We start from the raw sequence: 57,433 nt of genomic DNA on the forward strand, positions 1-57,433 counted from the left end.
GCTCAAGGCCATCGTAGACGGCGGGAGAGTGCTCTACCGGTGAATGCGACAATACTTCCAACGTTTCCCGCCAGAGATCCACCGGGGGACTGTTGGCCTGGAGGGTCGGCGGCGAGGCGGCGGCGAGTCTGGTTTGGAGGCCTTGCAAATACTGATGCAAGTACTTGGCTTTGCGGGCAGCAAGGCTGCCGGCCGGGATGCCCCAGATATGGGCGATCTCATGGTCTTGGAGCGGTGACGCATTGGCCAGGTCGAATTCCCGTTTGGCTTGTGCCAGGCGCTTACGATCAGTCTCGATCCGCCGCAAAAGACGTTGCAGCTCCAGGCCTAACCGTGCTTTGCGGTACTCGTCTTCCACCACCTCGCCGAGTTCCCATTTTCGCTCCAGCTCTCGGATGACCGGCTTGGGGACCGAGGTCCGCGCCTGCTTTTTCAAGTCCTCAACCGCGTCCGGCGTCAATGCGAATTGGGCGGCCAGCAGTTTCGAGGCGAGCGTGACCAGCGTTTCATTTCGGGCAAGCAATCGCTGGAGGCAGTCGACCTGCAGCTTGATCCGTTCCCGCTTTAGGCGCACCTGGATGCGGTATTGCTTGACCCGGTCGGCAATGCCTTGCAGCGTTTCTTGGGAGATGTAGGGGGTAATCGGCTTGCCGCCCGCCTGAAAGCGTGGGTCGGGCCGATCCGACGCCATATACTGCACATCCTCGGCTGTGACATCCAGGTACCGCAGCAGCAACAGGCGGAGCATGATGCGGCCTTGGATCGGCAGGGCATCGACTGTGGCGACTATCTGTTCTTGCGTCAACACCGTGCCCATGTTGCACTCCATCCGGACGGTCGTTGGTTAAGCCGATCCTTCTGTCTGGGCCTCAAGGTGTGTCGCCACGTATTCACGGATTTGTTGCACCGTTCCGTTGGCGTACAACTCACGGGGAATGTCGATACGCACGAGTTTGGTGGGGTCGGCGCCCCGTTCGACGGCATAGGCTTCGTCGACATATAGACTGACCGAACCGTCCGGATGTCTGATGGCGCAGAGGGCCGTGGAATCTTCCATGCGACGATCTCGTTGTTACCCGGATGTGCATCCACCGACAGCGATGAGGAGTGAATGTCTGATAACACAATGTCCGGCGCCCTGTCAAAGTTTGCCGGGAGCCGGCGATCGCGAGCTGAAACAGGGGGCGCGCCAGAGCACGTAGGCGGTGAACGCTGCGAGCGTCAGCAAGAACACCGTCCTGACACGCCCGTAGCCGAAACAGGCGAAGTTCGCGGATGCGTTCAGAAATCCAAACGCGGCGTAGATGACATAGAGCAGCAGCCCCCAGCGGCGGAGACGCAGAAACCCATAGCCGATCAGGATGTGCAGAGTGGGTGATTGGGCCTTGGCGAGCAAGCCCCAGAGCCCCGCAGGTTTGGCGCAAAAGACGGTCAATGCGTAGGAGGGGTTCACAACGATGATGTAGAAATCCGTGGCCGCGGTCAGCAGGAAAAGCAAGCCGAGGTATCGGATATCATGGGCTTCCGTCCAGACGCGTCGCCATGTCTCCTTGAATCCCCAGCGGTCGGTGGATGCTGGAGGCAGCCACGCATCATAGCTCTGAAAAGCCCACCAAGGCAGGCCCAGCAGCATAAAGCACAAAACGGCCGCGCCGGTGCCGCCGAGCTTCCCGACTCCCCAGGTGCCGATCAGAAGGATGCCTGTTACGGCTATGACAAGGAGCGATCGGCCTGCTTGTCGCTTGATGGCCTGCCCCAACCCCGGTGCCAGGAGGGAGAGAGCAGCGGCGAGCGATTGCGATCGGTCGATTGTCGGGTCGTCCGCTGCCATCGGTCGAAGGGACTGGGACTGGAGATGGGCTAGCTCGCGCGGGCGGGACGTTTGTGGCGGCCAGCCGTGCGGGTCTGCAGCAGGGAGGCAGTGCTGGACGAGGAGCCGGCGACTGCGGTTGGCCGTTGGTCCGATTGAGTATCATGCCGGTTCTGAGCGATGGTCTGATCAAGCCGGAGCCCGCACTGGATGCAGCGCCACCCCTGGAATCGTCCGCTGTGCTCCTGAATTTCCTCCTGGATCAACAGGCCGGTACACTTCGGACAGTTCATCGAAAGCTCTCCTCTCGTCCGTGGATTCGTGCGGGATAAGGAACCGGCGGCCTCCCGTTTGCCCGAACGGCGCGCCGTGCCCGTGGCTCGGCTGCCGGTCATCCGCCCAGCGTATCGAGCATCTCCTTCAGGCTCTTCATAATGCAGCTGAAAATGGGGGTGTCGCGTTCCGTGTACCGGCTGGCTTCGGCCAAGCGCAGCTCCATTACCAGATCGAGGAAATCCTCCGGCTTGTCCGACTCGAAGGCCACGACGAACTCCTGGTCATCCAGCCCGAACGAATAGGTCGTATTCAGCTTGACCGATGGGTACCGGTGCCCGATTTCGATATGCTCGTCCATCATGCCTTGGCGGGCGGCCTTGGTCAGCAGATACCAATCGCGCGTTTTGACGAACGGGTAGACGAAAATGTATTTGCTCTTGCCGGGAATGACCTGCAGTCGCTTGCTTTCCTGGCCCTCATGGGTATGGTGGTCCACATAGATGGACCGCTTGGTCATCGAAAGGTAGGAGTAGGGGGTCGTCATGTATTTGCCCAGGCCAGTGGCGAGCAGCTTGGACATCATCTCCTGGAACAGCTCCATCTCGTAGCCGATGCGCCAGAGCATGAAGTCGCAGTCGCCCCGGATACCAACGAGCGTATAAGGAATCACAATGACCTTGCCGGCATATTCCTCCACCACACGGGCGAACTCTTGCTTGCCCCTGGTACGCTCCTCCTCCGGCAGTCTGCGCCAGGCTGGGTCCATCTTATGGAAACTGAAGTTGACGAATTGTCGTTTGGCTGTCTGCTCAGGGCTCGCCATTCCTCTCCTCCATGCACGCCAAAAAAATCGCGGTCGTATGGGAAGTAGGATTTCTATCACTTCGTGACGCTATTTGTCAACCGGATGGCCGGGTGACAGCTATGCCTGATAACTTTCCAGGTGGTTGATTTTACAGTCGAATAATTGACTGTTGGCTGTTTGTGACATGCTCGTCGTTGACAGGTTGTCGGCAATCTGTTATCGGCTCGACAGCGGAGGAAAAGATGCAACGCGGAGAAATCATTGCCATCGGGTCGGAGCTCTTGCTCGGCGGGCGGCTGGATACCAATTCCATTTTTTTGAGCGATGGCTTGGCCTCAGCCGGGATTGAAGTCCGGTTTAAAACCGTTGTGGGCGATGTGGAAGACGACATCGTGGCGACCCTTCGTACAGCGGCGCGTCGGGCTGACGTGGTTCTGCTCACCGGCGGGCTTGGGCCGACCTCGGACGATTGCACCAGAGAGGCGGTGGCCCGCGCGACCGGCCGCCCCTTGCGCCGCCGGGCGGAAGCGGTTGAGGGCATGCGCAGGCGATTGGCGGCTTGGGGCAGGACTCCGTCGGCGGCGCAACAACGGCAGGGGTTGATTCCGGCAGGCGCCGAGGTCCTGGCCAATCCGGTTGGCTCCGCCCCCGGCTTCGCCTTGCGCTGGAAGGGCGCGCTGATCGCCGCCTTGCCCGGCGTGCCGGCGGAAGCGGAGCGGATGTTTGCAGCGATCCTGGCGCCGATGCTCCAACGAGAAATAGTGTCGGGGCGGACCGAGCGGCCAGAAAGAATCGAACGGCTGGTTCTTCGTACCGTCGGTCTGCCCGAGTCGGAACTCGAGCAACGGATCGCAGGATTGCTGCCTCGTTCCGGCTGCATCCGGCTCGGTCTGCTGGCTTCTCCCTTAGGGGTGGTTTTGTCACTGACGGCAGTGGTGTCCGAGAGCCGACAGGGACGGCACCAACTCGATCAATTGGAACGGGTTTTCCGAACAATCCGGAAGAAGCTCGGCAGGCATGTCTATGCCGAAGGGCCCGACACGATGGAGCAGGTCGTGGGGCGATACCTGGCGAGTCGTGGCCTGGTTCTGGCGCTGGCCGAGTCCTGCACCGGGGGGCTGATCGGCCACCGCCTGACTCAAGTGCCCGGCAGTTCCGCCTATCTGGACCGGGGCGTGGTTTGTTACAGCAACCGCGCAAAAACCGAGTTGCTGGGCGTGCCGGAGCGGTTGTTGATCACGCATGGAGCGGTCAGTGCCCCTGTGGCTGCGTCTATGGCCAAGGGGGTCCGTGCGAGGAGCCGGGCGTCGGTCGGCCTGAGCGTCACCGGCATTGCCGGGCCAGGCGGGGGAACAGCCAAGAAGCCTGTGGGCTTGGTCTATGTCGGACTCGATACGGCCCGGAGCAAAGCGGGCCAAGTCAGCAAGACGCAAGCCTTTCGTTTTCACGGTACGCGCGAGACGATTAAACTGCGAGCCTCCCAGGCGGCCTTGAATATGCTGCGGGAGTGGCTCGCCTCGACAGGCCCTCTTGGCGGACCATGATCAGAACCTTTCTGGCTGTTGAATTGCCGGCTGCTCTCACGCAGGCCATTGTTCAGGTCCAGGCCGATGTTAGGAATCGGATTTCAAGGGAACTGTCCCCAGGCATGCGCCTCCAGTGGGTGCGCCCCACTGCGATTCACCTGACCTTGAAGTTTTTCGGGGATATCCCGGAAGATCACGTGGACGATCTGCAATCTGTGGTCGGGGATGCTCTCCATTCTTTGGCTCCCTTTTCCATCGCTGTGGCAGGACTTGGTGTCTTCCCCGATCTGCGGGTGCCGCGGGTCCTTTGGATCGGGCTTTCCGCTGGACCTGAGGAGAGCGGGGGCAATCCTACGACAACCTTATCCCATCTGGACGAGACGATTGAACGGAGCGTGGAAGGACTGGGCTATCCGCCCGAGTCGAGACCCTTCAATCCCCACTTGACCCTGGCAAGAATCAAGGAAGGGTCCAAAGAGGTGGGAAGGGTGTTGGCGCGGATCGGCCTGCTGGACGTCGATGTTCAACTCGGGCAGCTGAATGTCCGAACGGTGGCCCTCGTGCAGAGCGAACGCAGACCCTCTGGCTCCATCTATACGAAGCTTTGGGAGGTTCCGCTTGGCGGAGCGGGGCAAGGATGAAGCGGCAGCCAAAAGTCCGGCTTCAAGGTCGACCAAGGCTATGCTTTCCCCCCATGACTTGGGTATAATGGCCGCTGCTACAGAAACGATGACAGAGGAAGGGCGAATGGGGGCTAGGCCGCTCATCATTCTACATTCCGCCTTCATCATTGCACGGTAAGGAGGCCTCCATGGCAGAGCGAACAGCCGAAAAAGACGAGAAAAAGCGCGCGTTGGACCTGGCGCTCTCCCAGATCGAAAAGCAGTATGGCAAAGGGGCCATCATGAAGCTGGGCGGGGCCGAGCCGGCGGCGGATGTGCCGGCTATTTCGACCGGCTCCCTGACCCTGGACTTGGCGCTTGGCGTCGGGGGTTTTCCGAGGGGACGGGTGATCGAGATTTTCGGGCCGGAATCGTCAGGGAAGACCACCCTTTCGCTCCATGCCATTGCCGAGGCCCAGAAAGCCGGCGGGGTGGCCGCCTTCGTTGACGCGGAACATGCCCTGGACCTGGGCTATGCGAAGAAGTTGGGCGTGAACGCCGACGAATTGCTGGTGTCCCAGCCGGACACGGGAGAGCAGGCGTTGGAGATCGCCGAAACATTGGTCCGCAGCGGCGCCATCGATCTTATCGTGGTGGATTCGGTAGCCGCGCTGGTGCCCAGGGCCGAGATCGAGGGGGAAATGGGCGATGCCCATATGGGACTGCAGGCCCGCCTGATGTCGCAGGCCTTGCGGAAACTGACGGCCGCGATTTCGAAATCCCAGACCACGGTCATTTTCATCAATCAGATCCGCATGAAGTTGGGCGTCATGTTCGGGAATCCCGAAACGACGACGGGCGGCAACGCGCTCAAGTTCTATTCTTCGGTCCGGCTGGATATCAGGCGGATCGAGTCCATCAAGGAAGGGCAGGACGTCATCGGCAGCCGTGTGCGGGTGAAGGTGGTCAAGAACAAGATGGCGCCGCCCTTCAAGCAGGCGGAATTCGACGTCATGTTTGCGGAAGGTATTTCGAAAACCGGGGAGCTCGTTGACCTGGGTGTCGAGAAGAAGATCATCGAGAAATCCGGGGCCTGGTATTCCTACAAAGGGGAGCGCTTGGGCCAGGGCCGTGAGGCGGTTCGTGGCTTTTTGAAAACGAACCAGACGATCGCCAAGGAAATCGAGACCCGTTTGCGCGAAGCCACCGCGCCGGCGGCCAAGCCGATCGAGAAAAAACCGGAAGGACGTCAGCCGGACGGTAAGGCGGACGATAAACGGGCGCACGTCGGGCGCGCCTCCTGACCGGACGGGGCTGGAGAGCGTGAAGCCGTTCCTCAGTCTGCGTAATTCATGAGGGTTCGTAATGAAACCGCTGAGACGCCTGGCGGGACGGGCGCGTGGAGTCGCGAGGAAGGGAGGCATCCTTGAACAGGATGTCGACCGACCGAGCGGCGAGCCCGCTCGCCTGGCCGCCTAGAACCAGCGGCCAGGTTTGTCGCAGCGGCGTGTCGGCGGTTGGAATAGAAGTCTTCATGGATCATGCAGGCTAAGATTCATCGGTCTGCCGATACCCCTGATCAAGCCGCCGAGCGGCTGGAGCAGGCGGCCCTGCGGTACCTCACTCGTCGTGATCGAACCGAGGCCCAGGTGCGGACCTATCTGGAGCGAGCCGGTGCGGCGCCGGCCTTGATCGCCGCCTTGCTCGGGCAGTTCCGTCGGCGCGGCTATGTAAATGACGCAGCCTATGCCGGACGTTGGGCTGGGGCCAGGCTCGCGCAGAAGCCAATGGGGCGCGAGCGGCTCGAAGCCGAGTTGACGGCGCAGGGGTTCGAGCCGCCGACGGTTGCAACAGCCTTGAGGCAGGCCTACGAAGGGCGCAACGAAGAGGACCTGGCGCGCAGGCTGTTGCGCGCGCGGGCCGCTCTCCGGACTCAGGCCAAGCAGGCGGCCTTGCTGCGGCGGCACGGCTTTGACGAAGCGATCATCCAGCATCTTGTAGGAGACCAGGATTCATGAAGATTCAGACCGCGGATGAGTTGCGGCAGGGGTTCCTCCGCTATTTCGGTTCGCACGGTCACCAAGCCGTGCCCAGCTCTCCGCTGATTCCGCAGGCGGACCCGACCATCCTGTTTGCCAACGCGGGAATGAACCAGTTCAAACGGGTCTTTCTCGGCGAGGAGGTCAGGACCTATCGCCGCGCCGTGACCGTTCAGAAGTGCATGCGGGCCGGCGGCAAGCACAACGACCTGGAGAACGTCGGCTACACGGGCCGGCACCATACCTTCTTCGAGATGCTCGGGAATTTTTCGTTCGGGGACTATTTCAAGGAAGAGGCGATCCATTTCGGGTGGGATTTCCTGACCAACGTGGTCGGGTTGCCGAAGGACCGACTCTGGGTCACGGTCTTTCGCGACGACGACGAGGCCTTTCAACTCTGGGGCAAGATCGGCATGCCGACCGCTCGCATCCTGCGCTGCGGGGAGAAGGATAATTTCTGGCAGATGGCGGACACGGGTCCCTGCGGCCCTTGCTCCGAAATCCATTATGACCAGGGGCCGTCCGTGCCGGGGGACGCCGAGCCGAACGGCGAGGGCGACCGGGTCCTTGAAATCTGGAACCTGGTCTTCATGCAGTACGACCGCGATGTCAGTGGGACCTTGAAGCCGCTGCCCAAGCCCAGCATCGACACGGGGATGGGCCTGGAGCGGCTGGCGGCGGTGGCGCAGGGAGTCCACAGCAACTACGACAGCGATCTGTTTCGCCCCCTGTTGAGCGCCATCGGCGCCGAGACCGGCCGCCGCTACGGCGAGCAGCCCGTTCATGACCGGTCCATGCGCGTCATCGCGGATCACTTGCGGGCGACGGCGTTTTTGTTGGCCGACGGCGTGGTGCCTTCCAATGAAGGGCGCGGCTACGTGTTGCGCCGCATCCTGCGCCGCGCCGCCAGACACGGCCGGTTGTTGGGGGCGACGGAGCCGTTTCTCCATGAATTGACCCGATCGGTGGTCGAACAGATGGGCCGGGCCTATCCGGAGCTGCGGGGTGCGGCCGAGACCATCGCCCAGGCCACCCAGGGAGAAGAAGAGCGGTTCATCGCCACACTGGACCAGGGGTTGCCGATCCTGAACGATCTTGTGGAGAAGGCCAAGGCCGCCGGCCGTTCGTTGTTGCCCGGCGAGCAAGTCTTCAAGCTGTACGATACCTACGGGTTTCCCCTCGACCTCATCGCCGAGGCCTGCAAGGAACAGCAGATGCAGTTGGACGAAACGGGCTTTCAGCGGGCCCTGGAGGAACAGCGTGACCGGGCCAGAAAGACCGCCGGCTTCGAGGCGGTTGCGGCCAAACCGATCATCATGGAAGTGGCAGGCCGGGTTCGTCCCACGGCTTTTGTGGGCTATGAGGGACTGAAGACGACGGCGGTCATCCAAACGATCCTCAAGGGCGACCGGCTGGTGAAGGAGGCGGCGGAAGGGGAAGAGATCGAACTGGTCCTGGACGTCACGCCCTTCTATGCCGAGGGGGGGGGCCAGGCCGGGGATCAAGGGATGCTGGCGGGACCGGACGGCCGGATCGAGATACTGGAAACCACGAGGCCGGCCCCGACAGTCATCCTGCACAAGGGCAAGGTGATCGCCGGGCGCATCAGGGAAGGCGAGCGGGTGGAGGCCTCCGTGAATCCCGTCACCAGGCAGGATGCAGCCAGGAACCACACGGCTACGCACCTCGTCCATGCGGCCTTGCGCGAACTTTTGGGACCTCACGTACGCCAGTACGGGTCCCTCGTGGCGCCGAACCGTCTGCGGTTCGACTTCGCGCATTTCAAACCCCTGTCGTCGCGAGACATGGACGACATCGAAGCGCTCGTCAACGACCATGTCCGGCGCAACGAGCCGGTGCAGACGCAGGTGATGGGGGTGCAGGAGGCCGTGGCCTCCGGGGCGATGGCCTTTTTCGGGGACAAGTACGGCGAGCAGGTCCGGGTCGTCAGCGTGGACACGTTCAGCAAGGAGCTCTGCGGAGGCACCCATTGCCGCCAGACCGGCGAGATCGGCCTGTTCCGGATCGTGGCGGAAACCGGTGTGTCCGCGGGGGTCAGGCGGATCGAGGCCCTCACCGGATCCGGAGCCATGGCGCAGCTCAAACGGCTCGAGGCGGAGGTGCGCGAACTGTCCGAACTGTTGAAAGTCGGCCCGTCCGAACTGGCGGCCAAGACCAAGAAATTGATGGCGCAGTTGAAGGACAAGGAGCGGGAGCTTGAGCAGGTCAAGCTCAAGCTGGCCAGCGGCTCCAGCAGCGAGGCGCAGGTGCGCACGATTCAGGGCATCACCGTACATGCCCAACGGGCCGATGGAATGGAGGGGGGCGAGCTGCGGACGCTGGCCGACCGGCTCCGCGACAAGTTGGGCAGCGGCGTTATCGCCCTGGGTTCCGCCAAGGAGGACAAAGCGTCACTGCTGGTGGTCGTGACCAAAGACCTCACCGCCCGTTTACGGGCCGGCGATCTCATCCGCGAGATGGCGGCGGCCATCGGCGGGACCGGCGGCGGGCGTCCGGAAATGGCCCAAGCCGGCGGGAAGAACCCGGAGGGTTTGGATGCGGCTTTGGACAAAGTGTTTGCATTGGTGGAGGAAGCGGCCAAGCGGTGAGCGGCACGTCGACCAGACGAATTTTAGCCCTCGACCCGGGAACCAAGCGTATCGGGGTGGCCCTGAGCGATGAGCTAGGCTGGACCGCGCAGCCGCTGGAAACCTATGAGCGACGGTCCGTCGCAGCGGACGTGGCGCATATCCAGCAGTTGGTAGACCGACACGAGGTGAAGCGGATCGTGATGGGGTTCCCCGTGCGACTGGATGGAACGTTGGGGCCGGCCGCGTTGCAGGTCCAGGAGTTCATCGGGCAGCTGGAGCAAATCGTCACCATTCCCATCGTGACCTGGGATGAGCGGATGACGACCAAGGCGGCGGAAGAAGTCCTGATCCAGGCCAATATGAGCCGCAGGAAACGCAAGGGAACCGTGGACCGGGTGGCGGCCGCGATTCTTCTGCAGAGCTACCTGGAAAGCCTCGGTGCCGATGGAGGCGTCGCCGGTTCTCAACCTGATGCGACGGATCCCATCAGTGCGGAAGGGATATGAGACGAGGCCTGGCGCTCTTGTTGGCTGGCGTCGGCTTTTGCATGGCTGGGGCCTGGCTCTTCCAGTGGGCCACCACGACAACGGTCGATCGGCCTGGCCAAGGGGTGGTCAAGACCATCGAGATTCCAGATGGGGCGACATTTCGGCAGGTCGCGGCGCTGCTGCAACGGGAACACCTCCTCTGGAGCCAATGGGGGTTTCTGCTCTTGGGGAAATTGACGGCGTCGGATCGCCGGATCGTGGCGGGGGAATATGCGCTCCGGTCCGATATGTCGCCCAAGGACTTGCTGGCCGAGCTTCGAAGCGGCCACGTGGTGCTGCATCCGGTGACGATTCCGGAGGGGTATACCGCCGCTCAGATTGCCGAGCTGCTTGACCAAAGGGGAGTCTTGGAGGGCAAGGAATTTTTGCGCCTGGTGCATGATCGAGACTTCATCCAGAGCCTCAGTCTCGAGACGGATAGTCTTGAAGGGTATTTGTTTCCAAGTACCTACCGGCTGGCCAGGCGAGTCAAAAGCAAAGACGTGATCGCAACCATGGTGGGCAGCCTCCGGCAGGTCTTGACCCCGGAGCTTCAGGCTCGCGCGAAGGAAGTGAACATGAGCGTCCATGACGTGCTGACTCTGGCGTCGGTGATCGAAAAAGAGTCGGGCGTCGAGTCCGAGCGCGAACTGGTGTCGGCGGTGTTTCATAACCGCCTCCGGCGGCACATTCCACTCCAGAGCGATCCGACCGTCATCTACGGGATTCAGAATTTTGACGGCAATCTGACCAAGAAGGACCTGGCCGCCGCCGGTCCGTACAATACGTATCGCATCACCGGCCTTCCGCCGGGCCCCATTGCCAACCCCGGCGCAGGAGCTATCCGGGCGGCGCTCTACCCCGTGCCGACTAATTACCTCTATTTTGTTTCCCGCAACGACGGCACGCATCAGTTCTCCTCCACATTGGCGGAGCACAACCGGGCGGTGGAGCAGTACCAGCGTCGGCCGCATCGGCGTCAAGCCAAGCACCTGTCATGACCCAGAGACGAGACTCGCACATGTCCTTCGATCCGCAGCAGGACCTTGCCGCCCGCATCGATCATACGATCCTCCGTCCCGATGCGACGAGGGCTGACGTCATGCAGCTCTGCGAGGAGGCGGTGCAGTATAGATTCACGGTCGTTTTTGTGCCTCCCTGCTACGCGGCCCAGGCCATCAAGGCCCTCGCCGGCCGACCTGTCCGTGTGGGCATTCCCGTCGGGTTCCCGCACGGGATGCAGACGACCGCCGCCAAAGTCGGCGAAGCGGTTGAAGCCGTCGGCTTGGGCGTCACGGTGCTGGATATGGTGATGAATGTCAGCCTCCTGAAGTCTGGCGACCAGGCCCTGGTTCGTGATGATATCGCCGCCGTCGTGCACGCTACGCCGGGTGCGGAGCATAAAGTCATTCTCGAAACCGGCTATCTGACGCGGGAGGAAAAGCTTCTGGCCTGTCGGCTGGTGATCGACGCGGGCGCCGATTATGTGAAAACCTCGACGGGATTCGGCCCCGGTGGGGCGACGGTCGAGGACGTGCAGTTGCTGGCTCAGGCGGCGGCGGGCCGCGCCAAAGTCAAAGCCTCCGGGGGCATCCGCACCCTGGCCGCCACGCAGGCGCTCCTGACCGCCGGGGCGGATCGGATCGGAACCAGCGCCGGTGTCGCGATCATGAAAGAATGGCGCACGGCGCTTGCGTCGTCACGACCGTGATGGCTAATCTGTGGCCGCCATGTATCCTGGCCGTATCTTTAGGAAGGTGCCGGAAGATTGATCAATAGCCTCTGCAGACTGTTCCTGGCCTTCTACCGGCCGACCGTTCCGTCCGCCTCCCCGACGCCGGCCCAAGTCTGCCAACCCACGCTCATCAATTTCGACGCATTTTCCAGGGGCATCGACAACGTCCATATCGACGTGCGGCTCAGCCCGAAGTTTCAGGCCAAGGCGATCCGTATGATTGCCTTGCTCATTGACCAAGAGGCGGGAAGCGGACGGTGGGGCGGAACGGCGAAAGGGCCGAGTCGGCAAGAATGGGAAGAGTATCGGGTCGGGTATGCCCGGATGATGGAGGCCACCGTCCATCGGGCCAAAACCAGCGGAGGTATTCCGCTCGTCCAGTTGGTGCAGGTGAGCACAATCAAGTTCTTGTTGGGGCGCGTCCAGGCCGATTTGGAGGTGCTTCGGCAGACGATTCGGGCCACCATGACCTCGGGCGGAGAGGCCAACGACAGCCAGCGGATCGAGATGACCGAGCGATTGAGCTGGTTGGCCAGAAACCGCGCCAGACTGCGGTACAAGATCGCTCGCCAACTCTTCGCTCCTCTGTTGAAGACCGAAGAAGGAGCCTTGGGGGACCTGAGGCAGTCGGTGATCGGGCAACGCTGGTCCCTGCCGGAAGAAGTCATCGGGAATCCGCTTCTTCAGGCGGACAATCCGTTCGACGACGAAGTGCAGATGAAACAGTATGTGCTGCTGAGCCAGGGGCAAAGCCAGGATGAGGAGGGAACCTATAGTTTTGCCGCGCTGGATCGCTTCATGCCCGACATCTTTCGTCCTCAGAAGCCGACCAATGACGTGGAAATCGAGTTGAGTAAAGGCGAACAGGTCCACGGGGAACTGGCGGCGCAGGCGGCTGCGCTCAAGAAAAAACAGGGGCGCGCCAAGAAGGGGGCGCAGGCCGAGGGGTTGGCCAAACAAATTGCGGACGTTGAGGCGAAGTTGAACCAGGCCGCAAGCGACCGGGAGCAACACCGTGCCCGGTATCTGAAAGAGCATTATGCCTGGGCCGACGTTCCGGCCAATGTGGATGTGCTCTTCAACGCCACCCTCACGCTCGAACGCATCGCAAAAGCCAAGCGAGCAAAAGACAACGAACAAGTGGCGGACCTTAAGAAGCAGCTGGAATTCCAGCGTCGCCTGGGAGCGGTCGCCGAGCGGTATTTTCGGCAGACACCGTTGCTGGCCAAGGCGGTGGCTGCCTATGAGATCGTGCCGTGCTACAAGGACTATGCCGGCGTGCTGACGGCGGGAGAGTTGCACCAGTTTGTTTCTGACAAGCGTGCCCGCAAGGCCATTCTCGCAAAAATCAAAGACAAGAAGGTGAAGGGCCAGCCCCTGTTGCCCGCCGCGCTGATCCAAGCGGTGCAGCGGGTCGAGAAACTATCCTGCGGGGAGGAGCGCGCCTATCTGATCCGTTTCCTCAAAGACTTTCTGACGTTTCGGCGCGATCTGGCGAACGGCCAGCTCATCCAGCAGGCGATGGGCCGGATCGAACTGCAGGAGGATCAGAAAAACATCCGGCTGTCGCGGGCCAACCGGACCCTCTTCGAGTTCTTGGGTACGGGGGAAGAGGGCGCGGTCGCCCAAACGGTGCTCAATCACGTGATCCTGAAAGCGGACGTGCGGGGGTCCACGACGATGGTGGCCGAGTTGCGCAAGCGGGGCCTGAATCCGGCCTCCCATTTCAGTCTGAATTTTTTTGAGCCGCTCAACGAGGTGCTGGAAACGTACGGGGCCAACAAGGTCTTTATCGAGGGCGACGCGGTCATCCTCAGTCTGATGGAACATGAGGAGGCGATCGAGCATCACTATAGCGTGGCGCGCATGTGCGGAATCGCCAAGCGGCTCCTGGGCCTGGTGCAGGCCCAAAACGCCGCCTGCCGGAAGGACGGGCTGCCGGAGCTGGAATTGGGGATCGGGATCGTCTACAGCGAAGAGCCGCCGACGTTTCTGTATGACGGCAACAACGAAATCGTGATCTCCTCGGCGATCGGCAAGGCCGACCGGCTGTCCTCCTGCTCCTGGATGCTCAGGAAGGAACGGGCCAAGCGGGAGCGGATCTTGACCAGCGTGGACATTTATGAAATTCCGGAAGGCGATCCGTTGCGCGGCGAAAAGGGGGAGGTCCATCTCCGGTACAATCTCAACGGGATCGAGCTCGACGAAGACGGGTTCTTCAAGCTCCAGACCGAACTCACGATGCAGGAAGTGGAGATGCAACTGCCCGGAGACGATATGGCCACATCTTTCTACGTCGGCCGGTACCCGGATTTGAAAGGCGTTCTGCATCGCGTCGTGGTCCGGCAGGGCCGCATCCGGCTGCTGGACAAAAGCCATCCCCGATTCGGCCTTCCCACCGCCGATGTCTTCTACGAAGTCGTGACCGATGACGAGGTGCTGCAGATGGTCGCTCCGTCGGTACCACAGGATGACAGTACGGTCGCATGAACGAGACGATGATTCAACGCGTCATCCTCATCGTGCTGGATGGCCTGGGAGTGGGGGCCCTTCCGGATGCGGAGGCCTATGGGGATGCGGGCAGCAATACCCTGGCCCACGTGGCCGAAGCCGTCGGAGGACTGCATCTGCCCAACTTGCAGCGGTTGGGATTCGGACATATCGGGGAGTTTGCCGGCCTGACGAAGGTGAGCGAGCCGGACGCCTGCTTCGGCAAGATGGCGGAATTATCCAAAGGCAAGGACACCACGGTGGGTCATTGGGAACTGGCCGGCCTCGTTACAGACAGGCCCTTTCCGACCTACCCGAAAGGGTTCCCGGCGGAGCTGATCGCGGCGTTCGAGAAAGCCATCGGCCGGAAGGTTTTGGGCAACCGGCCTGCGTCGGGAACGGACATCATCAACAAGCTGGGCGAAGAACATGTCCGATCCGGTTCGCCCATCGTCTACACCAGCGCGGACAGTGTCTTCCAAATTGCCGCCCATGAAGAAGTCGTGCCGGTCGAGGAACTTTATAGGATGTGTCGGGAGGCCAGACGGCTGCTGCGCCCGCCGCATCAGGTTGCCCGTGTCATCGCCCGGCCTTTCAGCGGTGAGCCGGGGCAGTTCGTGCGCACCGTCCATCGGCGCGACTTTGCGCTGGAGCCGCCGAGCCCGACCTTGCTTGACCAGCTGAAAGCCGCCGGCCATCCGGTCGTCGGGATCGGGAAAATTGAGGATATCTTCAAAGGGCGGGGCCTGACGCGATCCATCCATGCCGCGACCAATGAGGAGGGCATGCTTGAAACAAGCCGCGTGCTGGAGACGGTGCCTCGGGGATTGATATTCGTCAATCTGGTGGAGTTCGACATGCTCTATGGCCACCGTAAGGATGCCAAGGGCTATGCTCAGGCGCTCACGGAGTTCGACTACTGGCTGCCCAATTTGCTGGGCGGCATGCGCCAGGGCGATGTGTTCTTTCTCACCAGCGACCATGGGAACGACCCGGCCATGCCGGGTACGGACCATTCCCGCGAATATGTGCCGCTCCTGGCCTATGGACCGAGACTTGCGCGCGGCGTCAATCTTGGCGTGCGGCAAAGCCTGGCCGACCTCGGCCAGACGATTGCGGATGCGCTCCACGTGAAACGGTTGCCGTGCGGAGAGAGCTTTCTGGATTCGCTTGCGCTGGGCTGATCACCGACAGATTCTGCAAGGAGGCGCATGTCTTTCGAAGATCGGCTGACGCAAGCGGGGATCGAGTTGCCGCTCCCGCCCAAACCGGTGGCGACCTATGTTCCCGCGGTGCAGGCGGGGGAATTGTTGTTTTTGAGTGGAGTCCTCCCGTTCCGCGACGGGAAGTTGACGCTGGTGGGCAAGTTGGGCCGGGACTTGACTGTCGAGCAGGGCTATGAGGAGTCGCAGGTTGCCCTGCTCAATGCGCTGGCTATCGTACGGAGCCACCTCGGCACGCTCGACCGGGTGAGGCAGGTGGTGCGCCTGGTCGGACACGTCGCGTCGGCGGAAGGCTTCGTGCAGCAGCCGGCGGTCATCAACGGAGCCTCGGACCTGCTTGTCAAATTGTTCGGCGAGGCGGGCCGCCATGCCCGTGTAGCGGTCGGCGCGGTTCAGCTTCCACTGAATGCGCCGGTCGAATTGGAGCTGATTTTGCAAGTCTTGCCGCCGCGGTGAGCCGTTGCCGCCCGACTCTCCGGACGGCTCCGTTCCTTGACAGGCAAAAAGAACGCTTGTTATAGTGCGTGCGTTTTGGCTGTCTGGCAGCCTCGTTTCGGCCTCCATGCCTCCTCTCGCGGGGTCGTTCACCACGCTCAGGAGTACGTTCTTCCGGACACATTCAGGAGCCCGCATCATGTGGCCTATTGCCGTTTTGACCCTGGTCCTGCCAATGTTTGCCTGGTCGTCTTCCGCTTGGGCCGGAACCGCACTTGCGCCGGATGCTGCGCCTCCTGGCGCGACCGTCACGATTACCGGCAAGGGGTTCGGGACATTCAAGTCCTCGCAGGACAACCGGGTCTTCTTCGGCAACGTTCCGGCCCTGGTGCAGCGGTGGGAACCGGATTTGGTTTCCGTCAAAGTTCCCTTGCGGGCGGCCACCGGTCCCGTCGAAATCGTAAAAGGAAAAAAAAGGATCCAGGCCGGCACTTTTACCGTCCTGCGCCCGATCATTCAGGCCGTGACCCCAGGGGAGACGGAGCCAGGTTCGGTGCTTCAGATCAGCGGCGCCCACTTCGGCAATACGGCCGGCTCCAAAGACCCCAATACGATGTTCGGCGTCAACGACGTCTTGATCAGCGGCGTGCCGGCCAGGGTGCGCCGCTGGCGTGATGACCGGATCGAAGTCGAAGTGCCGGCCAATGCCGCTTCGGGCGACGTGCTGGTCCGGTTGGCTTCCTCGGACCCCCTGCCGGACGGGTCTTGCTGCGCGCCGGTCGAGTACAGCGTGAGCAATGCGGTCGCCCTCAGCGTCCTGCCCTCCATCCGGGTGGACCCTCTCACCGGTCCGGTGGGCACCAAAGTGGTGCTGTTCGGAAAAGGCTTCGGCGCCGGCAAGAGTCCCGCCGATGCCATCCTGTTCAACGGCCGTCCTGCGACCGTGGCCCAGTGGACGGACCAGCTCATTGTCGCGCATGTGCCGCTCAATGCTGCCAGCGGTCCAATCGTGATCAAGCAAGGATCGGTCGAGCGGACGGTCGGCCAGTTTGCGGTGCGCATGCCCAAGGCCACCGGTCTGTCGCCCGCCAGCGCGCCGATCGGAAGTCTGCTGCGGATCACCGGCGAAAATTTCGGCTTCTATTCGGAAAGCGGCGCCTCACCGTTCGCGTTTGCGGATTTCAACAAGGGTGACAACGGAGTGGAAATCGGCGGGGTGCCGGCCATTATCTATCGCTGGCATGACGACAAAATCGACGTGTGGATCCCCTACAGCGTCAAGAGCGGACCGGTGGTCGTCAAGCGTGGAGCCACTGTGCCCAAGGAAGACGGGACCTGCTGTGCGGAGCGGGGACTGGTGACGACCGAGGCGGGGATTTTTTCCCTCGTGGTCCCCCAGGTGGAGTCCTTTTCTCCGGCGACGGCCGGCCTGGATGAGGTGGTGACGATCAAAGGCTCCGGGTTCGGGAACTTCCTGAAGACCACGGAAGCGACCCAACCTGGCTTGAACGAAGGGGGCCATGACTTCGCTCCCATCAAGCTTGGCGAAAATGTCTCTCGCAGCGAGGTCCTGTTCAACGGTTTGGCCGGCATGATCGTGTCCTGGACCGATACGGAGATCAAGGTTCGAGTGCCCAGACGTCAAATGTTCGGGATTGGGAAGATGAACGAATTCGTGACGGGCGCCATTGCTGGGCCGCTGGTGGTGCGACGAGGGTCCTGGGATTTGTTGCCGGACGGCGCTTGTTGCACTCAAAAACAATGGGTGAGCGTCGAAGCAGGGCAGTTTACGATCCAAGCAAAAGGGCTCCCTGATCCAGGGTACTTCAACAGCCCCGACCAGAAGGGCCGTGAGTGATCCATGGGGACGATGCGGCGATGGCGGAAGGCGAGACTCGTGGGGCCGGCGCTGCTGGCTGCTGTAGCCCTGTTCTGCTTCAACAGTCCTTCAGGGGCTGCCCCGATCGCGGCGATTCCCCAGAAGAGCGGGATCGACGCGACCCTGATGGGGATTTATTTTCTGAATGCAAAGAGCGGTTGGGCGGTGGGAAGCGGCGGCGTCATCGTCCGGACAACCGACGGGGGGAAGCGCTGGAAAGCGGCGCCCAGTTCGACCAACGTTCAGCTCAGCGGCGTGTTTTTTGCCGACGCGATCCATGGCTGGGCCGTGGGGGCCAACGGCACGCTGCTGCATTCCCGTGACGGCGGGGAAAAATGGGAGCCCCAGGCCAGCGGCACTCAGTCGTCCCTCTATGGAGTCTTTTTCCTGAGTCCGGCCCTGGGCTGGGTGGTGGGGGGCGCAGGGACGATTTTGCAGACCGAGGACGGAGGCAGGCACTGGGTCGATCAAACCAGCAGGACGAATGCCACCTTGTATGCCGTTCAGTTTTTGGATCAGCGTAACGGGAAGGCGGTCGGGGCGCTGGGGACGATCCTGTCGACGGAGGACGGAGGCCGTACCTGGTCGGCGCAGGAGACCCAGAGTTCGGCCACGTTTTTTGATGTGTTCTTCGCCGATCCTCTGAACGGGTGGGTCGTCGGCAATGCGGGCGCGATGTTTCAAACCCTCAACGGGGGCGCGCAGTGGGTGGACCGCTCGCTGCCTTGCGCCGGGTCCTGTTCACGGCTCACGGACCTGCTCAGAGTGAGGTTTACCGACGGCAAAGCCGGTTGGGTTGTGGGGGAGCGAGGCACGATTTTCAGAACCACCGACGCAGGCTTTAATTGGGTACTGCAAGAACACTCAAGCAAAGCCTCTCTCTTCGGTCTGAGCTTTCCGGCTGCGGGTCAGGGCTGGGCGGTCGGGGAGCGGGGCACGATTCTGCAGATCACAGCACCGCAATAGCTTTCAGCGATCAGCTCTCAGCGTATCTTCTCGAAGGCTGACGGCTGTCGGCTGATGGCTGAGAACTTCCCACAATTCACCCCAGTTCCCCTAAGCGGCTTTGGATGACCGTCAAGGCCGCGATCGCCGCTGTTTCAGCCCGAAGAATCCTCGATCCCAAAGTCACCGGCAGGAATCCCTGCTGCAACGCCAGGTCGAGTTCATCCCGCCGCCAGCCTCCTTCCGGGCCCACTGCAACGATCACCCTTGTCGCGGCTCCGGCAGGCAAGACGACCCCCTGCAGGCTCGATCCGCTGCTTCGTTCGCTCAAAATGAGCTTTGTGTCCTGGGCCGATTGGCCGGCAAAGAAGGCATCAGCTTTCTGGGGTGCGGTCACGATCGGCACATCCCATCGCTCGGACTGTTGCGCCCCTTCGAACGCGATCCGTTGCCACCGCTCCTGTTGCGCGTCGGAACGGGAAGGGCGTGGCCGAACGATCCCTTGTTCGGTCACCAGCGGAATGAGGGCCGCAACCCCGAGTTCGGTGGCTTTTTGAATGGTCCAGTCCATCCGATCGCCTTTGAGAATCGTCTGCGCGAGGGTGATGGTGGGGCTACCGGGAACCGGGCCGACCCGCTCCTCCACAATCCGGCTGATGATGGCCTGCTTGGTGACCTGGAGGGCTTTTACCAGATATCGTCGTCGCCGTTCGTCGCCGATCCAGAAAGTTTCTCCCTCCGCGACACGGAGGCTGCCGCGGAGATGGTCGCAGAGGGGACCGGTAATCGTGACGGTTCCGCTGGTGACCTGGGTCGAATTGATGAAGAAGACGGGCATCAGGAGACGTTAGGCGTGAAACGTGAGGCGTGAGGGGAGGCGGCTCTCGTCAGGCCTGTCCCCATACCACTCACGGCATTCTAGGTCACTCGAAGTACGTCTTCATCTTGTCGAAAAACCCATCCCCATCCTGATCCATGGTCATGCCGCTTTCTTTCGCGAATTCCGCCAGAAGCGTCTTCTGTGCGGCGGTCAGTTTGGTGGGGATTTGAATCTTGACCTTCATGATCTGATCGCCCGTCTGCTGCCCTTTCAGGCTGGGCACGCCGAGCCCCTTCAGCCGGAAAGCCTTGTCCTGCTGGGTCCCGGCCGGAACCTTGATGACGGTCGTGCCCTTGAGCGTGGGCACCTCCACTTTGCCGCCGAGCGTGGCGGTGACGAAGCTGACCGGAATGTCGCAGAGAATGTCGTTGCCCTTGCGGGAAAAAATATCGTGGGATTGCACCGTCACGGCGACGTAGAGGTCGCCCGGTGGGCCGCCGTTGTCTCCCGGTTCTCCTTCGTTCGCGAGCCGCAGGCGCATGCCCGATTCGATGCCGGCGGGGATATTGACCGAGAGCATGCGTTCGCGACGGACCCGCCGCCGCCCTCGGCAGGTCCCGCAAGGGTCGGTGATGATCTGGCCGGCCCCTTCGCATTGATTACAAGGCCGGCTGATGCTGAAGAACCCCTGCTGGAAACGGAGCTGGCCGGCCCCCTTGCAGCTGGGACAGACCTTGACGGCGTCGGCTGAGCGGGCTCCTGTGCCTTTGCAGTCTGCGCAGGGTTCGGCCCGGGGAATCTTGAGCGTCGCTTCCTTGCCGTACACCGATTCTTCGAAGGACAGTTCCAGGTTGTACTGGAGATCAGAGCCGCGTTCGGCCCGCTGGCCGCCGCGACCGGCCCCGAAAAAGTCTTCGAAAATGTCGTTGAAAACGTCCCCAAACCCGCCTCGCCCGAAGTCGAAGCCTTCCGCCCCGCCGCCGAAACCCTGCTGCGCGCCGGCATGGCCGAACATGTCGTACCGGCGGCGCTTTTCCTGGTCGCTCAGGACTTCGTAGGCTTCGTTGATCTCCTTGAATTTTTCTTCGGCGACTTTCTTGTGCTGTTCCCCGTGCTGAAGGTCAGGGTGATATTGGCGGGCCAGCTTGCGGAAGGCCTTCTTGATCTCGTCGTCGGCCGCGTTGCGGTCGATGCCGAGCGTTTCGTAGTAATCGCGCTTTGCCACAGATGCCATCAGGTGAAAACAATGAACCGGCTCACACCCTGGGGGCGTGAGCCGGCGTGACAGGGTCTCGTGTGTGCTTACTTCTTGTCCTTGTCGACTTCCTCGAATTCGGCATCGACCACTTTCTCATCGGTCTTGGCCGAGCCGCCTCCGTTGTCCTGGCCGCCCTGATTGGCGCCGTCCCCGGTGCCGGCCGTCCCAGATCCGGCGGAGGCTTTCTTGTACATCTCCTCGGCCAGCTTGTGCGAGGCGGTCGTTAACGTCTGCGTCGCCGACTCGATGGCGGCCGGGTCGTCGCCTTCCATGGCCTTGCGGAGCTCGGCGATGGCTTCCGTGATCCGGTTCTTGTCGTCCTCGCCGATCTTGTCCCCATGTTCGGTCAGGTTCTTCTCCGTGCCGTAGATCAGGTTGTCCGCCTGATTCCTGGCTTCGGCCACCCGTCGCCGCTTTTTATCGTCGTCCGTGTGGGATTGGGCTTCCTTGACCATCTTCTCGATCTCGTCCTTGCTGAGCCCGCTGGAGGCGGTGATCTTGATGGACTGTTCCTTCTGCGTGCCCAGATCCTTGGCGGCGACGTGCACGATCCCGTTGGCGTCGATGTCGAAGGTCACCTCGATTTGCGGCACGCCTCGGGGAGCGGGCGGGATGCCGACCAGATCGAACTGGCCCAACAGTTTGTTGTCGTTCGCCATTTCGCGTTCGCCCTGGAAGACCCGGATCGTCACCGCGCTCTGGCTGTCGGCGGCTGTCGAGAAGGTCTGGCTCTTCTTGGTGGGGATGGTCGTATTGCGCTCGATCAGATGCGTGAAGATCCCGCCCAGCGTTTCGATGCCGAGCGTAAGGGGCGTGACATCCAGCAGGAGGACGTCCTTGACCTCGCCCTTCAGCACGCCGCCCTGGATGCCGGCTCCGATCGCCACGACTTCGTCCGGGTTGACGCCCTTGTGCGGCTCCTTGCCGAAGAACTCCCGAACTTTTTCGATGACCTTGGGCATGCGAGTCATGCCGCCGACCAGCACCACCTCGTTGATGTCCTTTGCGGTCACGCCCGCATCGGTCAACGCCTTCTTGCAAGGCTCGATCGTGCGCTGGATCAGATCATCCACCAGTTGCTCCAGCTTGGCCCGCGTCAGCTTGATGACCAGGTGCTTGGGGCCGCTGGCGTCGGCGGTGATGAAGGGGAGGTTGATCTCGCTTTCCTGGGAGGAGGACAGCTCGATCTTGGCCCGCTCCGCCGCTTCCTTCAGGCGTTGAAGGGCCATCCGGTCCTTCCGCAGGTCGATGCCTTCCTGCTTCTTGAACTCATCCACCAGCCAATCCATTACGCGTTGGTCGAAGTCGTCGCCGCCCAGGTAGGTGTCGCCGTTCGTGGATTTGACTTCGAACACGCCCTCGCCGATTTCCAGGATGGAAATGTCGAAGGTGCCGCCGCCCAAGTCGTACACCGCGATGCGCTCATCCTTCTTCTTGTCCAGGCCGTAGGCCAGCGACGCGGCGGTCGGCTCGTTGATGATGCGAAGCACGGTGAGGCCTGCGATCTGTCCGGCATCTTTGGTCGCCTGGCGCTGGCTGTCGTCGAAGTACGCCGGCACCGTGATGACGGCCTCGGTCACCTTTTCGCCCAGGTAGTCCTCGGCGGTCTGCTTCATCTTCTGGAGGATCATCGCCGAAACTTCGGAGGGGCTGTAGCGTTTGCCGCGAATCTCGACATGCGCGTCCCCGTTGTTCGCTTCCACGACCTTGTACGGCAGGCGTTTGGCGGCCTCCTGCACCTGGCGGCTGCTGAATTTTCGGCCCATCAACCGCTTGACCGAGAAAATCGTGTTTTCCGGGTTGGTGATGGCCTGACGCTTGGCGATCTGGCCGACGAGCCGCTCCCCCTTGTCCGTGATACCCACAACCGAGGGGGTCGTGCGGCTGCCTTCGGCGTTGGCGATGACGACAGGATCCCCGCCGCTCATGACGGCCACGCAGGAGTTCGTCGTGCCCAAATCAATGCCGATGACCTTGCCCATGGTATGCTCTCCTTCCTCAAAAAAAACGGGACGTCAACCGGTGCGCGGCCGTTTGTCTACGCCGTGCCGGTTGAAGAATGCTCCTGGTTGCTTGTCGGAGCGCTGGCCACCGTGACCATGGCCGCCCGCAACATCCGTTCGTGCAAGAGATACCCCTTTTGAAATTCCTCGACGACCGTATTGTCCGCAGCGCCCACGGACTCCACCCGAGCCACGGCTTGGTGCCGGGCTGGATCAAATTGCTCACCGACGCTGGTGATCTGGCGAACACCGGCTTTGGCCAGCAGGTCCATGAACTGCTTGAGCGTAAGCTCGACGCCTTCAATCAGACTGCCGGTCTTGGCTCCTTCCTTGGGAGCCTCTTTGGCGGCTTTGATCGCCCGCTCAAGATTGTCGATAATCGGCAACAGATCTTTCAGCAAGCTTTCATTGGCGAAGCGGGCATAGTCCCGCTGGTCTTTTTGCGCCAACCGTTTATAGTTCTCGAATTCGGCAGCCAGCCGTAAATGTTTGTCGTGGAGGGCCTGGGCTTCTTCCGTTTTTGAGGCCAAGGCTTGTTTCAAGTCATCGTCTGAGCCTTGCCGCTCTCCCCCCCCCTTCTCCGGGGGGAAGTCCCCGGCAGGGATAGAATCTAACTCATTGATAGAACTTGATTTTTCTTTGTCTTTGTTCACGAGATGCACCAACCCTGGGCTGAGATAGCCACAGGCACCATAAAGTCAACGGGGAGGCTCAATTTTGTTCAAGACTTAGGGGTGGCTGACGGGGGTGAGGCAAGAGAGCCTGTATTCCTGTTGTCTGAAGTCCGGTCTCAGGTTTTGGTTTGGCCTCTGGTACGGCGATGAAGCAGCTCCAGCCCTTCCAGCGTCAGATAGGGCCTGACTTCCTGAATCTTGCGGGAGCAGGGGGCAAGTAGCGAGGAAAATCCACCGGTTGCGACCACCAATGACTGTTGTCCAGATTCATCCTGAAGCCTGGCGATGAGATCATCCACCATGGAAGCATGCCCGTAAATCAGTCCGGACTGAATGCTGCTGACGGTATCCCGACCGATGACGGTCTTGGGCTGGAGCAGGGTAACTTTTGGCAGTTGGGCGGTTCTGGCGGAGAGTACCTCGGCCCCAATGCCGAGACCGGGTGCGATGGCACCGCCTAGGAAGTCGCCTCGCCCGGTAATGACGGAGAAAGTGGTGGCGGTGCCCAAGTCCACCACGATGAGGCTGGTCTTGTACCGGTCATAGGCGGCAGCGGCGTTGACCAGGCGGTCGGCCCCGAGTTCGCGCGGATCGGCATAGTGAAGCGTGAGGCCCGTATCCATGTCGGAGGATACGACCAGCGGCTTGCGGTGGGACAGATCCTTTGCCATCTGCTCGAAAGCCGGGAGCAATGCGGGGACGACACTGCAAAGGATCGCATCGTTAATTGCTTCTGCGGACCGGCCGACGTTCCGGAGATGATGGGCCAGCAAGTTCCCATAGTCTCCTGCGGTCCTTGCTGGATCGGTATCCGAGCGCCAATGACCGATCAGGGTCTGCTGCCGGAACAGACCCCAGACGACGTTAGAGTTGCCGATATCGATGGTCAGCAGCATTCTTAGTTCGTGAGGTGTGAAAGGTGAAACGTGAAAGGGAGGGTGAAACGCATCGCAAGAAGGGGTGTCGTTTCACTGCTTACCTTTCACCTTTTACGTTCTGCTAGCGCAGGTGGATCACGTCTCCGGCGCGCACCTCGATCGTGCCGCCTCCGGAAGCCGGATCGCGGACGATACGAAGCGAGCCATCCGGCGCGATGGAATCGGCCAGCCCTTCGATGGTCTGTCCTTCAGAGAGGGAGACCCTGACTCTTCGCCCTAGCGTTGAACAGAGCCGGGCATATTCGCTCAGAAATGTATCGGGGGGCCTGGTCAGCAGGGTTTCGGAGTAGAGCTCAAGTTCCAAGAGGATGGACGCCAAGAGCGAGGCCCGGTCGCATGGACGGCCGGTCTCGGCGGCGATGGAGGTGGCGATATCGCGGATGTCCTCCGGAAATCCTTCTCTGCTGCCGTTGACGTTGAGCCCGATTCCGACGACGACGAAGGTCGTGGATGGGCCGGACAGGCTGCTTTCGCAGAGCAGCCCGCCTAGTTTGCGGTCTCCGGCCAGGATATCGTTCGGCCACTTGAGCAAGGGTTTAAGATCAGCCACCCGCTGTATGGCCCTGGCGACCGCCACGGCCGACAGGAGCGGAATTACTGAGAGCCATCCGGTCAGATTGTCAGCTGGTTGGTTCCGCAGGATCACGGAACAATAGAGATTGTCTCCTGGCGGCGAATACCAGCTGCGCCCCAACCGTCCCTTGCCCGCGGTCTGTGTCTCAGCCACAAGAACGGTGCCGTCCGGGGCTCCCTGCTGGGCCAGTTTCATGGCTTCATGGTTGGTCGAAGTGGTTTCCTGCAACACATGCAGGGTGCGGCCGAATCGCTTGGTGCGCAAGAGGGCTTGGATCGCTTCTCGGGTCAGAGGCTGGGCGAGAGGGGAGGCCATTGGCTTACCGTCCTTGTTTGCGAGGTTGTCCGGGAAGGCGGAGAGGCAGGATATCCATGCTGAGGTCGGCCGCCGGGGCCGAGTGGGTCAAGGCGCCGATGGAAATGAAGTCCGCCCCGGCCTCGGCCATTTCGCGAACATTCTGAAGGGTGACCCCTCCGGAGACCTCCGTCAAGGCTCTGCCGTGGATGAGCGCGACCGCTTTCCGCACGAGGGACGGCGTCATGTTGTCCAACAGAATCACGTCGGCCTCCCCGCGCAAGGCCTCCCGCGTTTGCTCGAGGGTCTGAACTTCGACGCTGATCCGGAGTCCATGCGGCGCGTGCTTGCGAGCGAGCATGCAGGCCTGGGCGATGCCGATGTGTCGGCCTTGCAACAGCAGCAGATGGTTGTCCTTAATCAAAATGCCGTCCCCCAGGGAGTGCCGATGGTTCTGCCCTCCGCCCAGTGTCACGGCCCATTTCTGCAAGATACGCAGTCCGGGCGTGGTTTTTCTCGTATCCAGGATCGTGGCGCGACCGCCGCGGACGGCGTGGCAAAACTGTCCGGTCAAGGTGGCGATGCCAGACAGGTGTTGGAGGAAGTTCAGAGCCACCCGCTCCGCCATCAGGAGCGAACGGGCGTCGCCCTGGACCGTGAGCACGATCTGACCCTTCTTGACCGGGGTTCCGTCTTTGAGCGCCCGGACGACCCGCATTCTGGGATCCACCGTCGTGAAGACTTCCCGCGCCACGGCCATCCCGGCAAGGACGAGTTTCTGATGAGCCGTGACGGTGCCGCGGGCCGGGATCGGGGCGGGAAAGAGGGCGGCGGTCGTCACGTCGCCCCAGGCGAGATCTTCGTCCAGGGCCCGGCGGATCGCCGTTCGAATCTGCTCGGTTGAGGGAACAGGCATCTAATCCTTGGCTGGTATCATGGCGCGCAACTGCGTTTCGCTGCTGGTGAGCAATCGGCTTTCCTGCTCAAGGATTCTGACGCGATCGCGGTGTTCGTGAATGACTTCGCTCGGAGCTTTTGCAGTGAACTCGGCATTGCCGAGCTTGCCTTCGATCCGTTTTGCTTCCTGGCGATTCTCTTTGTGCTGCTTCTGAAGTTTTTGGAGCACGCTCTCGAGATCGACCTCTCCTTCCACGGCCAACCCAGCCGAGATCCCTTCCGTGACCAGGCGAAGCACCTTGTCGGTCGGCCATGTGTCGATGGCGGTCAACTGCACCGTGCCGCGACTGAGGTGTTCGAGACAGGCGTGAAGATCCTTTAATCGTGTGCAGTGTTCCTCTCCTACCGCCGCTCCGTAGAGGGTGACTTTCTTGCTCGGTTGATAATTGAGCAAGGCTCGTCCGGTTCGTACCGTCGTCACGAACTGTTCCAGAACGGCGAAGGACGCTTCGGCGTCCTTGGAGTCCCGGTCAGGGCTCGGACTCGGGTAGGGCTGGGTGACGATGCTGTCCCCTTCGTGCGGGACCGTCTGCCAGACTTCCTCCGTGAGAAAGGGCATGAAGGGGTGGAGCAAGCGCAACAGCGTTTCGAACGACTCGAGAAGGGTCTGCCTGGTCCGGCCGGCCTCGGGCGATTCCTTATCCTGGAGAGAGGGTTTCACCAGCTCCAGGTACCAGTCGCAGTACTCGTGCCAGATGAATTGATAGAGCCGGCTGGCCGCTTGGTCGAACCGGTACTGTTCCAGGGACGTGTTGACGTCCCGGATCGTGTGGTTCAGGCGGCTCATGATCCAGCGGTCGGCAAAGGATCGGGCGGCGAGCGGGGCCATAGCTCTGGGTCCGTCTATATGCATCAGGATGAACCGGGCGGCGTTCCAGATCTTGTTCGCAAAATTGCGGTAACCTTCGATCCGCTCCTCGGCCAGTTTGATGTCGCGGCCAGGCGAGGCCATGGAGGCCAGGGTAAACCGCAAGGCGTCGGTGCCGTACCGGTCCATCACGCTCAAGGGATCGATCACGTTCCCTTTGGACTTGCTCATCTTCTGGCCTTCCGCGTCCCGGACCAGGGCATGGATGTAGACGTCGCGGAACGGAACCTGGCCCGTGAATTTGAGTCCCATCATGATCATGCGGGCGACCCAAAAGAACAAAATGTCCAGGCCGGTGACGAGGGTGGACGTCGGGTAGAAGGTTTTGAGTTCGGGGGTCTGCTCAGGCCAGCCCAGAGTTGAAAATGGCCAGAGGGCCGACGAAAACCAGGTGTCCAGCACGTCCGGGTCCTGAAGGAAATCGCTCCCGCCGCAGGTCGGACAGCCGGTCGGCTGGGTCCGCATGACCAGGGGCGTGGCATTCGACAGGATCGTGACGCGTTTGCGCGAAGCCTTGGGCAGGGCTTGCGCCTCGGTCGTGGCCATGCCTTCGTGCGCGGTTTCCAGAATCGCATCGGCGTTGCAAGAGCGGCAATACCAGGCGGGAATCTGGTGGCCCCACCAGATTTGCCGCGAAATGCACCAGTCTTTGATGTCGCGCATCCAGCCGAGATAGTTGTTGGTCCAGGCCTCCGGAATCAGACGGATGCGGCCGTCCTCCACCGCCTTGATCGCCGGCTCCGCCAGCGGCTTGATCTTGACGAACCACTGGGGCGAGAGGTAGGGCTCGACCACAGTCTTGCATCGGTAGCACTTGCCCAGTGCCATCTTGTGGGCTTCGACGGTTGCCAGCAGCCCTCGTTCCTGCAGGAGCGCCTCGATCTTCGGCCTGGCTTGGTTGACGCGCAGCAACTCGACGGCCTCAATGACCGCTTGCTCCACCGCGGCGGCCCGCAATCCGACAGGATCGAGGCGGGCCTGGTGATCCAGAATCGGCAGGCGTGGAAGGCCGTGCCGTTCGCCGGCCTCGAAGTCGTTAAAGTCGTGCGCGGGCGTAATCTTGACCACGCCGGTGCCGAACTCCCGATCCACCAGAATCGGGTCGCCGACGATCGGGATCGTCCGTTGGGTCAAGGGCAAGCGAACCTGCTTGCCGATGAGATGCTTGTAGCGGGGGTCGTCCGGATGCACCGCTACGGCCGTGTCGCCCAGCAGCGTCTCCGGCCTGGTCGTGGCGACGATTAATTTGGTCTGTGGATCGTCGGCCAGCGGATAGTAGATGTGATAGAGCTTGCCGGACGTTTCCTCGTGCTCGACTTCGATGTCCGACAGGGCCGTGAGACATCGGGGGCACCAGTTGATCAGCCGTTCACCCCGGTAGATCAGGCTCTCTTCGTGAAGGCGGACAAAGACCTCGCGGACCGCCAGGGAGAGGCCCTCATCCATCGTGAAGCGCAGCCGGTCCCAATCGCAGGACGCGCCCAACCGTTTCAGCTGTTGGATGATGATGCCGCCGGACTGGGCCTTCCAGTCCCAGACCCGCCGGATAAACGCGTCGCGGCCAAGGGCTTCCCGCGAGGTGCCCTCGGCCATCAGCTGCCGCTCGACGACGTTCTGCGTGGCGATGCCGGCATGGTCCGTTCCGGGCATCCAGAGGGTATTGCGCCCCTGCATGCGTCGCCAGCGGATCAGAATGTCCTGCAAGGAGTTGTTCAGCGCGTGGCCGACGTGCAGAGAGCCGGTGACGTTGGGAGGCGGAATGACGATGGTGTAGGGTGTTTGCGGACGGTCGGCGGAGGCGCGGAAGTAACCCCGGTCGATCCAGAACCGGTACCACCGCTCTTCGACCTGCTTGGGCTCATAGGTCTTCTCGAGTTGCCGGGAGGCCATCAAATAACGCCACGATCATAAAGGTGGAGAGGCTGCGTTTACGTGGGGCGCATCTTAACATGCCCCTCCGGCACCGGCAAGGCGCCGCCGTGCCCGGCGCCAGCGCGCGTGCGTCCTTTCCTGTGTAAATCGCTTGTGCGAGAGAAGAGGAGTGTGCTATACATCGCGCCGTTTGGATACGTGATACGTGTGGTCAACCAGGAGATCGTGGGCTATGGCACGAGGACGCGAGAAAGATCGGAAGGTTCGGAAGAAGCACCGCAAGAACATCAAGCGGGTGAAGGGGTTAGCCAAAGCCAGGAAGGCCAAGCGCGCGAAGCGCTAGGGCTCATTCGGGCAGGGCCGGAATCCCTTGGTTCTCGGTTTCCTGTCGGTTGTCCTCCCGCCATCTGCCGTTGGGGGCGTTCCGCTCTTCAGGTCCCTTGGCTCGTGCCGTCGAGCGGCTGTTCGGCCAAGCGCTTATCCAGTAGTTCCCGCAGCAGTCGTTCCGTGATGTCGGTCACGCGTTCCTCAATCATGGGTTTAAGGTCCGCGATCAGTTGGTGGGAGATGTCCGGCAAGGCCTGCTGCACCGCTTCCATGGCGATCAATGTCATGTCTTCACGCGGATAGGCCAGGGCAATCTGGCTCGGCAACTCGGTCTGCAACAGGCGCGGCAGCTGCCGGCCGACTTCACGAGCAACCACGTCAGCCAGAGCCGCCGATTCCGATGGCGTCGTCTGGGCGTGCCGTGCCGAATTTCGCTCTTTGGGATCGGCCAAACTCAGGCCGAGTTCAGTGCAGAGTTGCCGGACGGTCCGGAGCAGGTCATCGAGTTGGGGAGGTTTGTGGACGAACGATTTGACTCCGAGAAAGCGCAGCTCCGCCTCGTCGAACTGGTCTTCCGAAGTGATCAGCGCCATGATCGGCGGGGAGGGGGCAAGTTCCATCCCTGCCAGCCGCTCACAGAACGAAATGAACGTGGCGCCGGTCAGCCGGTAGTCCGTAATTACCAACGCTGGTTTGAGTCGTCCGATCGCATCCAGCGCCGTCACGGCATCCTTGAAGCAGACAGCGTCCAAGCCCAGGGACAGGCTGGTTTGCTCGACCATGCGCTGCACCGCTGAGTCCGCATCAACCAGCAGCAGTCGTGTAGGCACCGAACCTCCTAATTTTATTGGAGTATCGGCAAGCTAGCAGAGGCCCCTCTGCTTGTCAAGAAACCGGCCCCGTCCGGAGGTTTTGACTTCGTTTCAATCCTGTCGCTACAATTCTCGCATCCCACAGTCAACGCCATGCAAGGATGGACCTGTGAGCCGAATCAAAGTCGTGTTTTTTGATGCAGCCGGCACTCTGTTTCACGTCAAGGGCTCGGTGGCCGAAGTGTATCTGTCCCACGCCGAGCCGTTCGGCATACGCCGGACACCCGAACTGACGCAGGCCGTCAATGACGCGTTCAAGCGTGCGTTCCATGATGCCCCGCCGCCGCTCTTTGCCGTGAGCGATCCGGTCGAACTGAAACAATGCGAGCGGCTCTGGTGGTTCGACATCGTCCACAATGTGTTCTACCGGGTGGGGATGTTCGAGGGATTCGACGACTACTTCGACCGGGTCTACGAAGCCTTTGCCGGCCCCCAACATTGGGCGCTCTACCCGGATACGCTGGCTACGTTAAAAAGTCTGAAGGAGCAAGGGTTCGAGCTCGGCATCATTTCCAACTTCGACACCAGGCTCTTTACCGTCCTCAAGGGGCTGGGCCTGACCGATCTGTTCGATACCGTCACGATCTCCAGTCTGTCGCGCGCGGCCAAGCCGGCCCCGAAAATCTTTCGTCTGGCGCTCGACAAACATGCCGTGGATGCGGAAGAGGCGGTTCATGTCGGGGATAGTCTGAAAGACGACTTGGAAGGGGCCCGCGCGGCCCGTCTGACAGGGCTGCTCCTGGATCGCGAGGGAGTCCACCAGGGGCAGTCGACGACGATCAAGGGGCTGGATGAGGTGCCGGGGGCAATCACCTGGTTGTAAGCGGGCTACAGCAGGAGCGGGACGGTTTCAGCTGCCCTGCCACCGATCATAAGGTCCACCATGGCCGACTGGGGCTGCTCCTCCAGGTTGATCTCGATCACGAAGGCCCCGGCGGCTTTGGCGATGCCCGAAAACGAGGCGGCCGGGTTCACCACCCCCGAGGTGCCGATGATCAGCAGGACTTCGCAGGAGGCGACGGCTTCCATGCTCCGGTCCAAAGCGTCTTCTTCCAGCGCTTCGCCGAACCAGACAATATGCGGCCGCACCAAACCATGGCAGGCTCGGCAGTGGGGCAGAATGGCGATCGGCACGTCCCGGTTTTCCTCAACTTGTCGGCAAGCGGTGCAGCGGACCTTCCAGATGTTGCCGTGAATCTCCAAGAGCTTGTTCGATCCTGCGGCCCGGTGCAGGCCGTCCACGTTCTGCGTGATCAGCAGGAACCGTTCGTGTCGTTGTTCCAGCTCCACCAGCGCCCGATGCCCCGCGTTCGGCTGCTTGGTCGCGATCAATTCCCGACGCCAGTTGTACCATTCCCACACGAGACGGGGATCGCGTGCAAAGGCGTCCGGCGTGGCCAAGTCCTCGGCCCGAAAATTGCGCCAGAGCCCGTCCGCGCCGCGGAATGTGGGAATGCCGCTGTCGGCTGAGATGCCGGCGCCGGTGAGCACGGCGATGGAACGGGCGCGGGCAAGCCTGGATTTGGCTTCGAGAATAGAGGGCGATGATGCCATGGCGCTATTATAGCGACTTTGCCCCTCACAAGGCGCGTGCTATAGTGATCAAACAGAACCGTCGCGAAGTCGGAAAGTCTTAAAGTCTGAAAGTTTTTGACTTTATGACTCAGGGACTTTCCAACTTGATAGACTGAGGCTACGTGATGCAACAGATCATGGTCGTCGGCGCCGGGTCCGTCGGCGGCTTCTTCGGCGCCCACCTGGCCAAACAGAATCCCAACGTTTCGTTCCTGCTGCGGCCGCGCACCTTGCGGGCCGTTCAGGCGAACGGATTGACGATCCGGAGCGCCTCCGGAACGTTCACCGTCCGGCCGCCCTGCGCCTCCGACCCTCGCGAGCTGCCCAAACCCGATCTCATCATTCTCGCCGTCAAGGCGTATGATTTGGATGCCACGTTGGATCAGCTCGAGCCGGTCTTGACCGACCGGACGGTCCTGCTCACGCTTCAGAACGGCGTGGATGTGGAGGATCGGCTTCTGAGTCGCCTCAAGCGGGATTGCGTCGTAGGCGGGGTCGCGTTCATTTATTCCAAAATCGTCGAGCCGGGCGTGATCGAACATTACAAGCGTGGCGCTGTGTCTATCGGCGAGCTGATGGGGAACAAGAGTCCGCGGCTCCTGGCGATCGCCGACTTGTTCAAGCAGGCGGGCGTCCCCTGCCATCTGATGGACGACATCCGCCGCGCCAAGTGGGAAAAGATGTGCTGGAACTGCGTCTTCAATCCCCTGACGGTCTTGATCAACGATCGGATCGCGAAAGCCCTGGATCATCCGGAAATGCTGCCGGTGATCCGCCAGATTGTCGGGGAAGTGGCGGCGGTCGCGGCCACGCTGAAAGTTCCGTTGAGCGAGGATATCGCCGACAAGGTGGTACGCTGGTCCCAGGAGATCAGGGACATCCACACTTCCATGTACGACGATTGGAAGGCCGGCCGGCCGACAGAGATCGATACCCTCAACGGCCATATCGTCACACTGGGGCATGAGCTGGGCATTCCGGTCCCGTTGAACGAAGCCCTCACGGCGACGATCAAGGTGATCACGGAGCGCGAACGGAGCGGGCCGGGAATCCTCAGGATCGACGGGGACGTCATTCAACCGATTCAGCTCGGCCTGGATGCCATTGCCAAGCTTCCAGCCGAGCATCAAGTGCCGGATGTGAACAGGCTTGCGTCAGGGTTTAAGGGAAGAGGCGTGCGGGTCAAGGGTTTGCTCGAAGTGCCGGCCTTGGCCATCGGCGCCGACCATGTCACGTTCCATTCCCTGGACGGCAAGTTTGCCGCCTGCCTGACCATTGCCCAGGCGGTGGAACATGGGATATTAATCTACGAATTGGACGGAGCCCCGCTTCCGGAACAAAAAGGCGGCCCGTTCCGGCTGATCGCGCCGGGCCTCGGGGACCTCTGCGCCAATGTCAAAGGGGTCGGGCGCTTACAGGTTTCCAAAGGGCCGGGGAGGGACACCAGGCCATCCGTGAACTGCGACCCTCAGCCATCTCCGTCAAGTTGAGGACATCGCTCGCTGCGGCACGCGACCATGGCTATCCTCCCAGACCCAATGTCTCACACTCCGCCGGGAACAGCCCGGCTCTCCAAATCGAAATACCTCTCCGGATTGCAATGTCAGAAACGGCTCTATCTGGAAATCCATGCGCCGACCTTGGCGACCGCCCCAGACGAACAGACCCAGGCGATCCTGGACATGGGAACGGAAGTCGGCGAACTGGCCCGCCGGCGTTTCCCCGGCGGCGTCCTGGTGACGGCCGACCATCGCCATCCGACGGAGGCATTGCGCCAGACCGCCGCCTTGCTCGCCGATCCGGCGGTGCCGGCGATATTCGAGGGGGCTCTGGAATATGACCGGGTCCTGGTTCGCGTAGATATCCTCGAACGGGTCGCGTCGGCTTCCGGCGGCCCGGACGCCTGGCGCCTCATCGAGGTGAAATCCTCGAGCCGGGCGAAGGACATCCACGTCAGCGATCTGGCGATTCAAGCCCATGTGTTGCGGGGGGCGGGTCTCACGCTGGACGGCACGTGGCTCATGCATATCAATACGCAGTATGTTTATCCGGGAGGCCCCCTGGATTTGACGCAGCTGTTTTCCCTGCAAGACCTCTCCACTCAGGTCGCCGCGCTGGAACCGGACGTCGCCCCGCGCCTGGCCCGGATGAAAACCATGTTGCAAGCGCCGATCCCGCCTTCCATCGAGCCGGGCCGTCACTGCCACCAGCCCTATGATTGTCCCTTCTGGGACCATTGCACGAAAGAGAAACCGGCCCGCTGGATTTATCACTTGCCGGGAAACGCGCAGACGGTCGAGCGGCTGGTCCGTCAGGGCGTCGAGACCATTGATGCCATTCCGCACGACGTCAAGCTCTCGTCCGTGCAGCGCCGCGTCAAGGACAATGTCGAATGGGTCGATGCGCGCCTGAACGACGCGCTCTCGTCCGTCCGCTTTCCCGTCCATCACCTCGACTTTGAAACGTTCATGCCCGCCATTCCGAAATTCCCGATGACCAGGCCCTATCAGACCATTCCGACGCAATGGTCCAATCACATCGAGACGCAAGATGGGCAGGTCAGGCACGAGGCCTATCTCTGCCGCAATCCGGACGATCCGCGTGAAGAGTTTGCGGTCACCTTGCTCGAATCCCTCGGGCGAGAGGGCAGCATTTGCGTCTACTCCGATTATGAGCGGACCGTGCTGCAGCGGCTGGCCGACGCCTTGCCGTCGCTGAGGGCCGATCTCGCGCAGGCCATGGCCCGCTTGTGGGATTTGCTCACGATCGTCAAAGCGCATTATTACCATCCCGCGTTTGGCGGCTCCTTTTCGATCAAGTCCGTCTTGCCCGCCTTGGTGCCGGACCTGAGCTACCAGGATCTGGAGATCAGGGAAGGGGGCACCGCCGCCCGGGCCTACCAGCAGATGGCCTTCGAAGAAACCGATTGGGTGGAGAAGGAACGATTGCGGGACGCGTTGTTGCAATATTGCGAACGGGACACGCTGGCCATGGTGGCGGTCCGCAAGGCCCTGGCGGTTCGGGCCATGGAGGCAAGGCATGACTGAACGCAGCCTGACATGCAAAGCCTGTGACGGTCGCTGGCCATCACAGGATCATCGGATCGCCGATCTTGGCCTGACCGTGGCTTATCTGTTTGAAGACCAGTTCTTTCCCGGTTGGACCGTGATGGTCCTCAAACGACATGCGAGGGAGTTGTATGAGCTGACCAGAGAAGAACGCAGCCAGGTGATCGAGGAGGTGGCCGCCATGGCCCGAGTGCTGGCGGAGGAGTTCCATCCGGTGAAGGTCAACTACGGGCTGCTCGGGAATCAGCTTCCGCATATCCACTGGCACGTCATCCCCAGGCTGGCCGACGATCCGGTGCCGCTCGACGCGGTTTGGGGCCATCCCCACCAGCCCACACCTCTGAGCGAACAAGCCAGAACGGACCTCCTCGCGAAACTGCAAGTAGCCCTCCGAGGCTGACAGGCACAGCCTCCCTCGCATCCGTTGCCCCTTGGCAAAGCGCCGGAGGGTAGGGGCAATCGTTTCCATTGCTTCCGGGACATTTTACCTGCCGGTTTGGGAGCAATGTCCCTTCAGGCCTCGTCGGCCTCTGTGCGCCCTCCATCATGTTGGGCGGAAGACCCATTGCGGGTGGGACGATTCACCGGCTGTGCCATCGACGGATCGCGGGTGCGGCGACGCCTAGGAGGAGGCGGCCCTCACTTCTTTGGCAGCATATCGATAAAGTTCGGCTGGCTGCAAAACCAGCCGGCAAACGCCGTCTTGGCGTAGGTGCCGGCGATATCGGTGAGTCGGTGTTCCAGCGAGTCGTCGATTCGAAAAATAATGGCATCGCCGAATCCCGTGTTGGCCACCTCGTGTATGACCTCGCCCGAAGACACGTTGCGTAATTGCAAGACTCCGCCCGAATAGATCTCCCTGCTCAAATTGACACTCATGGCGATCATGCGATGATCGCTACAATCGTCATGCCAGGAATCATAGTGGTTGTGTCCCGGGACGACACGGTAGACCCTTCCGGAGAAGCATCCTATCGGGGCGCAGCCGGTAATCTGGCGAATGATCTGGAAGAGCCGGGGATCGTTGGCAAGCAGATGCAGCAAGCCCCATGAGGTGCCACGCCGCAAGCGCCACTCCAGCCCCCAGGGTTGCCCCGTTTCCGCATTGACATCGGTAAATTCATCGAAGGCCGTCTGCTCGATCTGGCGCTGGATGAATTGCAGGAGGGAAGGCTCCAGCAGTTGCGGGAGTCGAACGCAGTGCTGCCGGTCGAAGAGTTGTCGCAGGTCATCCAATTCTTCAGGAGAATAGGTGCAGATGGTGCTGGAGCGTGTGAGTTGAATCATGACCGCCTGCGTGAGGGGATGCTCAGGCCGCCAGGCATTTAATCCACAGACTGCCGACTTGCAAGCTCGATGTAACAACATCCCAAGATGCTGGAGGTGTTTCTCCGGTCGCGCGAATCATGAGCGCGGCTGGCTCAGCAAGCTTGGCATGGCGGAAGAACGTCGCGCAGCGACACCTTCTCATGGGGATGGAAATCATCGCACGCTGGTACAACTGGCGCGCCATTGCCCGGTGCGAAGTGAGATTCGCTGCGGATCGCCGCTGAGCGCGGCTCCCGCCAAACAAGTTCGGGGTGGCGGAGAGGGTGGGATTCGAACCCACGGTCCAGTTGCCCAGACAGCAGTTTTCGAGACTGCCCGATTCGGCCACTCTCGCACCTCTCCTCCGATTACATGACAAAAGGGAGTCATCCAGCTCGTTCACTCACTCCGTCGCGCAGGCCGCGAAAAAACGCCTGCATCAACTCCTGACTTTCCCGCTCGAGGACCCCGCCCACGACCTGCACGCGATGGTTCAGGCGCCGTTCATCCGGCAGGTTGAACACAGATCCGCAGGCGCCGGCTTTGGGGTCCTTGGTGCCGAAGACCAGCCGGGAGATGCGGGACTGGATGATGGCGCCGGCACACATGGAACAGGGCTCGACCGTGACATACAGGGTCGTCCCGGTCAGCCGCCAGCTCCCGAGCTTGGTCGCGGCCTCCCGGATGGCCACTACTTCCGCATGGGCGGTCGGGTCCTGCCAGATCTCCCGAAAATTATGAACCTGGGCCAGCACCTGTCCATCGAGCACCAACACGGCGGCGATCGGCACTTCGCCGAGCGCCGGTGCCAGTCTGGCCTGCTCCAACGCCAGCTGCATATATTCAAGGTCTTTGTCGGCGATAAAACTCATCGGCGGTCACACGGCTCCCCTCGTCTTCAGCGGGCGCTATCTTAACACAGCCACCCCGTACGGAGAAGCCCTAGCGGTCCTTAGCGATGGAAGAATTCAAATTCGACTCGGAGTTGGATGGCCGTGTAGCGTTGCACCAAGCCGGCACGGTCGATCGGTTGATCCTCCTCGTGGTAGAGGCTGATCTCCGCGTCCCTCCAGCGCAGGGCGAGGCCGGTGATCCAATCCATCTCGGAGGGCCGGATTGCGTGGCCGCTGGTCCGGTCCGTGAAAAAGTTTGTGTCCACGAACAATACGACCAGGTTCCGGTAAAGGTCGATGTCCGCATGGGCGACGTACCGGTAGAGGGCGCGGCCGGTATTGTCGGGCCGGGCGAAGTAGCTTTGGTTGTAGAACAGCCAGCCCGCGCCCGCGTAGGCGGAGATGTTCTGTTTGGGGAACACCGAGCGCCACCAGGACCACTGGTTTGCCTCGGTCATGCGGTAGGTGAGCAACGTGTCCCCGTAGGTCTGCTTGAGGCCGCTCCGGTCCAGCGGCGCGTCCTGCTCGTACTGCACCCGCCAGCCCAGGTTGTTCCAGGAGCCGGTGAAGGCGTACGTCTGGTCCCATTCCGTCAGGATGATCCATCCCTTCTTGCGGTCCGAGAAGAAATTCTGGTCCGTATAGAACTGGAGGTATTCCTTGTAGAGATCCGTTTCCAGATGGACCATGTGCCGGAGACCGGCTAAACCGGTATTGTCCGGCCGGGCGGCAAAGGTGGGATTATCCACGAGAACCGACGAGAGGAGGTAGCCGCGAACCCAATGCTCCTCCTTCTCCTCTGAATGGGCGACCCCTTCTTCCTGTACCTCGCCGATGGCAGGGAGGGGGCGGCCGTATTTCTCAAGCGCCACAGCGGGGTTGGGACAGGCGAGGAGGCAGAGGCAGAGCCATCCGGCATGCCACGCCGGTCCGATAATCCGCCCTGTTCCCTTGCCCATCCACACGATATCCTCGGTTGTCCTGCCGCCGCCAGCCGGCCCGACTGTCTTGTTGCGCCTGGTTCATGGAAGTCTGGTTCTTGTATCCGTGTCGGGAAGAACTGTCAAGGAAAGAGCATCTCGGCCGGGTGATCTCAGAGTTGCCCGAGCAGGTATATCTCACCGGTCGGTTGGGGACGGCCCCCTTCCGGCTCCAGGCTCACGGCAAACTTTGTGATAGTGGTCGGATCGGGCATGCTGCGGATGATAAAGCGGCTCTTATGGCCTGTGTCGGTGGAAAAGATGCCGGCGCTCACCGGTTTGTCCACGATCGCCCAGAGTTGATAGGTCTTTCCGGCCGGCAGGGCCGGCAGGTTAAAGGCATAGAGGAAGGCCTTCTTGGTATCCGGATCGTAGAGCAAGAGGGCGCCGGCGGATTTGGCCATCGCCGACCCGGCCAAGGATACGGCCTTCACGTTCGGTGACCGCAGAAAGGCCAGCATTTCATCCCTCTGTGCCAGCGCTTTGCGCAAGCCGGCCGTTTCTTGCTCGCGGCTTGCTACCTGGGCCCGCAGGTGCGTCACTTCGGCTTCCTGGCGGACCAAGAGGTCCTTCAATTCGCCGAGATTGCCGGCCCCACGATTGAACTCCTCCTGCATGTCCGTCAGCAGCCGTTCCTGTTCCATGAGCTGGCCTTGCAACATCTCTATCCGTCCGGATTCCATATGCAGGGCCGTTTCGATCCGTTGCCGTTCTTCGACGGCCGTCGCGGCCTGGTGCTGAACCGACAGAGCGTAGAAGGCCGTCCCCGCCAGGAGAACGAGGAGCAGGGCCGCAACGGCCGGGTGCGTGCGCCAGGTCGGCGGGGGCGGGAGCAGGTGCTTGACCCAGCCGCCCGGTTCAAGCGTCGGCTTGGACTGAGGAACGAGGGAGGGTTGTGGGGAAGATTCCTGGGCCAACGATCTCATGAGGCTTGCTTTGAGCCGCGCCGGCGCCGATTGGAGGGGCAACGAGTAGGGCAGCAGCCCCGCCACCTTGCGCGCCTCTTTGAGTGCTGCATGGCAGACCTGGCAGCCGGTCAACAGGTGCGCCTCGATGGCCTGCCGCTCCGGCCGCTCCAAGGCTCCGGCCGCGTAGGAGGCAATGTGTTCTTCAAAGACTTCGTGCGACACGATGGCGATTCCTACTCACATGCGATGACGTTGTCACGGCTCAGTCGATCCATGGCTGTAACGATATCTTCAGCTTGGTCATGCCGAGTTTGATCCTGGTCTTGATCGTTCCCACCGGCTGGCGCAACCGTTCCGCGATTTCCGTGTGGGAGAGCCCTTCGAAATAGGCCAGCTCCAGGGCTTGCTGCTGCCCCTCGGGCAGCTCCGCCAAGGCTTTTCGAACCGACGTGCGCAGTTCCGTCTGTTGTCGGTCTTCCAGTGGGCTTGGATCGTGATTCGACAATTGCGCGGCCAGTTGTTCGTCGATCGGGTCGGTCGTGCCATAGCCCTTGCTTGCACGCGACCGGAGCCGATCGATCGCCCGGCTGCGGGCCAATGTGACCAGCCAAGCCATCGGCGAGCCGCGGCCGACATCGTACCGGGCCACCTTGCGCCAGACCTCCAGATAGATCTCTTGCAACAGCTCGGTGGCTTCATCCCGGTCTCCGAGAATCCTGACGGCGAGCGTATACAGTAGCGCGCTGGACTGGTCGTAGAGCTCTTCGAATGCTTGTTGGCTCCCCTTGGCCACTTGCGCCAAGAGGTCGGGGGATAGGGCGGACGCTGGTCTGGCCGAGGAATCCATGCTCGTTGGGGAGTCGAATCAGCCCTCGAAACCGTGGCGCGCATCTTAACATTCTACGGACGAGGGGCGCAAAAAGATGACTCGAGAAGCGCAGCTTAGCGAAGTGAACTTTGACGGGATGAGGGCCGCAACGCCAGCTCGGCGAGCCCTTTGCCGCCTTCCCAAAGAAGGTGCAGGAGGCGGGCGGCATAGTGGTAGCCGAGCCAGGGTCGGCCGGTCAGTCCATAGTGGGCCCGCATGAACTCCGAGGAGGGAAAGAGAATCCCGCAGGCATAGCGCCACTTGGCCGGGAATCCCTTCAGAACCAGCAGTTGTGCCAGACTCTCGCGTCCATCCACGCAGGAATCACCTCGCAAGAGAGGCGCGAGTCGCCGGCGCAGGAAGTTTCTCGACGTTTGCTCCGGCTGAACCGCCAGTTGAGCCAGCACCGGTTCGGGAACGGGCGAGCGGAAGAGCGCGCGGACCTGACCGAGCGTCTCAGCCAGCAACTCGCCCTGGCCTGTCTGCTTGGCCATGCGCAGGACCTGAGCCCAGTCGATCGCGGCCGGCTCCTGGCGGATGAGGAGGGCCAACTCGCGCCACCAGAGCAGCGGGGCTTGCTCCCTCTTGTGCAGCAGATGAAAGCAGAGGTGCAGCAGGAGGTCGGTTCGGTTCAGTAGCAGCGTGTTCACGCCAGCGACGTGGCCCGGCACCGCCCGCTGCCAGACCGAATCCATGTCGATCCGGTCGGCGACAGGCGGGTAGGCGATCGTCCAGTGGGGCTCCACGTAGATCCATCCGTGGCGTTTTTTGACAAACTCGAGCGTGTAGGAAAAAGTCCGGGCAAATCCCGGACGCCGGTCGATTTCCCGATAGCCGGCGTCCGTAAGGAGTCCTGCAATCTCCGGCAAGCGGTCCCGCGGCACGAGCAGGTCCAGGTCTCCCATGGCCCTGGCGGTCACGTCTCCGTAGAGTTGCTCCGCCAGCGCCGGGCCGCGGATCGGGATGCAAGGGAGCCGGTGATCCTGGAATCGGCGGAGGAGCGAAGAGAGTTCCTCCGCCAGGACGAGGTTCTGCGCCGCGATCTTGACCAAGATCGGTCTGATCAATTCGACCGCCGCGGCAAAGGTTCTGCGCCGCTCCGGCAAGGCATGCAGCCAGCCTGAGAGGAGTTGCGTGAGACCCTCCGCTTCCGCGTCTTCGATCAGGGATTCCCACTGCGCCAGATCCTCGGGCGGGGGCGGGACGGCTGGGCCTGCCGCATCGGTCAGCAAGCTCATCAAAAAGGAATTGAGAGCCGGGGCGATCATGGAGATCCGAGGTCGGCCAGGATGCTGTCGCGGACGGAGGCAAGGGCCTCAAAGCGGCTGGGGACGTGGAGCCTCCGCACAAGAACCAGGGAAGCCACCTGATCCAGCCACCGGAATTGCCGGAGCATGACGCCCCGATCTTCGGAGTCGAGCGTAAACGTGGAACGCAGCAGCTCCAGAAATGCCTCCTGTTGGCTGACCGGCTCGATGCGCTCCCGGGCTGCCGCCCCCTCGTCGCCGCAGTCCTCGCGAGACAGGCAATAGATTCTCGCCAGTGGGTATTGCCCGGCAGGGAAGCCGGGGCCAGACGGTTCCAGGACCGGACGCCGCTTGGAGGTATATTGGGCAACAGGCAATGTCGTGCAATCGGCGGCACACAAGGCTTCGAGGGCGTCGTCCAAGAGCCGCAAACCGGGATAGGCAGGGCGAGCCACCACTCGGTCCGGTTGTGGTTCCAGAATCAGGCAATCGTCGCTGATGAGGGGAATGCCGGCGAACTGGAAGCTGGCCGCCAGTGTGGACTTGCCTGTGCCGGCCGGTCCGGTAAAGGCGCAGACGCCGGCTTGCGTCAAGACTGCCGTGGCATGGATCGCCTGCTGACCATGCAAGGTGAGCACCGGCGGCAGGACCTGGTCCAGGAGAAAGTGGCGCAGCGTGTCTTCGCTCGTGCCCTCGCTCGCCTGGATGGCGACGGTCCGGCCATCGGCCGCCACATAAAAATCTGCATAGTCCGGAAACCGGAGCAGATAGCCGTCCTCGGTCCTGGCATGTTGCATCCACACGCCGCCGGAGGCGCTGCGCCTGGTCAGGAACGGAGTGATGGGAGAGGGGTGAGGGCCATGTCTGGAACCCACGGTGACCAGGATATCCGGCCGGGTATGGTGAACAGTCCGGGGGGAAGTGAACAACTCGGGCAGGGGCAGGTCGCTGCCGAGGGTCAGCCCATAGGCGTAATAGAACAACGGGGGGGCGCAGGATTCTGCGCGAACGATCATTGGGTATACCCGGTGACGACTTCGGCCACAAACACGGCCGCCTCGGCAGGGGAGCGGAACAAGTCAGGATGGCGGCGGTAGATTTCCTGTTCGATGTCCCCCAGCCGGCGCTGTCCGTCGCAGAGTTCCAGAATCGAGCGGCGGGCCAGGCCCCTAGGAGTGAGCCTCGGCACAAACCCAGGCCTGGTTTTCTCCATGGACTCTTTGGAGAGGAGCATTCCCTGGAACGTGGAATGGGAAAAGCGGGCTTTCGGCGCACGGTCGGTTTGTCTCGTCTCCGCTTCCGTTCCCCGGACTTCCACCGTCCAGGACACCATCGAATCCTGGGGACGGATCTGCATGGCAACCTTGACCCGGTCTCCTTTGGCCAACTGCACCGGTCGGTCGATCGGCAAGAACACGTTCCGGCGGTGAATCGCATCGGCAACCAGCGGAGAGTTGGTCATGGTGATCCGAGGCGAGAGTTGGGCGGAGAACCAGCCGCCGATGCCATGCAGCGGCCCGTCACGGTCGGCGACAAGCCAGGTTTCCAGGCCCGAAAGAGAGGCCGGCGATTTGGCCGTGTCCAGGGAGGTCAGCAGCGCCGGTCGGCTAAGAATCTGCTCCGGCGTAAACTTGAAGGGATAGCCGGTGTTGGCGGCAATGGCATGGGCCGGTGTGAAATTGAAGCCGGCGGGAGCATGATTCCAAAAGTCCGCCTGCTCCCAGAGGGGCCGGTGCGACACGAGCGACACGAACAGATCGATACGCGAGGGAATGAGGACTCCGCCCGGCTTGAGGAACCGCTCGTGCGCGTCGCTGAAGTATTCGAATATGCCCGCCTCGAATCCGAACTGCCCGATCTGGTCGGCCACCACGACATCGGCCCGTTCCGGCAACCGGACATGGGTCGAAAAGTCCTTGATGAAACGGACCCGGTCCTGAAAGCCGTTGGCGCGGCAGATTTCCTCCGTCAACCCGATCAACTCGGTGGACTCAATGGCATAGACCCGTGCGGCGCCGGCGCGGCAGGCGAGCAACCCCATGATGCCAGACCCGGCGCCCAGGTCCACGACGACCGACCCTGGCTTGACGACCTCGTCGATCGCCCGCCGGAACGCCTCCACCCGGTTGTGATCCGAGAGGTACTCGCGATGTTCATCCACAATGAGCGACATGCCGCACCCTGGCGAGGAATGTTGGCGGTGAAATCAACGTCCTGCCACGACTACTGGGCTGGTTACAGACAGGCCATCATCATCCTGGCCCCATCCCCGGTCTTCTGGCTGCCGGACTGGGTGAGCTTTTCAATGGGGCCATAGGTGGTCAAGCAGGGAGCCGCGTAGGGCTTTTTGGCTGGGGCGGCTTGCGCCTCGGTCTTCTCGTTCATGCTCATGCAGCTTCTCCTTACATTGGGGGCGTTAGGCAGCTGACGCGAATGTCATACTATACCAGCGTTCCGCGGCAAGAATCATCCAGGCCGGTCCGAGGGCCTCGATGTCTCCCTGAGCACAGCGACGATAGAGCTGTTCCGTCTCACCTGCGTGCACGAACCCGTCACGCGTCAGGCAGAGCGACTTGGGGGTCTGTTCGGCCCGTTCTTGGGCAAGGCTGTCACGATACAAATACGAAAAATCGGCTTTGCTCTGTCTCTGTCTGATCGAGTCAGGCAGGAGGCCCTTCATGGCCTGGCGCAAGACGAATTTCGTCTGTCCGTTTCGCCACCGTTGTTCCTCCGGGATCGCGAAGGCGAACTCGATCAGCCGGCGGTCGCAAAACGGATACCGCCCTTCCATACCCTGATGCGCTTCGAACCGGTTGCAGAATTCGTTTTCGAGAGTTCCCCATCCGCTGACCATCTGGCCGTAGATTTCTTGTTGGGCGATCGTGGGGAAAGAGGGCACGGACATCCGCCGGAGCAGCCGATCCTGCAGGCCGATGGTCCGTGCAAATTTAGGTGCGATCCAGCGGGGCACATCCCACAGAGTACGACGTTTGATCTGTGATTTGACGGAGGAGGGAATCAACGGAAACAGGCACCAGCGGAGCACGTCTAGGCCGCCCGTCCCCCCGCCGCCCCATTGGTTGGAGAGGGCGAGGTCTTGGCGGATCTGGCGCAGGAGCCGGCGCACCTTGAAGCTGCGTAGCAAGTCCGCGCAATGGCCCGAGTCGCCGGTCAGCCATTCGTCTCCCCCAAAACCCCATAAGGCAACCCGACTGCCCCGTTGCCTCGCCATCTCATAGAGCATCTGCCAGGGCGAGGTATTGGGGGAGTCGGGAAAGTCCTGAAACTGCCTGATTTGATCGGCGAGCGGGACCGGCGACCAGCGGTCCAGGCTGGCGGTATGGGCCATCGTCCCCCACATGGCGAGGGCCTCGTCGAGATAGGCGCGCTCGTCGGCCGCCGGGTGGGAGGACACAATGGAGTAGAGGTCCAGTTGGCCGGACCCTGCGGTTCCCTCGCGAGCCAGTGGCTGCGTCACGCCGAAAATGGAGGAAGAGTCGACGCCGCCGCTCAGAAAGAGGCTGACTCGCTCCTGGCTCCGCAAGCGGCAGCGAACGGCTTCCGTAAAGATGGCCTGGAAGTGTTCGGCATAGTCCCCATCGGACCGATAGCGGATGGAGTGGCCCGGGTCGATCTGGAAGTGCCGGGCGATCGTGAGTCGGCCGGATTGCAGCGTAAGGGAATGGGATGGGGGCAAGCGCAGGAGGCCCTGGTAGAGCGTGTCCTCCAGGCTGGTGATCTCGTTACTGAGATACTCTCCCAGCATGCCGAGGTTGGGGGCGTGCCGCAGGGACGGCAGGTCCAGTAACGGCCGCAATTCGGAGGCGAAGGCGAACGTCTTGCCGTCGAAGGTGTAATAGAACGGCCTGATCCCCAGCGGATCGCGGGAGCAGAAGAGTGTCCGCTCACGTCCGTCCCAGATCGCAAAGGCAAAGTCTCCGATGAGGTGCAGCGGCGCTGCTTCTCCCCAACACTCGTATGCGGCGAGCACCAGCTCGGCATCGGTGTCGTCGCGCAGGGTCAGGCCCTTGGCTTCCAACGCCGGCCGCAATTCCTCGCGGTTATCCACCCGGCCGTCGAGGGTGAGGGTCCACCGTCCGGTCCGGTCCGCGAGCGGCTGCCGTTCGCGGAGAGACTCTGGAGTGGTGCAAAGTCGGGCATGGCCGAACCCGATCGGGCCGTCGCTCCAGAGGCTGTGCCCATCAGGCCCTCGGTGGACCATCTGCGCGAGCATCCGCTCGAGCAGTGGCTTCTCGATCGGACGACCGTCACTCTGGCAGATGCCGGCGATGCCGCTCACGGTTCTCCTGTCGGGGACAGGCCCCCCGGTACGGTTATGTCTTGTCCTGCACGGTCTTGCCGGTCCACCGCGTGGGTCTCGTGATGTCTCACTGCTCGCGTGTGGAATAGAGCAGGGTATAGTGCTCGAAGCCCGCTTGCCCGAGCAGGACCCGGCCGTTCTGATCGAGCCAGGCATGGGCTTTGAAGCAGCCTCGTTCCCGCGCCACGCCAATCCGCACCTGTCCTTCTTGCCCGCGCCTCCGCAGCATGTACAGCAGCACCAGCGTTTGCCTGAGGCAGGGACCGCCGACGGGGCCGGCAAGGGCGGCTCGCTGGATCAACCAAGCCAGTCGCGGCGCATCTGTCTCGGCGCTCAAGGGCAGTCGGATTGCGCTGGATGGAACCTGTCGCAGGAACTTCAGCACCGACTGGAAGGGGATCACGAGGAGGGCGATCTCGAGCGTCCACAGCAGGCCCCAGGCTTGCCCCAGGCAGAGCGTTTCTGCCCAGGTGAGCCGGCAGAGCTTACGCAGTCGTTCCATGTTGGAGTTCAAACAGCCCCTTCTCCAGCCCAAGGGCGACGAATTTGAGCAAGTCTTCGCGGCACTGCGCTTCGGCCACTTCATATTCTTCGACCATGCGGTCCAAGACCGACTGCAGAACCTGATGTTCTTGCAATAACTGCCAGATGCGCGTGCCGACTTGGTCCAGGCCGAAATACACTCCCGTCGTCAGGTTGAGGAGCACCAGTTCTCCCTGCAGATCGCGGAACACGACTCCCTCCGCAATACTCACGCGGGAGGCTGGTGACAGCTGTGGGTCTGTGACGTTGGACATACGGCTGAAAGGGGCGTTTGAGTTGTCGATAGCGTAGGGTATCGTCCAAGCTCTCGGAAGTCAAGACAGGCGTGGGTCTCGAAGCTGTGTGACCAGCGAAAGATTCGGCCTGCCGTCCGTCGAAGGACCTGAGCGAGGTTAGCGGAGGTACGAGGCCAGGATCTCTGCCGCTTCAGCCGCTCCCGTCGGCGACGGCGGAACCTGGAGCGGGGCAGGCAGGGCCCGCAACGTATCGAGCGATGAGCCCCAGTGGCCCGCCTCGAAATCCTGCATGGACAGTTGCAGCGCCCGTCCATATTGGTGAAGAAACTGCACCAGGTATTCTTCTTCCGCGAAGTCATACCGCCTGACATAGAGGGTGGGTTTCCCCATGGCCACGGCCTCGACGGTCATGTTGTACCCAGGCTTCGTGACAATCATATCGGCCGAGGCCATGAGGGTGTCGAACGAAAGGGGCAGCGATTTCGCTGAACGCAGGCGGGAGTAGCCGGATGGCACGGATTCGCCGACGATAAACCGATAGCCCTGGAGCGCGTTGAGCCGGCTGAAGGGCAGGCGGTTCAGGGCGATGCCCCCGAAGCCAATCAGGACCAGGCAGTCATCCGGCTGAGCCACCAATTCCTCGTTGAGTCGAGCGCGGTCGGAGACCAGCGGTCGCACAATGGGCGCGATGTCGATTTGATTCGGGAAGGCGGGAAAGGGCATGCCGGGGGTGACCCGAATCAGCAGATCCGCATGACTGTATGCTTGCTTGATCTGTTGGAGCACCCCAGCCTGTCGGATATCACCCGGCGTCATAAGCGGCTCCAGTATCTGGTCCCAGGACAAGCTGGACATTGCAATCGTCGGCAGGCCGGCCCGCGCTCCCGCTTCGACGGCCAGATGGGAAATATTCGACAGCAGCATGGCCGGCGATCGGGCCAGAATGGCGCGGGTTTCTTCCTCGACCCGAGTCTCCCACTGGTCGTGAAACCGTTGTGTCTCGGCCCAGGTGGCGTCGTGGTCGATGTGGAGCGGCCCTTCCTGCACGCACCCTACGTCCTGCTGTTGTCGGGTGAGTTCCCAGGGAATCTGGATGAACCCCTCGAAGAACTGGCGAGGCAGGGTGGTCCGGAGCAAGGCCTTGATCCCGGAGACACTCTTTCCAAGTTCGTTGAGCACCGGCGCCACTTGCGCGGCATGCCCGAACCCATGGCCTGAGATGGAGCACCAGATCAACGGCATGCGGAAGGACTATCCGAGCATCTGGAGCAGGGCGCGCAGTTCCGGGACCAGATCGACCCCGCCGGAGGATCGGCCCGACTGGGCTGCGTCGATGCCGGCTTGTAAGATCGGCCTGGCGTCGTCCTTCCGTCCGAGCTTCACGAGGGCGCGGCCCAGGGCCAGGTGGGAGGCGACATGCGTCGGATCCAATTGAACGGCGACCTGTAGATGCTCGGCCGCTTCGGACAGGTTCCCGCCTTCCTGCAGCAGCTTATTGCCCAGTCCGTAGCGTCCCAAGAATCCCTTCGGATTTTTGGTTACCATCTGGCGAAAGGCGTCAATATCCACAGGCCTGTCCTCCTCCTGTACTGTCGCGCGGCATCATAGCATGAGGCGTCGCCGGCCCTCCACAGCGATTACCGCTTGAATCGGGTTTGCCGCAGAACTGCCAGGCGAGCTTCATCTGCCGCCGTCTGCGTGAGACGATACCGGCTGTTGACGAGGACCACCCGCTCCAGGCATCGAATGGCCGAGAGCCGATCGCCCCGCTGTTCGTAGAGTGAGGCCAGGAGGCGCAGCACCGAGGCCTCGCCCGGTTCGTTGCCGAGTTTGATGAAGTGTTCCGAGGCGTTGTTGAGACATTTTTCGGCCTGATCGTTCCGGCCTGCCGCCAGAAAGGTCCGGCCGAGTTGACTGTAGGTCACGGCCAGCCCGTCTTCGTCCCCCACGACGCGATGGGAGTCCAGGGCTTGTGTGAAGGCGGCGATCGCTTCTTCATGGCGATGGGCGGCCGCTTCCTGGAGCCCCAGGTTCGAATAGAGGATGCCGAGCGCCCGATGGTCCTGGATCGGCGTCAGCATGTCCAATGCTTCGAGGTAATAGGGCCGCGCCAACTCCGGATGGCCTGCCTCGGCCTGGACATTGCCCAAGTTCACCAAGGTTTGCCCGATGGCCCGCGGGTCCGGGTCGGCTCGCTGGATGGCCAGGACTTCCCGGTAGTATCGGTCGGCCTCGTCGAGCGCTCCCAGCATGGCGCAAATGTTCCCGAGGTTGCCGAGCGTGTCGGTGAGCGGCGGCACGAGGCCGCAAGCCCTGTCCTCCGCGAGCGCCAGTTCAAACCAGTGTCGGGCTTGCACGAGATCGCCGCGGTGCAGGAAGATCTTGCCTTTTTCCTTGTGAGCCTCCGCCATGATGGTTAGGATAGGGCGGAGCGAGGGCGAAATCCAGCTTCATGTTCGACGTTGACCGTCCGGCCGACGCGCGCGGAGTTCGACGCGCGGTGATCGATCGTGGCACGGTTGCGTATCCGTCCCGGAGTGCCTCATGGCCCGTATCTGGCTCGGAAAAACCCAGGTCATTCATACGCTCGCTTTGTGGCTTGCGATATTGGTCGCCGGCACGATCATGGTTCTTTCCTGGATCGGCCCGGGGCCTCTGATCCGACTTGAAAACGACTTGCTCGACTTCCGGTTCAAGCTGCGGGGCGAGCGCCAACCCGGGGACGACATCATCGTCGTGACCGTGGATGAAAAAAGTCTGAAGGAAGTCGGGCGGTGGCCCTGGTCTCGCGACAAACAGGCCCAGCTGGTCCGCACGATCGCTGCCGATAAAGCCAAGGTGATCGGCCTCGATATCATTTATTCCGAAGCGGAGGTGACGGAATACCTGCGGGGCTTGCAGGAGCTGATCGCCGCCGCCAACACTGCCGCTGGCCCCCCGGCCTCCTTCACCGGTCTTCTCCGGCAGAAGCTTGCGGAAGCGGACACGGACCGGCAATTCGCCGCCAGCCTCCGGGAGGCCGGCAACGTCGTGCTGGCGCTCCCCTTGTTGGTGCCCGAATCCGGAGCGGGTTCACGGAGTCGCACGAAAGAAACGCTTCCCCCCGAATACCTCAAGAAGCACCTGTTTATGCTTGTGAGGCAGGCCAAGGGAGGAAAGGCGTTGGAGCCGCAACGGGCCGCGGATGCCGATCCGCCGCTCAAGCCCTTCGCCGATCAGGCGCTGAGCCTCGGGCATGTCTACAGCCTGCCCGATGTGGATGGGATCACCAGATATGAGTACCTGGCGATTTCCTATGGGACCGAGGACGACTACTATCCCTCATTGGGGCTGGAGATCGCCCGGCTCTATCTCGATGTTCCCCGCGATCGGATGTCGCTGACGCTGGGAGAGGGCGTGCGAGTGGGCGATCGGCTCATCCCCACGGACCAAAAATCCAGGATGCTCATCGATCATGTGGGCCGAGAGGCCAGCTTCCGATACGTCTCGGCGACCGATGTCATTCATCAGCGCTTCCCGCCGGGGACTTTTTCGGGCAAGGCGGTGCTGGTCGGCACGTCGGCACTCGGCACGTACGACCAGAAGAGCACTCCCTTCTCGGCCAATTTTCCTGGGGTCGAGAAGAATGCCGCCGTGGTGGAGAATATTATCCATGGCCGGTTTCTGGAGAAGGGCATCTGGGCCGGACCGCTCGATCTCGGTCTCATCGCGGCCTTCGGATTGACCCTGGGCTTTGTTCTGCCGCGCCTCAAAGCCCTGCCAGGGGTCCTGGTCGCCTTCGCCGCCCTCGCCGGCTACGCGCTGACCGCCCAGTATCTCTTCATCGAGCACGGGGTCTGGCTGGACGTGGTCTATCCGATGCTGACGATTGCGATCACGTTCACGGCCATCACGGTGCTCCGGTTCATGACAGAAGAAAAACAAGCCAAAGAGGTCCGGGCCATGTTTTCGAGCTACGTGAGCCCGCGGATCGTGGAGGAATTGATCAAGGACCCCGCCAAGGCCAGGCTGGGCGGCCAACGGAAAGAGTTGACGATGTTGTTTTCGGACGTGGCCGGGTTTACCGCGTTCAGCGAAAAACATTCAGCGGAAGAGGTCGTGGCCCAGCTGAACGAATACCTCGGCGCGATGACGGACGTCATTTTTCGGTGGAACGGCACGCTCGACAAGTTCGTCGGCGACGCCATTGTCGTCTTCTGGGGAGCCCCGCTCGAACAACCCAACCACGTGGAGTTGTCCATCAAATGTGCGCTGCACATGCGGAAGCGACTGGAGGAGTTGCAGGAGAAGTGGAAGGCGGAAGGGAAGGTGCCCTTCGAGAACGGCATCGGAATCAACACCGGCCATGCCGTGGTGGGCAACATCGGGGCCGAAGGAAAAAAGATGGACTACACGATGATCGGCGATCACGTCAATCTGGCGGCTCGAGCAGAAGGGCTCACCAGAAAGTTCGGCTGCCCCATCGTGATCACCGAATACACGGCGGAGCGTCTCAAGCAGTTGATGGGCGCGGAAGAAAACCAGGACAATCGAGGGCGGATCAGCCACATCGATCTGCGCAAGCTGGGCGCAGTCAAAGTGAAAGGCAAGGATCAGCCGGTCGTCGTATATGGGCTGGGTTCGTTGGGCCGGGATCAAGCGTCCGTGGTCGCCGAGGACGCGTCAGAGGAAACGTTGGAGATGACGGAGAAGTGACATATTCAATATTTGTTTTGATTGGCCCTTTATCGCGCTAATATCGCTTCTATTTTCGGAGTTGAGCAATGATATGTGTGCGCCGTCCCAGAGGTAATGTCATCCTGCTTTCGTCTCTCGGACTCGGACTGATCCTGCTTTTCTTTTGGTGCCCCGTGACGGCTGACGCCCAATCCGATGCGGGCAGTGAGGCGGCCAACGCGCCGACGGCCGACGAGGATGTCGAAACCTACGAGTTGAAGTTCTCGAGGGGATTGGTTGAATTCGGGCGGGGAAACTACGAGGCGGCCGAAATTTATTTCGACTTGGCGCTTGAGGGGAAGCCCGGCGACCCGGAGGCCAGCTACTACCTGGGCCAAGCTCTGTTGCGGCAAAGCAAGCTGGAGGACGCGGAAGACGTGTTCCGCGACATGGTGGAGGCGAACCCGGAATCCGGGAAGGCTTGGCTGGGCATCGGCATGGTGCAATACAATCGCGGCGAGTACCAGGAGGCCCTGACCAGCCTGGCCGCAGCCGAAAAGCTCATGCCCACCGACGCCCTGGTGTACTACTTCCAGGGTTTGGCTTACCACGATTTGCAGGATTTCGATAAATCACCCGGGCGGTTCCTCCGCGCCATGACCCTCAGTCCGGATCTGGCCCCCACGGCTCAATATTACAGCGGCGTGGCCTTCTTCAAGCGCGGCGCAATGGACGAAGCCAAAACCTCGTTCGAATCAGCCATTGCCGCCGGTGGAGACACGGAGCAGGTCCGCATCTCCAAAGAGTTGCTGACTCAAACCGTCAGTCAGATGCCGGCTGGGCCGCGCAAGTGGAGCGCGAGTTTCAACCTCGCTGCGGAATACGACACCAACGTCGTCGTCCTTCCCAGCGGCACCTCGCCTCCGGCCGGCAGCACCGGTATTTCCAGGCAGAAGGACTATCGGACCGTCATGAACGCCAACCTCGAATATCGCGCGATCCAGACGGATACCTGGACGATCGGCTCGACGATGGGCGTGTACCAGAGCTTTCACCGGACCTTGAGCGGATTCGACGTGGAGGACTTCAACCCGACTTTTTACATCAGACGTCAGATAGGACCAGTCCAGGCAACGGCTTCCTATCTATACAATTACACCTTGGTCGGCCGCTCTCCTTACTTGATCGCACACACGGCCCAGACGACTTTTTCCGTGACGGAAACGCCCTGGACCTTTACGCAGGTGGCGTTCCGGTTTCAAAACAAGGACTTCCAGGACGGGCGGTTCCTCCTCAACTCCGCCCGTGACGGCAAGAACTGGCTGGCTGGACTCACGCAATATTTGTTGTTTGCGGAAAACCAGGGCCGTTTCCGGCTCGGCTATACCTACGACACGGACAATACGGGCGGTGGGTCGCCCGACGTGGCCGCCTTACCGGGAACAGCGGAAAATGCGGACTGGGACTATATCGGGCATCGGTTTTCGGTCGGGCTGGAATTGCCCCCGATCTATACGGTGGAAGCCGATCTGGCCTTTGATTTTTACCGGCAAAACTACGAAAACCCCAACACACTCTCCGCGAACGGGTTGATCAAGCGCCGCGATAATATCTATGCCTTCACCGGGGCCCTGACGCGAGAAGTAAACAAATACTTTGCCCTCTCTCTCCAATATGCCTATACCCGCGACGAGAACAATATTCAGGCCTACGACTACAACCGAAGCATTTATTCTCTCATTCTGAACGGGACATTCTAGCAACAGGACCTGCCTCGGCAGCATGCAAAGCTCCTGCGGAGCGACAATTCTCAGTTCGCCGGCCAAAATTTGTCTTTATCTGCCTCCTGACCTATGTAAATCGTGGGTGCGGAGAGGCGAAATCTCCTGCCTTGATAAGCCTTTCGAGAAATTTCACCTTTGGTTTGAATGGGAATGGAACTTGCTGTATCTTGACTCAGTAAAGTTTAATCTTACCTCTAAAAAAGCGGCTGTCAGACCAGGAGGGGGTATGGGCAATCATCGGGCAGGCGGCTACATCTCAGGTTTGTGGGTCGCCCTTGTCATGGTTGGGACTCCTTCGGTCACAGTGGCTGCGGATTCGGAGGCGGGCATCGGGGTTGTCACGGCGGTCCAGGGCAACGTGACCGTGGATCACCCAGACCCGGCGCCGGCGGTACAGGTCAAGCTGCAAGACAACGTGTTGTTCAAGGACGTGATCGTCACTCAAAAAGAATCCAGAACCAAGGCGCTCCTGGACAACGAAAGCCTTCTGACCATCGGCGAAAACAGCCGGGTCGAAATCACCGAACATATCTACGATCCCAAAGAGAACAAGCGCAGCGTTGTGGTCAAGCTGATCGAGGGGAAGCTGCGCGCCTTGGTCGGCAAGGTCTTTTCAGAAGCCGGCAACAAGTTTGAAATCCACACCTCGAGCGCAGTGGCCGCCGCTCGCGGGACGTATTTCGTCGTCTGGTCGGAAGGGGGCCAGAGCGGCATCGCCAACATCGGCAACTCCGGAAAAGTCGATTTTACCTCCGGGGGCAAGACCGTCACCGTGGCTCCGACCCAATTTTCAGCTGCCCCTCCCGGGGCGCCGCCGGCTCCCCCTGCGCCATCGGCTTCGCCTGGCGCGCCGGCGATTGTGAACGCCTCGGTGCAGGGAACGGTTTTAACCGATGCGCCGAAAGGTGAATCAGGCGGCCAGGCGGTGCAGACGGTTACCGCGGCGCGACAGGCAGCGCGGACCACAAGTACGCAGGTGCAGCCCACGGAACAGACAACGACTCAGACACAGCCCACGGAGCAGGAAAAGACTCAGACGCAAGAAACCGAGGATTCCAAAAACAAGACCGACAAGGCCAAACGCGACGCAGCAAAACTGAAAGCCGAACAGGCCAAACGGGAACAGCAACGCTTGCGCGCCGCCCAACAAGGCAGGCAACAATCCAGTGACCAGGCCCGTTCGCTGGCCAGAACCCTGCAGCAGGAACGACAGCAAGCCAGGCAAGAACGGCAAGCGGCTAGGGCGCGAGGGGAAACTCTGCCTCGGAACGTGGAGCGGGCGCAGCGGCAAGCGCAAGTCGCCCGACTGGTCGCGTCAGGGGATCGTCAGACAGCCATTCGGCTGGTCACAGTAGGACGGCAGGGTGACTTCGGTGGACGGGGCGGAAACGTTGGAGGAGGAGACAGCAGCGGGCAGGGGGGCGGGGTTGCGCAAGGCCTCGCTCAAGTTCAAGTCGGCGGAGACCAGGGTAACGCTGCTTCAGGTGGTAGCCAGGGGCAGGGACAGGGTAGTGGGCAAGGGCAGGCCTCTGGCGGGCAGGGAATAGGGAGCAGTCAGGGGGCCAGCTCTCAAACGGCTCAGTCAGGCGGCCAATCCCAAGGGTTACAAGGAACCGGATCTGGCCAGGGTGGGCCATTGGCCTCAAGCGGGAGCGGGCAAAGCTCAGGTCCCGGTGCTGGACAAGGCTTCAGTTCCGGTAGTGGCCAGGGAGCCCAAGGAGCCCAGGTGGCTTCGACCGGTAACGTGGGAAGTCAGGGTTCCGGGTCAGGCAGTGGGCAAGGCGGAGGACAGAGCGGGAGCTCGGGCCAGTCTTCTGCCCCCCCCAGCACAGGCGCCGGTCGTACAACCTCGTTCTTCGGATTTAGCGGAGCGGGACGGGTTGGGTCCCTCCCATCTGTAACTCCTCCGTCCAGCATTTCCGGGGCTGCCGACAATATCATTTTTGCCCAAGAGGCGGCGGCGGGGAGCTCGAATTCATCCGGTTCGTCGAACAATAGCTCGGGAGGGGGCTCATCTTCTTCCAGCGGCAGCTCATCTTCCAGCGGTAGTTCTTCCTCGAGCAGCAGTTCGTCCTCCAGTGGTAGTTCGTCCTCGAGCAGCAGCTCGTCTTCGAAAAGCGGCTCAGACACCAAGGTCACTGGCACATCCAGCGGTGGCAAGTCTAACCGCACGATCAATGAAGATTTTACTCGAAATCGGCGCGGACGGGGTCGCTAAGGGGTCTTCGCCGGGGCTGACAACGCAACTTCGACTTCCACCGTTCCATCCGGATGCCGCGCAACTTTCGTGATCCGGAATCCTTTCACCGCCGCGCCAACCTTCACTGGTCCCCGATAGTCCAGCGGCGCGGCCCGGCCGCTTCTCTGAGCCAGCTTGCGGATCGCATCTACGAACGCGCCTCGTTCTGCCATGGCTTTGGCCTGCGTGGGTGAGGAGGCGTTGCGGGGGGGATGTCCCAGGCCAATTGCGGTGAGCAGGAGGGCAGGAGTCTCGGCCTGAGTTTCTTGCGCCGCAAGCGACGGCATGGGCGAGAGCCAACCGAGCAGGCCCAGCAACAGCCAGAAACTAATCCCCGCCTTTGATGGCATCCTTGTCATATTCTGCTCCATGGTCATCCTCCTTGGTCAGCCCCAGCCCGCCATGGAATGATTCTCGCAACGCCCGGACTTGCCTGAGACCATTATCCTCGGTCTCGGTTGGCCGGCCGAATCGCGCCAGGTAGTGGTTGCAGAGATCCAATCCACGCCGAAAATGAAGGGGGATCGTCTCTTCCGTGACCTGTTGCCAGGTAATGTAAATTAGGAATTCTTGGAATGATTGGGCATCGGCATGGGTTCGTCCGAGTTCCTGAAGTGTCATGTAGGCGGCTTTGGCCTCCGATCCGGCACTCGCGGAGAACGTGTTTTCCGCCGCGACGGCTGTTTCTGCGTCCGGACCCAAGAGGCCCGATTCCAAGGCCTGCTTGAACGCCACCTGGGCGGCAATTGCCGGGTCGAAATTCATGTCCTGTGCGCCTCCTCCTGTTGAGCATACGCAGCCGGTCTTTGTCCGTCAATGAGCAACAGCCAGCATTTTACTTTCCTTCGGTGGCCTTGTAGACTCACGCCACACACGCGTGCGTCTTCTGATTGCAATCGTCCCACGCTCTATTGAGTCGCCATGAATAGTCTGGAACCAGTGCTCCATTACCATCAGGCAACCAAGCACCATTTCCATCGTTTTGCACGCTCCCTCGGCTATCTGGATTGGGCCAATCAGCCGAACCCATTCCGACGCTATGAGGGGGCTCCGCTCATCTCTCTGCCAAGACTCACCGCAAACGAACAGCCGGCGTCTCCACCTTATGAAAATCTCTATCGCGCAGGGGCCGTTCCAAGCCAACCTGTGACCCAGCAGGCTCTGTCCCGATTCTTCGAATACGCGTTGAGCCTGACGGCCTGGAAGCAGGCGGGGGAGAGCAGCTGGGCCTTGCGCAGCAATCCGTCCAGCGGCAACCTGCATCCGACCGAAGGCTATGTCCTGACCGGGCCGGTGTCCGGCCTTGCACAGACCTCCGGACTCTACCACTATGCGCCGAAGGAGCATGGATTGGAACGGCGGACCGATTGGTCCGACGCATCGTTTGCACGCCTGCTGCAGCCGTTTCCCCAAGGAACGTTCCTGTTCGGACTTTCTTCCGTCCACTGGCGTGAGGCATGGAAGTATGGAGAGAGGGCCTTCCGGTATTGCCAGCATGACGTGGGCCATGCCATCGGCACGGCGCGCATCGCCGCGGCGGCGTTAGGCTGGAGGGCGGTGTTGTTGGATGGAAGCTCCGACGATCAGATCACGGCGCTGCTCGGCTTGGACCGGCCGCAAGACTTTGACGGAGCCGAACGCGAACATCCCGATTGTTTAATGGCTGTCTGGCCAGGCGAACCGCCCATCTCCTCGATGGCCGGCATCCCTCTGTGCCTTGATTCGGAATCGCTCCGAGTCCCGACCGGTTGCACATGGTACGGGAAGGCCAACCGGCTCAGCCATGATGAGCCGGTTTCCTGGGCCATCATCGACGAGGTGGCGACCGCCTCATGGAAGACGACAGTGGAGCCGGGCCTGCTGGCTCTGCCGGCGATTGTGGCAGAGGGCGGACCATGCACGGGCAATCCATACGATCCAAGCCGGCTCTCCGCCGGCCAGATCATCCGCCAGCGGCGCAGTGCGGTGGCGTTCGACGGCAAGACCGCCATGCCCGCCGCAACTTTTTTTACGATGCTTTCTCGGGTGATGCCGCTGGCCCAGGGACCGGTGCTTCAACGGCCTGTGCCCTGGGACTGTCTTCCCTGGGAGCCGACCATCCATCTGCTGCTTTTCGTCCACCGGGTAGAGGGGATAGCCTCCGGCCTCTACTGTCTGGTCCGTGATCAAGCCAAAACCGATTGGCTCAGGCAGGTCATGCATGATTCCTTCACATGGACCAAGCCGCAGGGCTGCCCCAACGCGCTCCCGCTCTTTCTGCTGCAGGAAGGAGATGCGCGGCGATTGGCCGCTCAAGTCAGCTGTGGCCAGGAGATTGCCGGCGACAGCGCCTATTCGCTGGGAATGGTGGCGGAGTTCGACTCCAGCTTGCACCGTCATGGCCCCTGGTTCTATCGTCGATTATTCTGGGAAACCGGACTGATCGGGCAGGTGTTATATCTGGAGGCGGAGGCGGCCGGCCTGCGCG

Annotated in this window: 53 protein-coding genes and 1 tRNA gene (2 of these 54 cut by a window edge); 21 read left to right on the forward strand and 33 right to left on the reverse strand. The window is 61.6% G+C overall.

All coding sequences use genetic code 11. The features are described from left to right. From EPO61_13640 to EPO61_13660, 5 genes are all read right to left on the reverse strand, one after another. A protein-coding gene (locus EPO61_13640; protein ID TAJ07020.1) for a hypothetical protein crosses the window boundary here: on the reverse strand, window positions 1–817 show its 5' portion. The gene continues 362 nt to the left of window position 1, outside the view; only the first 817 of its 1,179 coding nucleotides appear in the window; it begins with the start codon at window positions 815–817; its stop codon lies off the left edge, out of view. 27 nt (window positions 818–844) lie between these two features. Beyond that, window positions 845–1,057, reverse strand: coding sequence for a hypothetical protein (locus EPO61_13645; GenBank protein ID TAJ07021.1), 213 nt, complete (start codon window positions 1,055–1,057; stop codon window positions 845–847). Window positions 1,058–1,141: 84 nt separating this feature from the next. Further along, entirely contained in the window at window positions 1,142–1,831 is a 690-nt protein-coding gene (locus EPO61_13650) for a hypothetical protein (GenBank protein ID TAJ07022.1), read from the reverse strand. A 29-nt stretch (window positions 1,832–1,860) separates the two neighbouring features. Continuing rightward, window positions 1,861–2,103: a hypothetical protein gene (locus tag EPO61_13655; protein ID TAJ07023.1), complete on the reverse strand. Its 243-nt coding sequence runs from the start codon at window positions 2,101–2,103 to the stop codon at window positions 1,861–1,863. Window positions 2,104–2,201: 98 nt separating this feature from the next. Beyond that, entirely contained in the window at window positions 2,202–2,909 is a 708-nt protein-coding gene (locus EPO61_13660) for a chlorite dismutase (protein TAJ07024.1), read from the reverse strand. A gap of 224 nt (window positions 2,910–3,133) precedes the next feature. Between EPO61_13660 and EPO61_13665 the strand changes: the two genes are divergently transcribed. The 3 genes from EPO61_13665 to recA all read left to right on the forward strand — a co-directional run bounded on the left by EPO61_13665 (window position 3,134) and on the right by recA (window position 6,323). Further along, on the forward strand, window positions 3,134–4,435 hold the full coding sequence (locus EPO61_13665; protein ID TAJ07025.1) for a competence/damage-inducible protein A: 1,302 nt from the start codon (window positions 3,134–3,136) through the stop codon (window positions 4,433–4,435). Further along, the gene (gene thpR, locus EPO61_13670) at window positions 4,432–5,058 is read left to right on the forward strand and encodes an RNA 2',3'-cyclic phosphodiesterase (GenBank protein TAJ07026.1); all 627 of its coding nucleotides are present in this window, start codon (window positions 4,432–4,434) and stop codon (window positions 5,056–5,058) included. The genes EPO61_13665 and thpR overlap by 4 nt, the downstream gene beginning before the upstream one ends. Window positions 5,059–5,228: 170 nt before the next feature. Next, window positions 5,229–6,323, forward strand: coding sequence for a recombinase RecA (recA, locus tag EPO61_13675; protein TAJ07027.1), 1,095 nt, complete (start codon window positions 5,229–5,231; stop codon window positions 6,321–6,323). 46 nt (window positions 6,324–6,369) lie between these two features. Here recA and EPO61_13680 read toward each other — a convergent pair whose 3' ends face one another. After that, the gene (locus tag EPO61_13680; GenBank protein ID TAJ07028.1) at window positions 6,370–6,555 is read right to left on the reverse strand and encodes a hypothetical protein; all 186 of its coding nucleotides are present in this window, start codon (window positions 6,553–6,555) and stop codon (window positions 6,370–6,372) included. Between the two features lie 5 nt (window positions 6,556–6,560). On the opposite strand from EPO61_13680, the gene EPO61_13685 reads away from it, so the two are divergent. The 10 genes from EPO61_13685 to EPO61_13730 all read left to right on the forward strand — a co-directional run bounded on the left by EPO61_13685 (window position 6,561) and on the right by EPO61_13730 (window position 18,904). Further along, a complete protein-coding gene (locus EPO61_13685; protein TAJ07029.1) occupies window positions 6,561–7,037 on the forward strand; it encodes a hypothetical protein in 477 nt (158 codons plus the stop codon). After that, entirely contained in the window at window positions 7,034–9,667 is a 2,634-nt protein-coding gene (gene alaS / locus EPO61_13690; protein TAJ07030.1) for an alanine--tRNA ligase, read from the forward strand. Before EPO61_13685 ends, alaS begins: the two co-directional genes overlap by 4 nt. Continuing rightward, window positions 9,664–10,155: a Holliday junction resolvase RuvX gene (ruvX, locus tag EPO61_13695; protein ID TAJ07031.1), complete on the forward strand. Its 492-nt coding sequence runs from the start codon at window positions 9,664–9,666 to the stop codon at window positions 10,153–10,155. The genes alaS and ruvX overlap by 4 nt, the downstream gene beginning before the upstream one ends. Beyond that, window positions 10,152–11,177 (forward strand): endolytic transglycosylase MltG, encoded by a 1,026-nt coding sequence (gene mltG / locus EPO61_13700; GenBank protein TAJ07032.1) that lies wholly within the window; start codon window positions 10,152–10,154, stop codon window positions 11,175–11,177. The genes ruvX and mltG overlap by 4 nt, the downstream gene beginning before the upstream one ends. Next, window positions 11,174–11,887 (forward strand): deoxyribose-phosphate aldolase, encoded by a 714-nt coding sequence (gene deoC / locus EPO61_13705; GenBank protein TAJ07033.1) that lies wholly within the window; start codon window positions 11,174–11,176, stop codon window positions 11,885–11,887. Before mltG ends, deoC begins: the two co-directional genes overlap by 4 nt. Window positions 11,888–11,944: 57 nt before the next feature. Then, window positions 11,945–14,401, forward strand: a complete 2,457-nt coding sequence (locus EPO61_13710; protein TAJ07034.1) for a hypothetical protein — start codon at window positions 11,945–11,947, stop codon at window positions 14,399–14,401. An 8-nt stretch (window positions 14,402–14,409) separates the two neighbouring features. Continuing rightward, a complete protein-coding gene (locus tag EPO61_13715; GenBank protein ID TAJ07429.1) occupies window positions 14,410–15,585 on the forward strand; it encodes a phosphopentomutase in 1,176 nt (391 codons plus the stop codon). 27 nt (window positions 15,586–15,612) lie between these two features. Then, the gene (locus tag EPO61_13720) at window positions 15,613–16,080 is read left to right on the forward strand and encodes a RidA family protein (GenBank protein ID TAJ07035.1); all 468 of its coding nucleotides are present in this window, start codon (window positions 15,613–15,615) and stop codon (window positions 16,078–16,080) included. 106 nt (window positions 16,081–16,186) lie between these two features. Further along, the gene (locus tag EPO61_13725; protein ID TAJ07036.1) at window positions 16,187–17,917 is read left to right on the forward strand and encodes a hypothetical protein; all 1,731 of its coding nucleotides are present in this window, start codon (window positions 16,187–16,189) and stop codon (window positions 17,915–17,917) included. Window positions 17,918–17,920: 3 nt separating this feature from the next. Continuing rightward, entirely contained in the window at window positions 17,921–18,904 is a 984-nt protein-coding gene (locus EPO61_13730; protein ID TAJ07037.1) for a hypothetical protein, read from the forward strand. Window positions 18,905–18,980: 76 nt separating this feature from the next. Here EPO61_13730 and EPO61_13735 read toward each other — a convergent pair whose 3' ends face one another. The 9 genes from EPO61_13735 to EPO61_13775 all read right to left on the reverse strand — a co-directional run bounded on the left by EPO61_13735 (window position 18,981) and on the right by EPO61_13775 (window position 30,298). After that, complete coding sequence (locus EPO61_13735) at window positions 18,981–19,721, reverse strand: 16S rRNA (uracil(1498)-N(3))-methyltransferase (GenBank protein ID TAJ07038.1); 741 nt, start codon at window positions 19,719–19,721, stop codon at window positions 18,981–18,983. Between the two features lie 85 nt (window positions 19,722–19,806). Then, window positions 19,807–20,928, reverse strand: coding sequence for a molecular chaperone DnaJ (dnaJ, locus tag EPO61_13740; GenBank protein TAJ07430.1), 1,122 nt, complete (start codon window positions 20,926–20,928; stop codon window positions 19,807–19,809). Between the two features lie 77 nt (window positions 20,929–21,005). Beyond that, window positions 21,006–22,943, reverse strand: a complete 1,938-nt coding sequence (gene dnaK, locus EPO61_13745) for a molecular chaperone DnaK (GenBank protein TAJ07039.1) — start codon at window positions 22,941–22,943, stop codon at window positions 21,006–21,008. Window positions 22,944–22,999: 56 nt separating this feature from the next. After that, window positions 23,000–23,629, reverse strand: coding sequence for a nucleotide exchange factor GrpE (grpE, locus tag EPO61_13750; protein TAJ07040.1), 630 nt, complete (start codon window positions 23,627–23,629; stop codon window positions 23,000–23,002). A gap of 125 nt (window positions 23,630–23,754) precedes the next feature. After that, window positions 23,755–24,534: a type III pantothenate kinase gene (locus tag EPO61_13755; protein ID TAJ07041.1), complete on the reverse strand. Its 780-nt coding sequence runs from the start codon at window positions 24,532–24,534 to the stop codon at window positions 23,755–23,757. Window positions 24,535–24,637: 103 nt separating this feature from the next. Then, complete coding sequence (locus EPO61_13760) at window positions 24,638–25,465, reverse strand: biotin--[acetyl-CoA-carboxylase] ligase (protein TAJ07042.1); 828 nt, start codon at window positions 25,463–25,465, stop codon at window positions 24,638–24,640. 4 nt (window positions 25,466–25,469) lie between these two features. Continuing rightward, window positions 25,470–26,360, reverse strand: coding sequence for a carboxylating nicotinate-nucleotide diphosphorylase (gene nadC, locus EPO61_13765; GenBank protein ID TAJ07043.1), 891 nt, complete (start codon window positions 26,358–26,360; stop codon window positions 25,470–25,472). Further along, window positions 26,361–29,159: a valine--tRNA ligase gene (locus tag EPO61_13770; GenBank protein TAJ07044.1), complete on the reverse strand. Its 2,799-nt coding sequence runs from the start codon at window positions 29,157–29,159 to the stop codon at window positions 26,361–26,363. It abuts the gene before it with no gap. 413 nt (window positions 29,160–29,572) lie between these two features. Further along, a complete protein-coding gene (locus tag EPO61_13775) occupies window positions 29,573–30,298 on the reverse strand; it encodes a response regulator (protein ID TAJ07045.1) in 726 nt (241 codons plus the stop codon). Between the two features lie 52 nt (window positions 30,299–30,350). Here EPO61_13775 and EPO61_13780 point away from each other — a divergent pair, with 52 nt between their 5' ends. Next, the gene (locus EPO61_13780) at window positions 30,351–31,163 is read left to right on the forward strand and encodes an HAD family hydrolase (GenBank protein TAJ07046.1); all 813 of its coding nucleotides are present in this window, start codon (window positions 30,351–30,353) and stop codon (window positions 31,161–31,163) included. Between the two features lie 5 nt (window positions 31,164–31,168). Here EPO61_13780 and EPO61_13785 read toward each other — a convergent pair whose 3' ends face one another. Next, the gene (locus EPO61_13785) at window positions 31,169–31,894 is read right to left on the reverse strand and encodes an NAD-dependent deacylase (GenBank protein TAJ07047.1); all 726 of its coding nucleotides are present in this window, start codon (window positions 31,892–31,894) and stop codon (window positions 31,169–31,171) included. Window positions 31,895–32,037: 143 nt separating this feature from the next. On the opposite strand from EPO61_13785, the gene EPO61_13790 reads away from it, so the two are divergent. From EPO61_13790 to EPO61_13800, 3 genes are read left to right on the forward strand one after another with little or no spacing between them, the layout of a single operon-like run. After that, window positions 32,038–33,405 (forward strand): 2-dehydropantoate 2-reductase, encoded by a 1,368-nt coding sequence (locus EPO61_13790; protein ID TAJ07048.1) that lies wholly within the window; start codon window positions 32,038–32,040, stop codon window positions 33,403–33,405. A gap of 27 nt (window positions 33,406–33,432) precedes the next feature. Further along, on the forward strand, window positions 33,433–34,962 hold the full coding sequence (locus tag EPO61_13795; GenBank protein TAJ07049.1) for a DUF2779 domain-containing protein: 1,530 nt from the start codon (window positions 33,433–33,435) through the stop codon (window positions 34,960–34,962). Then, on the forward strand, window positions 34,955–35,383 hold the full coding sequence (locus EPO61_13800; GenBank protein TAJ07050.1) for an HIT family protein: 429 nt from the start codon (window positions 34,955–34,957) through the stop codon (window positions 35,381–35,383). The genes EPO61_13795 and EPO61_13800 overlap by 8 nt, the downstream gene beginning before the upstream one ends. A gap of 239 nt (window positions 35,384–35,622) precedes the next feature. Here EPO61_13800 and EPO61_13805 read toward each other — a convergent pair whose 3' ends face one another. The 15 genes from EPO61_13805 to EPO61_13875 all read right to left on the reverse strand — a co-directional run bounded on the left by EPO61_13805 (window position 35,623) and on the right by EPO61_13875 (window position 48,698). Further along, window positions 35,623–36,351, reverse strand: coding sequence for a 2OG-Fe(II) oxygenase (locus EPO61_13805; protein TAJ07051.1), 729 nt, complete (start codon window positions 36,349–36,351; stop codon window positions 35,623–35,625). A gap of 213 nt (window positions 36,352–36,564) precedes the next feature. Beyond that, a tRNA-Ser gene (locus EPO61_13810) sits at window positions 36,565–36,654 on the reverse strand. Between the two features lie 23 nt (window positions 36,655–36,677). After that, a complete protein-coding gene (locus EPO61_13815) occupies window positions 36,678–37,163 on the reverse strand; it encodes a nucleoside deaminase (GenBank protein TAJ07052.1) in 486 nt (161 codons plus the stop codon). Between the two features lie 80 nt (window positions 37,164–37,243). Continuing rightward, entirely contained in the window at window positions 37,244–38,143 is a 900-nt protein-coding gene (locus tag EPO61_13820) for a hypothetical protein (protein ID TAJ07053.1), read from the reverse strand. A 134-nt stretch (window positions 38,144–38,277) separates the two neighbouring features. Continuing rightward, entirely contained in the window at window positions 38,278–39,294 is a 1,017-nt protein-coding gene (locus EPO61_13825) for a hypothetical protein (protein TAJ07054.1), read from the reverse strand. A 40-nt stretch (window positions 39,295–39,334) separates the two neighbouring features. Beyond that, window positions 39,335–39,919, reverse strand: coding sequence for a sigma-70 family RNA polymerase sigma factor (locus EPO61_13830; GenBank protein ID TAJ07055.1), 585 nt, complete (start codon window positions 39,917–39,919; stop codon window positions 39,335–39,337). A 95-nt stretch (window positions 39,920–40,014) separates the two neighbouring features. Beyond that, a complete protein-coding gene (locus EPO61_13835; GenBank protein ID TAJ07056.1) occupies window positions 40,015–41,208 on the reverse strand; it encodes a hypothetical protein in 1,194 nt (397 codons plus the stop codon). Next, the gene (locus EPO61_13840; GenBank protein ID TAJ07057.1) at window positions 41,205–42,203 is read right to left on the reverse strand and encodes a hypothetical protein; all 999 of its coding nucleotides are present in this window, start codon (window positions 42,201–42,203) and stop codon (window positions 41,205–41,207) included. The genes EPO61_13835 and EPO61_13840 overlap by 4 nt, the downstream gene beginning before the upstream one ends. Then, on the reverse strand, window positions 42,200–43,360 hold the full coding sequence (locus tag EPO61_13845; protein ID TAJ07058.1) for a hypothetical protein: 1,161 nt from the start codon (window positions 43,358–43,360) through the stop codon (window positions 42,200–42,202). The genes EPO61_13840 and EPO61_13845 overlap by 4 nt, the downstream gene beginning before the upstream one ends. A gap of 243 nt (window positions 43,361–43,603) precedes the next feature. Next, window positions 43,604–45,664: an asparagine synthase (glutamine-hydrolyzing) gene (gene asnB / locus EPO61_13850; GenBank protein ID TAJ07059.1), complete on the reverse strand. Its 2,061-nt coding sequence runs from the start codon at window positions 45,662–45,664 to the stop codon at window positions 43,604–43,606. Next, window positions 45,576–46,094, reverse strand: a complete 519-nt coding sequence (locus tag EPO61_13855; protein TAJ07060.1) for a lasso peptide biosynthesis B2 protein — start codon at window positions 46,092–46,094, stop codon at window positions 45,576–45,578. Before EPO61_13855 ends, asnB begins: the two co-directional genes overlap by 89 nt. Next, window positions 45,994–46,305: a PqqD family protein gene (locus tag EPO61_13860; GenBank protein TAJ07061.1), complete on the reverse strand. Its 312-nt coding sequence runs from the start codon at window positions 46,303–46,305 to the stop codon at window positions 45,994–45,996. The genes EPO61_13855 and EPO61_13860 overlap by 101 nt, the downstream gene beginning before the upstream one ends. A 138-nt stretch (window positions 46,306–46,443) precedes the next feature. Further along, window positions 46,444–47,529 (reverse strand): hypothetical protein, encoded by a 1,086-nt coding sequence (locus EPO61_13865; GenBank protein ID TAJ07062.1) that lies wholly within the window; start codon window positions 47,527–47,529, stop codon window positions 46,444–46,446. Window positions 47,530–47,538: 9 nt separating this feature from the next. Then, window positions 47,539–47,856 carry a tetratricopeptide repeat protein gene (locus tag EPO61_13870; protein TAJ07063.1) on the reverse strand — a complete coding sequence of 106 codons (318 nt, stop codon included), beginning with the start codon at window positions 47,854–47,856 and terminating at the stop codon, window positions 47,539–47,541. Between the two features lie 68 nt (window positions 47,857–47,924). Then, the gene (locus EPO61_13875) at window positions 47,925–48,698 is read right to left on the reverse strand and encodes a tetratricopeptide repeat protein (protein ID TAJ07064.1); all 774 of its coding nucleotides are present in this window, start codon (window positions 48,696–48,698) and stop codon (window positions 47,925–47,927) included. 133 nt (window positions 48,699–48,831) lie between these two features. Here EPO61_13875 and EPO61_13880 point away from each other — a divergent pair, with 133 nt between their 5' ends. The 3 genes from EPO61_13880 to EPO61_13890 all read left to right on the forward strand — a co-directional run bounded on the left by EPO61_13880 (window position 48,832) and on the right by EPO61_13890 (window position 54,945). Further along, entirely contained in the window at window positions 48,832–50,982 is a 2,151-nt protein-coding gene (locus tag EPO61_13880; protein TAJ07065.1) for an adenylate/guanylate cyclase domain-containing protein, read from the forward strand. Between the two features lie 68 nt (window positions 50,983–51,050). Continuing rightward, entirely contained in the window at window positions 51,051–52,703 is a 1,653-nt protein-coding gene (locus EPO61_13885) for a tetratricopeptide repeat protein (protein TAJ07066.1), read from the forward strand. A 22-nt stretch (window positions 52,704–52,725) separates the two neighbouring features. After that, window positions 52,726–54,945, forward strand: coding sequence for a hypothetical protein (locus tag EPO61_13890; protein TAJ07067.1), 2,220 nt, complete (start codon window positions 52,726–52,728; stop codon window positions 54,943–54,945). Here EPO61_13890 and EPO61_13895 read toward each other — a convergent pair. Both EPO61_13895 and EPO61_13900 read right to left on the reverse strand, forming a co-directional pair. Next, complete coding sequence (locus EPO61_13895; protein ID TAJ07068.1) at window positions 54,942–55,316, reverse strand: hypothetical protein; 375 nt, start codon at window positions 55,314–55,316, stop codon at window positions 54,942–54,944. The genes EPO61_13890 and EPO61_13895 overlap by 4 nt on opposite strands. Then, on the reverse strand, window positions 55,294–55,731 hold the full coding sequence (locus tag EPO61_13900) for a hypothetical protein (protein ID TAJ07069.1): 438 nt from the start codon (window positions 55,729–55,731) through the stop codon (window positions 55,294–55,296). The genes EPO61_13895 and EPO61_13900 overlap by 23 nt, the downstream gene beginning before the upstream one ends. A 156-nt stretch (window positions 55,732–55,887) precedes the next feature. Between EPO61_13900 and EPO61_13905 the strand changes: the two genes are divergently transcribed. After that, window positions 55,888–57,433: the 5' portion of a SagB/ThcOx family dehydrogenase gene (locus tag EPO61_13905; GenBank protein ID TAJ07070.1), read on the forward strand. The gene runs 155 nt beyond the window's last position; only the first 1,546 of its 1,701 coding nucleotides appear in the window; its start codon is at window positions 55,888–55,890; its stop codon lies beyond the right edge, outside the window.

It is taken from the genome of Nitrospirota bacterium (assembly GCA_004296885.1).
GTDB lineage: Bacteria > Nitrospirota > Nitrospiria > Nitrospirales > Nitrospiraceae > SYGV01.

Bases quoted from the DNA above. Each gene is read 5' to 3' on its own strand.
- EPO61_13665 (TAJ07025.1), top strand. From the start codon at position 3,134: ATGCAACGCGGAGAAATCATTGCCATCGGGTCGGAGCTCTTGCTCGGC.
- EPO61_13660 (TAJ07024.1), bottom strand. From the start codon at position 2,909: ATGGCGAGCCCTGAGCAGACAGCCAAACGACAATTCGTCAACTTCAGT.
- EPO61_13730 (TAJ07037.1), top strand. From the start codon at position 17,921: ATGGGGACGATGCGGCGATGGCGGAAGGCGAGACTCGTGGGGCCGGCG.
- EPO61_13685 (TAJ07029.1), top strand. From the start codon at position 6,561: ATGCAGGCTAAGATTCATCGGTCTGCCGATACCCCTGATCAAGCCGCC.
- EPO61_13655 (TAJ07023.1), bottom strand. From the start codon at position 2,103: ATGAACTGTCCGAAGTGTACCGGCCTGTTGATCCAGGAGGAAATTCAG.
- recA (TAJ07027.1), top strand. From the start codon at position 5,229: ATGGCAGAGCGAACAGCCGAAAAAGACGAGAAAAAGCGCGCGTTGGAC.
- EPO61_13890 (TAJ07067.1), top strand. From the start codon at position 52,726: ATGCAAAGCTCCTGCGGAGCGACAATTCTCAGTTCGCCGGCCAAAATT.
- deoC (TAJ07033.1), top strand. From the start codon at position 11,174: ATGACCCAGAGACGAGACTCGCACATGTCCTTCGATCCGCAGCAGGAC.
- EPO61_13840 (TAJ07057.1), bottom strand. From the start codon at position 42,203: ATGATCGTTCGCGCAGAATCCTGCGCCCCCCCGTTGTTCTATTACGCC.
- nadC (TAJ07043.1), bottom strand. From the start codon at position 26,360: ATGCCTGTTCCCTCAACCGAGCAGATTCGAACGGCGATCCGCCGGGCC.
- EPO61_13715 (TAJ07429.1), top strand. From the start codon at position 14,410: ATGATTCAACGCGTCATCCTCATCGTGCTGGATGGCCTGGGAGTGGGG.
- dnaK (TAJ07039.1), bottom strand. From the start codon at position 22,943: ATGGGCAAGGTCATCGGCATTGATTTGGGCACGACGAACTCCTGCGTG.
- EPO61_13725 (TAJ07036.1), top strand. From the start codon at position 16,187: ATGCCTCCTCTCGCGGGGTCGTTCACCACGCTCAGGAGTACGTTCTTC.
- thpR (TAJ07026.1), top strand. From the start codon at position 4,432: ATGATCAGAACCTTTCTGGCTGTTGAATTGCCGGCTGCTCTCACGCAG.
- EPO61_13855 (TAJ07060.1), bottom strand. From the start codon at position 46,094: ATGAAGTGGCCGAAGCGCAGTGCCGCGAAGACTTGCTCAAATTCGTCG.
- EPO61_13815 (TAJ07052.1), bottom strand. From the start codon at position 37,163: ATGAGTTTTATCGCCGACAAAGACCTTGAATATATGCAGCTGGCGTTG.
- EPO61_13835 (TAJ07056.1), bottom strand. From the start codon at position 41,208: ATGATCGCCCCGGCTCTCAATTCCTTTTTGATGAGCTTGCTGACCGAT.
- EPO61_13805 (TAJ07051.1), bottom strand. From the start codon at position 36,351: ATGTTGTTACATCGAGCTTGCAAGTCGGCAGTCTGTGGATTAAATGCC.
- EPO61_13860 (TAJ07061.1), bottom strand. From the start codon at position 46,305: ATGTCCAACGTCACAGACCCACAGCTGTCACCAGCCTCCCGCGTGAGT.
- EPO61_13735 (TAJ07038.1), bottom strand. From the start codon at position 19,721: ATGCCCGTCTTCTTCATCAATTCGACCCAGGTCACCAGCGGAACCGTC.
- EPO61_13885 (TAJ07066.1), top strand. From the start codon at position 51,051: ATGATATGTGTGCGCCGTCCCAGAGGTAATGTCATCCTGCTTTCGTCT.
- EPO61_13785 (TAJ07047.1), bottom strand. From the start codon at position 31,894: ATGGCATCATCGCCCTCTATTCTCGAAGCCAAATCCAGGCTTGCCCGC.
- EPO61_13720 (TAJ07035.1), top strand. From the start codon at position 15,613: ATGTCTTTCGAAGATCGGCTGACGCAAGCGGGGATCGAGTTGCCGCTC.
- EPO61_13795 (TAJ07049.1), top strand. From the start codon at position 33,433: ATGGCTATCCTCCCAGACCCAATGTCTCACACTCCGCCGGGAACAGCC.
- EPO61_13650 (TAJ07022.1), bottom strand. From the start codon at position 1,831: ATGGCAGCGGACGACCCGACAATCGACCGATCGCAATCGCTCGCCGCT.
- EPO61_13760 (TAJ07042.1), bottom strand. From the start codon at position 25,465: ATGGCCTCCCCTCTCGCCCAGCCTCTGACCCGAGAAGCGATCCAAGCC.
- EPO61_13755 (TAJ07041.1), bottom strand. From the start codon at position 24,534: ATGCTGCTGACCATCGATATCGGCAACTCTAACGTCGTCTGGGGTCTG.
- EPO61_13900 (TAJ07069.1), bottom strand. From the start codon at position 55,731: ATGAATTTCGACCCGGCAATTGCCGCCCAGGTGGCGTTCAAGCAGGCC.
- EPO61_13800 (TAJ07050.1), top strand. From the start codon at position 34,955: ATGACTGAACGCAGCCTGACATGCAAAGCCTGTGACGGTCGCTGGCCA.
- EPO61_13820 (TAJ07053.1), bottom strand. From the start codon at position 38,143: ATGGGCAAGGGAACAGGGCGGATTATCGGACCGGCGTGGCATGCCGGA.
- EPO61_13875 (TAJ07064.1), bottom strand. From the start codon at position 48,698: ATGGCGGAGGCTCACAAGGAAAAAGGCAAGATCTTCCTGCACCGCGGC.
- EPO61_13880 (TAJ07065.1), top strand. From the start codon at position 48,832: ATGGCCCGTATCTGGCTCGGAAAAACCCAGGTCATTCATACGCTCGCT.
- EPO61_13895 (TAJ07068.1), bottom strand. From the start codon at position 55,316: ATGCCATCAAAGGCGGGGATTAGTTTCTGGCTGTTGCTGGGCCTGCTC.
- EPO61_13680 (TAJ07028.1), bottom strand. From the start codon at position 6,555: ATGAAGACTTCTATTCCAACCGCCGACACGCCGCTGCGACAAACCTGG.
- mltG (TAJ07032.1), top strand. From the start codon at position 10,152: ATGAGACGAGGCCTGGCGCTCTTGTTGGCTGGCGTCGGCTTTTGCATG.
- asnB (TAJ07059.1), bottom strand. From the start codon at position 45,664: ATGCCTGGCTCGATCAGAACGGCCGGGTCCTGCTCGGGCAAGCGGGCT.
- EPO61_13770 (TAJ07044.1), bottom strand. From the start codon at position 29,159: ATGGCCTCCCGGCAACTCGAGAAGACCTATGAGCCCAAGCAGGTCGAA.
- EPO61_13645 (TAJ07021.1), bottom strand. From the start codon at position 1,057: ATGGAAGATTCCACGGCCCTCTGCGCCATCAGACATCCGGACGGTTCG.
- EPO61_13830 (TAJ07055.1), bottom strand. From the start codon at position 39,919: ATGGATTCCTCGGCCAGACCAGCGTCCGCCCTATCCCCCGACCTCTTG.
- EPO61_13865 (TAJ07062.1), bottom strand. From the start codon at position 47,529: ATGCCGTTGATCTGGTGCTCCATCTCAGGCCATGGGTTCGGGCATGCC.
- alaS (TAJ07030.1), top strand. From the start codon at position 7,034: ATGAAGATTCAGACCGCGGATGAGTTGCGGCAGGGGTTCCTCCGCTAT.
- EPO61_13845 (TAJ07058.1), bottom strand. From the start codon at position 43,360: ATGTCGCTCATTGTGGATGAACATCGCGAGTACCTCTCGGATCACAAC.